Origin of the sequence: Variovorax paradoxus (assembly GCF_000834655.1) — a bacterium.
Taxonomy (GTDB): domain Bacteria; phylum Pseudomonadota; class Gammaproteobacteria; order Burkholderiales; family Burkholderiaceae_C; genus Variovorax; species Variovorax paradoxus_F.
The window spans coordinates 1-48273 of the sequence record NZ_JXQQ01000110.1 but is presented as its reverse complement, the minus strand read 5'-3'; the positions used below and the strand labels follow the sequence as shown (position 1 = coordinate 48273).

Genomic DNA, 48273 nt, shown 5'->3' with positions numbered 1-48273 from the left:
TCGAACTACCTGATCGCCCACCCGATCATCCGCAAGGTCACCTTCACCGGCTCGACCCCGGTCGGCAAGCAACTGGCCGCACTGGCCGGCTCGCACATGAAGCGCGTCACGATGGAATTGGGCGGCCACGCGCCGGTGATCGTCGCGGAAGACGCCGACGTCGCCCTGGCCGTCAAGGCTGCCGGTGCCGCCAAGTTCCGCAATGCCGGCCAGGTCTGCATCTCGCCGACCCGTTTCCTGGTGCACAACAGCCTGCGCGAGGAATTCGCCCGCACGCTGGTCAAGTACACCGAAGGGCTGAAGCTGGGCGACGGCCTCGCCGAAGGCACGACCATCGGACCGCTGGCCAACGCACGCCGCCTCACGGCCATGGCCCACGTGCTGGACGATGCGCGCAAGAAGGGCGCCACCGTGGCCGCTGGCGGCGAACGCGTCGGCGACTCGGGCAACTTCTTCGCCCCCACCGTGCTGACCGACGTGCCGCTGGACGCCGACGTGTTCAACAACGAGCCCTTCGGCCCCATCGCCGCGATCCGCGGTTTCGACACGCTCGACGAAGCCATCGCAGAAGCCAACCGCCTGCCTTTCGGCCTGGCCGGCTACGCGTTCACCAAGTCGATCAAGAACGCGCACCTGCTGAGCCAGAAGCTCGAACTGGGCATGCTGTGGATCAACCAGCCCGCCACCCCGTCGCCCGAAATGCCGTTCGGCGGCGTGAAGGATTCGGGCTACGGTTCGGAAGGCGGCCCCGAGGCGCTCGAGGCTTACCTCAACACGAAGGCTGTCTCGATCCTGGGCGTTTAACTCGTCCCAAGTTGCGTTCGAGAAGACAGAACCGTTCACGCTGAGCTTGTCGAGGCGCCGCGCAAGGCTTCAACAGGCGCAGCCCGAACGGCTCCTGGGTCGAACGCCGTACCGTATCAATCGTCGGCGCTGGCGTTCCAGAAGGCTTGCTGGACGCCTTCGAGCGCTTCGAGTTCCGCAATCACCTGGTCGAGCTCCAGCGGCTCGACCGCGGTGGCATACAGCGTCGCCTCGATCTCCGTGTCGGCCGGTCCGAAGGCGTGCTGGTCGACGTCACGCACCGGGTAGTTCGCGGCTTCGAGCAGGAGCAGCAACTGGTCCATTACCTCGGGCCGTGCTGCGCGCGAGCAGATCACCCGCACCGTGTAGGTCGCCTCGCTCGATTCTTCCTTGATCGGACGGCGGTTGATGCGGTTGACCACCGGCAGCAGCAGCGTGTTGCTGGCCAGCACGAACATCGCGGCGATCATCGCTTCGCCGATCAGGTCCGCGCCCGCGCAGGCGCCTACCGCCGCCGACCCCCAGAGCGTGGCCGCCGTGTTCAGTCCCGTGATGTTGGTGCCTTCCTTCATGATCGCGCCCGCTCCCAGGAAGCCGATGCCCGACACGACGTAGGCCGCCACGTGCACGGCCCCATCGTAGCCGTGCAGCCGGTTCGCCATGTCCACAAACACTGCGGCACCCACGGCCACGAGCGTGTTGGTGCGCAGGCCCGCCGCGCGTTGGCGTATCTGGCGCTCCAGGCCGATCAGCGAGCCGAGCGTGAAGGCGACCGCCACGCTGACGAAGGTGTCGAGCAGCGAGGGCAGGTTGAAGTTTTGAATGGCTTGCATCGGGCCTCTTTCGATGTTTGCGCCCAGTGTGCGGGGCTTGGGTGTCATCTGCGTGTAGCTTTGTGCGGGGCGGCACTCCCGCTGTCGGCGGGAGCGCTTCAGAGCGTTCGTTGATCGCCGGTCACTGGCAGCGTGCCCAGGTGCGCAGGGCATCGGGTGCTCCCCGCAGCGAAATCAAGGAGGAGGGGCGAAGCCCCGGGGGACATTCGCGGAGGGGAGTACCCGGTGGCCTCTGCTCACGCCCTGAACAAGAGCCTTCATTGCCACCCATACCGCCGCGCGTACCACCCCTTCACTGTCTGCGTCAGCACCGCATATCCCACCAGCATCGCGACCAGCCACGGGAAGTAGGCGAGCGGCAGCGCCTGCAGCTTGAAGTAATGTGCGAGCGGCCCCATCGGCAGCCAGATGCCCACGGCCGCGATCGCTGCGCCCATCGCCAGCAGCGGCCAGGCCGCGCGGCTTTGCAGGAACGGGATCTTGCGGGTGCGGATCAGGTGGACGATGAGCGTCTGCGACAGCAGCCCCTCGATGAACCAGCCCGACTGGAACAGCGTCTGGTGTTCCACCGTGTTGGCCGCGAACACGAACCACATAACCGTGTAGGTCAGGATGTCGAACACCGAGCTCAACGGCCCGAAGAACACCATGAAGCGCCCCAGGTCCGCCGGGTTCCAGCGCTGCGGCGACTTGAGGAACTCCTCGTCCACGTTGTCGAACGGAATCGCGATCTGCGACACGTCGTACAACAGGTTCTGCACCAGGAGGTGCAGCGGCAGCATCGGCAGGAAGGGAAGGAACGCGCTCGCCACCAGCACCGAGAACACGTTGCCGAAGTTCGAGCTCGCCGTGAGCTTGATGTACTTGAGCATGTTGGCAAAAGTGCGCCGGCCCTCGACCACGCCTTGCTCCAGCACCATCAGGCTTTTTTCAAGCAGGATGATGTCGGCCGATTCCTTGGCCACGTCCACCGCACCGTCCACCGAGATGCCGATGTCGGCCGCGCGCAGCGCTGGTGCGTCGTTGATGCCGTCGCCCATGAAGCCCACCACATGCCCGTTGGCATGCAGCGCGTGGACGATGCGCTCCTTGTGCGCGGGCGTGAGCTTGGCGAACACCTGGTGCCGCTCGACCAGCGCGCGCAGTTCGTCGTCGCGCAGGTCCTCGATCTCGCGGCCGAGCACGATGCGGCCGGCCTCGATGCCCACGTCGCCGCAGACCTTGCGCGTGACCAGCTCGTTGTCGCCAGTGAGCACCTTCACCGCGACGCCGTGCTCGGCCAGCGCGCGCAGCGCGGGCGCGGTCGATTCCTTCGGCGGATCGAGAAAGGCCACGTAGCCCAGCAGCGTGAGCGCCGATTCATCGGCCACGCTGTAGGCGGGCTTGCGTGCCTCGGCAGCGAGCGTGCGGCTCGCGACGGCCACCACGCGCAGGCCCTGCCTGTTCAGTTCCGAGGCCACGCGATGGATGCGCGCGAGCAGTTCGGCATCGAGCGCCAGCACCTCGGCGCCGCGCTCCACCGACGTGCACACCGACAGGATTTCTTCCAGCGCGCCCTTGCAGATCAAGAGGTGCTCGCTGCCGCCGTTCTCCACCACCACCGACATGCGACGGCGCGAGAAGTCGAAGGGCACTTCGTCGATCTTTCGGTAGGCCGTCTGCAGCCGTGTCTCGGGTTGCATCTCGGCATGGTTCAGCACCGCCTTGTCGAGCAGGTTCTTCAGGCCCGTCTGGTGAAAGCTGTTCAGGTAGGCGAGCTGCAGCACGTGGTTCGAAACCTCGCCCCATGCGTTGGTGTGGCGCTCCAGCACGATGCGGTCCTGCGTCAGCGTGCCGGTCTTGTCGGTGCACAGCACGTCCATCGCGCCGAAGTTGTGGATGGCTTCGAGCCTTTTCACGATCACCTTCTGGCGCGACATCACCACCGCGCCCTTGGCGAGCGTGGCGGTCACGATCATCGGCAGCATCTCGGGCGTGAGGCCGACCGCGATCGACAGCGCGAACAGCGCCGCCTCCCACCAGTCGCCCTTGGCCACGCCGTTGATCACCAGCACCAGCGGCGCCATCACCAGCATGAAGCGGATCAGCACCCAGCTCACGCGGTTGATGCCGGCCTGGAAGGCGCTGGTGCCGCGGTCGGTGGCCGTGACGCGCTGCGCGAGGGCGCCGAAGAAGGTGCGGTCGCCGGTGTGCACGATGAGCGCGGTGGCGGTGCCGCTGATCACGTTGGTGCCCATGAAGAGCAAGTTCTCGCGCTCCAGCACGCCGGCTTCGCGATCGCCGCGGTCGACGGGGAATTTCTCGACCGGCATCGCCTCGCCCGTCAGCGCGGACTGACTGATGAAGAGGTCCTTGGCCGTGAGCAGCCGCGCATCGGCCGGGATCATGTCGCCGGCCGAGAGCGCGATCACGTCGCCCGGCACGAGGTCGCGCATCGGCACTTCGACGCGCACCGTGCCCGCGTGCGTGGCGTCGAAGCCCTCGTCGCCCGCGGCGCCCGCGTTGCGCCCCGGCGCGGGCCGCAGCACCGTGGAAGTGTTGCTCACCATCGCCTTCAGGCGCTCGGCCGCCTTGTTGGAGCGCGACTCCTGCAGGAAGCGCAGCACCGTCGACAGCACCACCATGCTGCCGATCACGAGCGTGGCCTTCATGTCCTCGGTCACGTACGAGATCAGCGCCAGCACCGTGAGCAGCAGGTTGAACGGATTGCGGTAGCACTGCCACAGGTGCGTCCACCACGGCAGCGGTTGCTCGTGGCGCACCTCGTTGCTTCCCAGGCGCTTGCGCAGCACCTCGGCATGGCCTTCGCTCAGGCCCTGGGGCGAGCTGTCGAGCTTGACGAGCATCTCGCCGGCATCGGTGCGCGAGGCGGCGGCCAGCGCTTTCGCGATGTCGGACGGCATCGCGACCGAGGTCGCGGCAACCGGCTTGGAGCCCAGCAGTGTCTGCCAGCGCTCGAAGTGATGCAGCATGTGGCGGCTGCGCAGGAAGCTCTCGAAGAAGGACTTCAGGACGTTTTTCATGTTGTTTTCTCCTTGAGGAAATGAGCGGTCAGCGTGCGAAGGCCCAGGTGGCGCCCAGCGTCCACCAGGCGGGTGCGTCGGCGCGCAGGCCGCGCGCGCGGCTCAGGTCGATGCTCAGCGCCTCGACCGGCGTCCACCGCACGCCTGCGCGCCATGCGTTGCCGCCGCCTTCGCGAAAGCGCTCGGCGACGAACGAGACAGAGGGCAGGGCGCTCCATTCGAGCGAGGCGCCCGAATGGCTGGTGCCGGGTGGTGCGCGACGGAAGTCGCGGCCCAGGTTGATGTGCGCCCGCCAGCTTTCATCGATCTGCCAGGTCAGGGGGATCACGATGCTGCTGCTGGCGAAACGCAACGCACCGGCGTGCGGGTCGCGTTGCCACCCGGCCGTGGCTAGCACGCCGGCGCTCAGGCTGTCGTTGATCGCGAAAGCCCACTTGATCTGCGGGCCGGCGCGCACGGTGCGGCCTTCGCTGCCGTGCTCGCGCTCGAGATTGAGGCCGAGTTCGACGGGGCCGACGCGGCAGGCCGGGCCGATGTGCAGCAGGCCTTGCGAGGCGTGCGCATGCCGGTCGGCCCACGTCCCCAGTTGGCATTGGCCCGGATCGAGGATCGCGGCGTCGTCCACCGAATGATGGCCACCGGCGGCATGCGTCTGCGTTGCCGCGAGGCCGCAGAGGTATGCCGCCCAGAGGTTCAGGCATGGGCGCGAGGGACGTCGGGGATAGAAGCGGGGTGCGTCGAGGCGGCCGTTCGTGGCCGACCGTGCGACACGCCGCAGGCGTTCGCGGGTCATGGGAGGTTCTCCTTCGGGCGCAGCGGGCCGCGAAGGAGAGCGCCTCCCGCTTCACTCAGCCGGCAGGCGTCCTCCGCAGCGCGGCGCTGCGTGGGGTGGATGCAATCGATGGGTTCAATGAAGGCGGCGCGCTAGGGCGCGAGCGAGGGTCCGGATCCATGGTGGCCTCCTTGCGATCTGCGGTGCGGTCTTGATGTCTTGAGGTCTCGCGGGCGCCTCAGCGGTGCGCTGCGCGGGGCGGCTGCTCGAGCAGCAGGAAGAAGCTGCGGATGCGCCGCGTGGTCCAGAGCGCGGCGGCCCGGTCGAGCATCTCGTTCTCGACGTCCTGCGCCGTCGGCGTGCGCGCAGGCTCATGCGCCGAGGGGCGCACGGGTTCCTGCATCGACGCCTGTTGCTGCGGATGCTGACGGGTTTGAAATTGACGCATGACAAGGCTCCTTCGCGCTGAAGGGCCTCGCGCACGGACACGCAAGCTGACTGAAAAAGTCAGTGACGAAAACGACGGGATTCGGAAGGGGAGAACCGATAGCCTGAGCGGCGAACGGGTCACGCTGCGTGCACGGCGGCCACAGCGCGAGAGAGCCTGCGCTAGAGGGCCGGATGTGTCACGCCTGCCGAGGCACGCGTTGTCTTGTCACTGATCCAACTGGCACTGTCCACGCACGGGGCTCCGAAATGAAGATGCAGGATTGTTGCACCGCGTCACAATGAGAGTCAACCGTTCTGGCCATGTCCTGCACTGCGAGCAGGGTCGTTATCGCCTCGTTGTTGCGATTTGGCGTCGGCCCGCGCTGCTACCTTTCAACAGGCTTTCATTTCGATGACGAAACCCGCTGTCCTCTTCATCTGCACCGGCAATATCTGCCGATCTCCCACCGCCCACGCGTTGCTGCTTCACAAGGCGCGCGCCGCAAATGTGGCACTCGACGTCGACAGCGCCGCCATCTCCGACGAGGAGCGCGGCAACCCGCCCGATCCACGCTCCGTGGCCGAGGCACGCCGGCGCGGCATCGAGATGCACGCGCATTGCGCGCGCCAGGTCCGCGCAAGCGACTTCGAACGTTTCGACTGGATCGTCGGCATGACCGCGCACCACTGCGCCGCGCTGCGCCGCCTCGCACGCGCGGGCACCGGCCACAAGGTGCACCTGCTCACCGAGTTTTCCGAGTCGGACGAAGGCGATGTGCCCGACCCGTGGTACGGCGGACAGCAGGCCTTCGTCGAAGCCTTCGACCTGATCGATCGCGGCGTGGACGGCCTGCTCGCGAAGCTGGCTGCGTCCGCCGCTACCAGCGCACACGCACGCCGACCGACGCGTTGAGCGAGCTCTTCACCCGCGCCGCGCCGCCCGAGGCCCAGAGCTTGCCGAGCTCGCCGTAGATCGCGGTGCGCTCGCCCACCGCGAGCGTGACACCGCCGGCCACCTCGGTGCTGGTCGAGCCCGTTTCGCTGCGGATGGCGGTGCTGCCGCCCAGGCTCAGGAACTGCGCCACGTCGGCGCCGCCGGACGCGTGGAACACGTTGATGCGGCCATAGGGCTGCAGCGTGCCGGCGCCTGTGGCGATCTCGCCCTTGATGCGCACGCCCGCGCGCACGATGAGGCCGTCGTTCGCATCCTGCGTGACCAGCGCACCCGAGATGCCCGCGTCGTCCATGCGCAGGCTCTGGTGGATGAGCTGCAGCTGCGGCTCCACGGTCCAGCCGCTGCCGATGCCGAATGGCTTGCCCACCTCGAGCGATGCCAGCAGGCTCTTGCCCTTGCCCGAACTGCCGAAGCTCGCGATCGGCTGCACGTTGTAGCGGTGGTCGCCGGCCTGCAGCACGGCGTCGGCATGCCAGCCGCTGTCGCCGCTCCAGGTGGCGTAGGCGCCGATGTAGCGGCTGCGCAGGTCGTTGGTGCCCGCATCCAGCCCCTGGATGCCGCGCGCGAAGCCGCTCACGCGGATGTTGCCCTCCAGCTGGCCGACGTAGACGCCGGCGCGCCAGTTCGCATCGGCCCAGAGGTCGGTGCCGGCCTGGAAGCCGTTCAGGCGCCCGTCGCTGCGTGCGTTGGCGGTGCCGCGCTGGCTCACGTCGATGTCGGTGCTGATCACGCGGCCCCAGGCGCGGCGGCCGCGCGGGGCGGTGCCTTCGAGGCGGTCGGCGGCGTCGCTCGCAATGCCTCGCGCGTCCTCTCCGCCGCGCAGGTGCACGTTGCCGAGCATCGCGAGATTGCCCTGGCGCAACTGCTGCGCGAGCGCCGCGTACATCGGCACTTCGATGCGGTAGGTGGGCAGGCCGCCCGGAAGTCCAGGGCCCCCGGGATCGCCGGGGCCGCCCGGCGTGCCGCCGCCGCCGGTGGTGGAGCGCAGGTACCAGTTCTCGCCGGCGCCGCTGGCGTCCGCGGCATGCAGCCGGTATTCGTAGGCGCCCGCGTCGACGTGGCCGCCGGCCAGCGCGAAGGCGTCCTTGGTGGTCTGCGCGGTGGTGGTCGCGCCGTTGAGCGCGCTGATCACCTCGATGCCGTTGCCGCTCGTGAGCGCGCCCAGGCCGCCCAGGTTGACGATCTGCACCGTGGTGCGGCCGCTCGCCGTGGCGCCGGCACCGTCGAGCACCAGCCGGTCGGAGGGACCCGCGGCATCGAGCACCGTGGCCAGCCGCAGGACGCCGTTGTTGCCGCTGTACGGCCCGTTGACGGTGAGCGTGGTGCCCGGTGCGGCGCCCGCCAGCGAGACGGTGCCGCTGTTCGAAAGCGACGCCACCGTCTGGTTGAAGCCGCCCAGGTCGAGCGTGGCGCCGGTGGCCACGCTGTGCGCGGAGGCCGCGCTCAGTGCGTTGGCCGCGCCCGCGCTCAGCGTGCCCGCGTTCACCTGCGTCGCGCCCGTGTACGTGTTCGTGCCCGTCACCTTGAAATTGCCCGTGCCCTGCTTGACCAGGCCGCCGGCACCCGTCACGGCGCCTGCGAAAGTGGTGCTTGTGCTGTCGCCGCCGGTCGTGAGCGTGGCGCCGCCGAGCTTGACCTCGCCGCCCGCGCCGCCACCGCCCGCGAGCGAAGCGACGCTCTGGTCGAAGCCGTTCAGGTCGAGCGTGGCGCCGGCCTTGTCGGCCAGTGCGATCGGTGCCGTCGCGCCCAGCAGGCCGGTTGCGCCCAGGCGCAGCGTGCCCTCGGCGATGGCGGTGGCGCCTGTGCGGGTGCTGGTGCCTGCGAGCGTGAGCGTGCCCGCGCCCGACTTGACCAGGTTGCCGCTGCCGCTGAGCGCGCCGCTCGCGACGAGGTCCAGGCCCGCGTCGGCGATCTCGATGCTGCCGCCGCCCGCGCCGATGTCCAGGGCGCGCGCGGTGCCGGTGAAGCCGGTGCCCGTGACCTGCAGGCGACCGCCGCTTTCCAGCACGACGTTGCCGGCGGCCGCGCCGAGGTTGTTGTCCGCGGACACGGAGAGCACACCGGCCTGCACCGCGGTGCCGCCGGTGTAGGTGTTGGCGCCGGCCAGCACCAGCGTGCCGTCGCCGGTCTTCGCGATGCCCGCGGTGCCGGCGATCGCGTTGTTCACCGTGGCGACATAGCCGGCGGAACCCGCGCCGCCGTCGCCCACGCGAATCTCCGCCCGCGCGCCGCTGCCGGCGCCCGTCAACGTGAGCGCATCGCCGGCCAGCGTGTAGCCGCTGCTCGCGAACTGCATGCCCGTGGCCTGTACTGCGCCGCCGGTGTTGTCCACCGTCACCGTGCCCGGCGCGCCGGTGAAGATCGCGAAGCCCGGCTGCGGCAGCATCGGCGCGCTGACGGTGCCCACGGTGTCGGTCCACACCGGGGCGGTGCTCGACCAGGTGCCGGTGCCGCCGCCCGATTGCGTCGGGCTCGCCAGGCCGTTGGCGTTCCAGAAGTTCAGCGTCAGGCCGGTGCTGTTGACGAGCATGAAGCGCTTGTCGGCCGCAAGGTTCTGCAGCGACAGCGCGGCGCCGGCGGGCACGCTGCCCAGCGTGAGCGTGCCGCCCGCGAAGGTGCCGCCGTAGTCGACGAGCCGGTACACCCCCGGGCCGAAGCCGCCCGCATCGGTCACGTTGAGGACCGCGTTGGTGTTCACGGTCATGTTGCCGCCCACGCTCACGCTGTCGCTCTGGCCGGGCGTGGCGAAGTCGGGGCCGGGCGCGCCGAACTGGTAGTCGAGCACCGCGCCGTTGGCGAGCGCGAGATTGCCGCCGATGGTGAGCGTGCCCATCGCGCCGGCCGCCGCGCCCGGGGCCAGCCTGGCGCCCGCATTGATCGTGACGTCGCCGCCGATGCGGCCGGTGCCCGCGAGCGCGGCACCGCCCTGTACCGTGACCGTGCCGTTGCCGGTCGCGCTGCCGGTCACGTTGCCCACTTGCAGCGTGCCGCTGCCGACCACCGTCGAGCCCGTGTAGTTGCTGGCGCCGTTCAGGGCGAGCGTGCCGGTGCCGCCCACCGAGATCCCGCCGGTGCCGTTGATCGTGCCGCCCAGGGTGATGTTCTTGGCGCCCCCGATGCCCAGGTTGGCGTTGAGCACAACGTCGTTCGCCAGCGCCACGTCGGTGCTGGCGGCGAGCGTCGAGGTGCTGGCCACCGTCAGCGCGCCGGTGCCCAGCGCCGCGTCGTTGCCGACGCGGAGCGTGCCGGCCGCGAGGGTGATGCCGCCGCCGAAGTTGTTGGCGTTGTTCAGCGCCAGCGTGCCGACGCCGGTCTTCACGAGCGAGCCGCCGCCGGTCACCGGGCCGTCGAACGCGATGTCCGCTGCGCCGCCCACCGTGAGCGCGGCGCCCAGCGAGACGGCGTTCGCCAGCGCGAGCGCGCCGCCGGTGCTCGCGAGCGTGGCATTGCCGGTCACGCCGAGCGTGCCGGTGCCCAGCGACGTGCTGGTGCCCAGCGACAGCTTGCCGCCCGCCAGCGTCACGCCGCCGCCGAAACCGTTGGCGCTGCCCAGGGTGACGTCGGGGCCGTTGATCGCGAGCTTGCCCGCACCGCCGATGCCGCCGTTCAGCGCCAGCGCATTCTGGCCCGCCAGGCTCAGCGTGGCGGTCCCGCCCAGCCCGATGCTGTTGCCGAGCGCAATGCCCGCAAGGCCCGCGGTCAGGGTCGCATCGCCGCCGACGGCGAGACCGCCCGTGCCCAGCGCGCTGTCGTTGCCCACGCTGAGCGTGCCGCTGCTCAGGTTGACGCCGCCCTTGAATGTGTTGGCGTTGTTCAGGGCCAGCGTGGCCGTGCCGTCGTAGCCGAGCGCTCCGGTGCCCGACACGATGCCGCCGAGCGCGATGTTGTTCGCGCCGCCGACGGCCAGGCCCGCATTGAGCACCACGGCATTGCCCACGGCCACGTTGGCGCTGCTGTCGAGTGCGGCGTTGCCGTTGACCGTGAACGCTCCCACGCCCAGCGAGGTGTTGGTGCCCACGCGCACGCTGCCGCCCTGCAGGTTCACGCCGCCGGCGAAGTTGTTCGCACTGCCCAGCGTGAGCCGAGCGCTGCCGATCTTCACGATGCCGCCGAGTCCGTTCAGGGTGCCGTTCATTGCCAGGTCGTTGCTGCCGCCGACGGCCATCTGGGCATTGAGGTTGAAATTGTTGCCCACGCTCACCGGCGTGTTCGCCTGGAGCGAACTGGCGCCGCTGACCGTGACCGCCGCCGAGCCGAGCGCGGTGTCGTTGCCGACGGTGAGCGTGCCGCCGCCCAGGTTCATGCCCCCGGTGAAGGTGTTCGCGCCGTTGAGCGTGACGCCCGGCGCGCCGGCCAGGCTGATGCCGCCCGCGCCGATGATCTTGCCGTTGATCGTGAGCGCGCCGCCGCCGCCGCCCGCGCCGAAGTTCAGCGTGTTGTTGAGCACGATGTTGTTGCCCAGCGCAACGCCGGTCGCGCCGGTCAGCGCTGCAGCGCCGCTGACGGTCAGGTCGCCCGTGCCGAGGGCGCCACTGTTGCCCACGTTGATCGCGCCGCCCCCCAGCACGGTGCCGCCGCCGTAGTTGTTGCTGCCGGTGAGCGACAGGTTCCCGCTGGCGAGCGTCAGGCTGCCGCCGCCGCTGATGTTGCCGCCCAGCGTCAGGGTGCCGGCCCCGTTGAGCGTGAGCGCGCCGCCCAGCTGCACCGGGTTGTTGATCGTGCCGGTGAAGGCGGTGTTGAGCGAGGCCGGGCCGCCCACGATGAACAGGCCCGTGCCCATCGAGCCGGCCGAGCCGAGCGTGAGGCCGCCCGCATTGAGCGCGAGTCCGCCGCTGAAACCGTTGCTGCCCGACAGGGTGAGGGTGCCGGTTCCGTTCTTGATCACACCGCCGCCGCCGCTGATCGTGCCGCCGAGCGTCAGATTGTTGGCGCCTTGCACGGTCAGGCCGGTGGTCACGTTGATGTTCTGTGCGAGCGTGATGCCGCTGGCGGAGGCTTCGATGGCGCCGCCGTTCCCGGTCATCGTGCCGGTGCCGAAAGACAGCGCGTTGTCGAAGATCGCGGTGCCGCCGTTGAGGAAGGCGCCGCCGCTCACCACCGCACCGGTGAGCGTCCAGGTGCCGCTGTTGACGATGAGGTTCTCGAAATTGAGGTATTGCAGGGCCGAGATGCTCCCGGTGCCGCTGTTGCCCGAACCCGGCGGATTGATGGTGTTCTGCAGCACCAGCGTGTCGGTGCCAGCCCCCGCATCGACCTTGCCCCCGGCCGCGAAAGTCAGGGAGCCCGGCGGCAGCGTTGGGGTGGGAATGGTGATGCCCGCCAGCGGCGCTGTCCCGCCGTTGATCGACGAGCCGGTCACGGCCGTGAAGGTGTCGCTGCTGGCGCCGGTGCCCAGCGAGACGCTGCCGTTGATCGTGCCCGAGTTGGTGAAGGTGTTGCCGCCGGTGGTGGGGCTCTCGAAAGCCACGCGCCCGGTGATCGTTCCGGTGTTCGTGAAGTTGACGTTGCCGCCGCCGTAGATGGCCGCGGCGATCGAGTTGAAGGGATCGAACAAGCCCAGCGGGCTCATGCCGATGGTGCCGCTGTTGTTGAACGTCGTGGCCCCGCTGTTGGCGATGACAGCCGCCGCGCCGAGCAGGCCGAAGGTGCCGTCGAACGTGCCTTCGATCGCGCCCAGGTTGTTGACCACGACGTTGCCGCTGGCCGGTGCGATCAGGTTGCCGATGGTCAGCGCGCGCGCGAGCACGAGCGACCCCGCCGCATTCGCGTCGATGCTGCCCTTGTTGGTGAGCGTGATGCCGGTGCCGCCGAGCGTCATCGCCGTGCCGCCCGGCAGCGTGCTCATGATCGCGCCCGTCTCCACGGTGACGTTCAGGTTGTTCGCGGTGCTGAGAAAGCTGTTGGGGTTGGGCGGCAAGAGGATCGGCGCGCCGGTGCAACTGACCGCGTTGCCATCGACGGGCGCTGCGGGGGTGCATGCCGCAACCGCATCGCCGCCGTAGAACTGGAGCGCCGCCAGTGCGGCGAGTGCGATGGCTCCGGACACCGCGCCGAATCTGCGCTGCCGCGGCCCTGCGGCACAGGCGATGCCGCCGCCAGAGGTGCCCGAGCCGTGGTTCGTTCGCGCGGTTTCCGAGACCACCTGGGCACAGCCCAGGGCGCGGTTGAACACCACGCGATGAATGCGGTTCATGAAGTCTCCTCCGACCTTAGGTGCGTGTGATTATTTGTGAGATCGTTGAAACGATGTCACTTTTCAAGCGCGCTTGTGGGTCGCCTGCGTCAGAGGGGAGAACCTAAGTAAACCGTGGTTTCTGGAATTTCAGAATAAAGGTTTCAGATGGGCGGCAAGGCGCGATGCAACGGCGCCACTCATTCGCAGAGCGCGCGAATTTCCGGCGGAACAGGCACCGCGCGAATGCCCCCGCCTTCGCGCTTCGCCGCGAAAATGCGCACCTCTTCGCACTCCAGGATCAGTTCGTCGCCGCGCGTCACCCGGTAGGTCTGCACGAAGCTCTTGTCGCGCCACTCGGTGATGCGCACCGCGATCTCGAGCGTGTCGCCGTAGCTCGCGGCCTTCACGAAGCGCGTGTGCGTATCGACCAGCGGCGTGCCGATCACGCCGAGCGTCCTGGCGGTTTCTTCCCAGCGCGGCACGCCGCAGCCGGCGAAGAAATTCCGCGAGGCCGCATCGATCCAGCGGAAGAAGTTGGGAAACCAGACGATGCCGGCCGGGTCGCAATCGCCGAACTCGACGCGTGCGGTGTAGGTGATCTCTTTGCCTGTGTTCATCGGTTCGTTCGTCATCACCCCATTCTCGTCGGCAGCCACAGCGCGATGACCGGGAACGCGATCAGGATCACCAGGCGCACGATGTCCGTCACGATGAACGGCAGCACGCCCTTGAAGATGGTGGTGAAGCTCACGTCCTTCACCACGCTCTTGATGACGAAGACGTTCATTCCTACCGGTGGATGGATGAGCCCCAGCTCCACCGTCATCACGATGATCACGCCGAACCAGATGGGGTCGAACCCCAGGTGCACGATCACCGGGAAGATGATGGGCACCGTGAGGATGATCATCGCCATCGCGTCCATCAGGCAGCCGAGCACCAGGTACATCAGCATGATGAGCGCGAGCACGCCGTAGCGGCCGATTCCCAGGCCCGTGAGGAATTCGGTGAGCTTCTGCGGGCTCTGCGTGATGGTGAGGAAGTAGCCGAACAGGAGCGCCCCGATCAGCACCGTGAACACCGCCGCCGCCGTTCGCGTGGCCGAGAGCAGCGCCTCGCGGATCTTCGGGCCGTCGAGCTTGCGCCGCAAGAGTCCGAGGATGAACGCGCCGCTCGCGCCCACGCCGCCCGCTTCGGTCGGCGTGAAGAAGCCGCCGTAGAGACCGCCGATCACAAACACGAAAAGCACCAGCGGCGCCCACACGTTGCGAAGGTCCTTGAAACGCTCCGACCACGGCTTGACCTCGCCGCCGGGGAGCCAGTCGGGCCTGAGCTTCACGATGATCGCAATCGTCAGCACGTACATCGCCATTGCCAGGATGCCCGGCACGATGCCCGCCATGAAGAGCTTGCCGATGTCCTGCTGCGTGAGGATGGCGTAGACCGCGAGCACCGTCGAGGGCGGCAGGATGGCGCCGAGCGTGCCGCCCGCGGCGATGACGCCGGTGGAGAACGACTGCGGGTAGTTGAAGCGCCGCATCTCCGGGTACGCCACCGCCGAGAACGTGGCCGCCGTAGCCACCGAGGAGCCGCAGATCGCCGCGAACCCGCCGCAGGCCACCACGGTGGCCACGCCCAGTCCCCCGCGCAGGTGGCCGATCATCGAGTTGGCTGCCTTGAAGAGTTCACGGCTCACGCCCGAGACCGATACCAGCGCACCCATCAGCATGAACATCGGGATCACGCCGAAGGTGTAGTCGGTCACGGTGCGCATGGAGGTCTGGCCCACCAGCTTCAGCGCAGGCCCGGGGCCGACGAGATAGCTGTAGCCGGCCACACCCACCAGGCCCATCGCCATGCCGACCGGCACGCGCAACAACATCAGTACGAAGAGGGCGACGAAGCCCAGGACTGCAATCGCATCGGGGCTCATTCGTCGGCCTTCTGTTCAGCGTGGACTTCTTCGAGCTGCTCGGGATGAAAGATCAGCCGGTAGGTGCGAATGGCGATCAGCAGCACCGCGCACACATCGCCGAACCACGCCACCGCATAGAACGGCCAGGTCGGGATGTTCATGTCGTAGGTCAACACGTTGTCCACGTAGGTGCCGCGCACCTTGTCGAACAGCATCGCGGTCTGCACCGCCACCACGAACAGCAGCACCAGGGTAGCGAACACGTCGATCACGCGCTTCATGCGCGGGCCCGCCGCCGTCCACACCAGGTCGACCGTGATGTGGCCGCCCCGGTAGCTGGTGGCCGCGATGCCCCAGAAGATCAGGATGCCCAGCAGCATGCGGCCGAAGTCGTAGGCATCGGGGATCGAGGTGTCGAAGAACTTGCGCAGCACCACGGCCACGAAGATGTTGAGCGCGACGATCCCCACGAAGATGGCGGCGAGCCATTCGATCGTGTTGATCGCGCGGTCCATGTAGCTGGCGGACCGGGCAGCCATTGCTCAGAGCGCCGACTTGTATTTCGTGAGGCTGCCCTTCAGCGCATCCATCACCGCCTTCGGGTCTTCGCCCACCTTCTTCACGCTCTCGGCCCATTGCGCCTCCGACGGCGCAGCCGCCTTGCGCCACGCATCGAGCTGCTCGGGCGTGAGCTTGTAGACCTCGTGGCCCGATTGCGCGGCGATCTTCGCGCGCCCGCCGAACTCGAAGTCGGCCCAGGGGCCGGCCACCTTCTGCGCCCATTCGCTGGTGCAGTGGTCGTCGATCACCTTCTTCTGGCCCGCCGACATCGCGTCGTACTTGCCCTTGTTCATCACCCAGACGAAGGGCGTGACGTAGAGCGGCGCATCCATGTGGTACTTCACCACCTTGTCGATGCCGAACAGGCCGATCGATCCCCACGGAAAGGTGATCGCGTCGGCCACGCCGCGCTCGAGCATGTCGCGCGACTCCGGCGCCGAGGCCTGCACGTTGGTGCCGCCCAGCGAGGTGATCAGCTGGCCCACGGTGCTCGTGGCCGGGCGCACTTTCATGCCCTTGATGTCGGTGGGCAGCGTGATCTTCTTGCGCGAATGGAAGGTGCCGGGGTCGTGCACGAACGCGAAGCAGTACTTCACGTCCTTCATTTCCTTGGCCGCGTAGTTGCGGTACCAGGCGTCGATGGCGGCCGAGCCTTCCTTGCCGTTGGCGAACAGGAACGGAAGCGAGGCGCCCGCCATCACCGGGAAGCGGCCCGGCTGGTAGCCCGGGTTCACGTAAGAGAAGTCGGCGATGCCGTCGCGCGCCATGTCGTAGTGGTCGAAGGCCTTGCCCAGTTGCTCCGACGGAAACAGGATCGCGGTGAGGGTGCCGTTCGACGCTTTCTTGATGTCGTCGGCCCAGGCCTGGAGCGCCGGGTTGAGCGGGTGCTGCGCGGGCACCCAGCTCGAGAGCTTGAGCTGCACGGGCTTGTCCTGCGCATGCACGGCGGTTGTGCCGAGCACGAACGCGGCGCAGGCCGCGAAGAGGGCGAGCGGCGAGGCGCGCAACGCACGTTGAGGGCGCGTGCCGCGGCGGCGGGGGTGGTGAGCGGTTTGCATGGTCTCCTTCGTTATGGTGTTTGAAAACTCTCGGGATCTTTCAGCCGCCGCCTGCGGGCTTGCGCTTCATCCAGCGGATGGGCTGGGCCTTGACCGGGCGTGCGGGCGCGCCGTGTGCGACCAGCGCGGCGTCGAGTGCGCGGCCGGCATCGTCGGCCAGCGCCGCGGTGCGTGCCGCTTCGACGGATTGCGCGCGCACGGCAGGCGCCTGGCCGGGCTGCGCGGCGAGATGGTCGGTCACGTGCAGCAGGTTCTCCTTGCCGCGTTCGTTGGTGCTGCCGTAGCCCTTGATGAGCCGGCCGCACAGCGCGAGTTCGTGGCCCAGCGCCCAGGCTTCGCGCGTGCCGCGCTCCACCGCCGCGAGCCAGCGCTCGATCAACGCCTGCTCCTCGGCGAAACGGCTGCCGCGGCGCCGAAGCCAGCGCAGCGAGGAAAGCAGCCGCAGCGACGCCATGCCGAACACCGAGTGGCTGCCCACCTTCAGCGGCAGTGCCCACGGCGCAAGGCCGCGCGCCTGCCGGCCGCGGTCCCATGCGGTCACGCGGCGCGACAGCGCGGGCGGCAGCAGCGCGGCGAACTCGGCAGCGCCGGGCTTGAAGTGGTCGTAGACCTTCACGATGTCCTCGTCGGTGGCTCGCACTTCCTGGCGCACGCGCTGCGCCCGGCTCGCGCGGCCCTTGAGCGCGGCCACGCGCACGATGTCGTCGAAGGCCATCCACAGCGCGAGCCAGCGCGCGGCCTCCCGGGTGACGGCGAAGCCGTGGGCGCCGGCCGGATCGGCGGCGCGCTCGGCATCGAGCACCTTGCCCAATCGGTCGGCGTAGAGCGCTGCGTACGCGGCGTCCTGGTAGTCGAGCACGCGTGCGTGGCCGAGCGCGAGCATGTCGTGCACGGCGGGCGGAAAGCGCCGTGCCATCTCGTCGGGCAGGGCGCGTGCGGGCGGCGGTGCATCGGCGGTGTAGCCGGCCATCACGCTGCTCACGAAGGCGGCTTGCGTGCGTGGCGCACTCACCGCATCGAAGGCGGCCGCGAAGCCGCGCAGGCTGGCGGCGGCCATCTTGTTGAGCTTCTCGGGTGCGCTCGTGTCGCCGCCGCGCACCACGTGCTCGTAGGCGTCGCGCGGAAACGGAAAGAGGCCGCTGCCCGCGATGGCGCCCAGCATCACCGCGCTGACCACGGTGCCGGTGTCGCGTGCGATGGCGTTCATGTCGAACACATGGTGCTCGCGGCTGAAGGCCTTCACCACATCGACCAGGCGCTGCGCATCGGCGCGCCCGTCGCCGGGCTCCATGCGCTCGGCCGTGGTGAAGATGCGCGCCGACGAGCTGATGACCAGCGTGCGCAGCGGCGCGCTCATGCCGTTGCCGATCTGCCGCGCGGTCTCGAGCAGCTCCGAGGAGACGATCGCATCGAGCGCGCCCGGCACGGGGCTCAGGCTGAACACCGGGCGCCTGCCGGCCAGTTGCGCGAGCGGTACGGGGAACACCTCGATGTAGTACGTGGTGGCGCCGGTGCGCTGCGCCACGCCGGGGATCGAGGTGCTCTGCGCGGCGTAGCCGGCATGGCGGGCGATGTCCACCAGCCATTCGGTGAGCACGCCGCCGCCTTCGCCACCGAGGGCGCAGACGAGGAGGGTGAGGGGGCGGTTGTGTTCCATGGCGCGGCTCATGCAGGTTGCAGCGCACGAACGACCGCGCCGCGCAGCGAATGCACGAGGCGCTCGTGCCACTTCGGGTTCTGCACCACCTCGGCGCGGTAGAAGCTCGGGCACAGCGTGGCCGCATGCGCGTTCGCGCCGCACAGGCCGCAACCCACGCAGCCGTCGATCACGGTGGCGACGGGGTCGACCTTCAGCGGATCGGGGTTGTCCTTGAGCGTGAGCGTCGGGCAGCCGGAGAGGCGGATGCACGCATGGTCGCCGTTGCAAACGTCTTCGTCGACGCCGTACTTCACGCGCACCACGCGCTCGCCTTTCTTGAGGAGGCCGGCGATCCACGGCTTGATGCGGCGCTGGCGCTCGAGCTGGCACTCGCCCTCGGCGATCACCACCTTCAGGCCGTTGAAGTCGCTGGTCAGCGCCTCGGTCAGCGTCCGGCGCATGCGCTCCACGTCGTAGGTGGTCACGGTGCGCATCCACTTCACGCCCAGGCCGGTGAGCGTGGCCTCGATGGTCTGGTTCTTGTCGACCAGGCTCTGCTGCTTGTCGACGGCGCGTTCCTTGGTGTCCTCGTCGGGCGTGGAGATGATGTCCTGCGTGCCGGTGGCCGAGGTGTAGCCGTTCTTGAAGATCAAGAGCACCGCGTCGTCGTCGTTGAAGAGCGCGCTCTGCACGCCGGTGAGCAGGCCGTTGTGCCAGAAGCCGCCGTCGCCCATGATCGAGAGCGTGCGGCGGTTCATCATCGGCGCGACGCCGGCGCGGCTCGCCAGGCTCATGCCGTAGCCGAGGATCGAATGGCCCATCGAGAACGGCTCGAAGGTGCCGAAGGCGTGGCAGCCGATGTCCGCCGCGATGTGTACCGGCCCGGTCTCCTGCTGCGCGAGCTTGAGGGCGGAGAAAACCGGCCGCTCGGGGCAGCCGATGCAAAAACTCGGCGGGCGGTTGGGCAGCGGCGCGGAGAGCCGGCGCGCGACGGCCTCGCGGCGTTCGCGGTTGCCTGCGAGCCACGCCTGCGCGGACGACAGGGCCTCGCCGGGCTCGATGTATTTCGCGGCGAAGGCGCCGATACCGCCCGACAGCACCTCGACGCCGTACTCGCCGGCCGCGGGCAGCATGTCCTTGCCGTGCAGCGGCGTCTGGATGTCGCGCCGGCGCAGCAGCGTGGCGATGTCCTGCTCGATGTACTCGGGCTGGCCTTCTTCCACCACCAGCACCGCGCGCTTGCCCACGCAGAAGTCGGCCACCTGTTCGGGCACCAGCGGGTAGGTCACGTTGAGCACGAGGATCGGGATGTCGGTCTCGCCGAACGCATCGGCCAGCCCCTGCTGCTGCAGGCTGCGAACGAGCGCGTTGTAGAGCCCGCCCTGCACCACGATGCCCAGGTCCGCATGGCGCCTGCCGGGCATCAGCTCGTTGAGGCCGTGCTCGACGATGTAGCGCCGCGCCGCCGGAATGCGCTCATCGCCCTTGAGCTTCTCGTGGCGGAAGGTGACGGGCGGGTGCGCGAGGCGCATGTAGTCGAAGCCCGCGGGTTCGGTCATCAACGCGCGCGTGGAGACCGCGGGCGCCACGTTGTCCTTGCATTCGAAGCTGCCCCGCACGTGGCAGGTGCGGATGCGCAGTTCCATGAGGCACGGCATGTTCGAGCTCTCGGAAAGGCGAAAGCCTTCTTCGACCATCCGCACCATCACGCCGAGGTCGGGCCGCGGATCGAGCAGGCACATGCTGGACTTGAGCGCGTAGGCGTGCGTGCGCTCCTGGATCACGCTGGCGCCTTCGCCGTAGTCCTCTCCCACCACGATCAGGACGCCGCCGGTCACGCCGGGCGACGAGAGGTTCGACAACGCATCGGCGGCCACGTTGGTGCCGACGATCGACTTCCATGTCACCGCGCCGCGCAGCGGGTAGTGAATGGAAGCGCCGAGCATCGCCGCGGCCGAAGCCTCGTTGGAACACGCCTCCACGTGCACGCCCAGCTCGTCCATGTAGGCCTTGCCCTGGACCATGACGTCGAGCAGGTGCGACACCGGCGCGCCCTGGTAGCCGCCCACGTAGGCCACGCCCGACTGCAGGAGGCCCTTGGTGATGGCGAGGATGCCCTCGCCGTGGAAGGTGTCGCCGCTGCCCAGGCGCAGCATTTCTACTTCCTTGCTGAATGAGACTTCCAAGAGATTCGGCTCCGATGTTCGTGGTTGGGGGACGAGGTGGGGTGTTTTCGGGTGCGCGGTGCGCTGCGTCCGCACGGCGCACTCGCAGATGTCGTACGGCGGTGTTACTTGGGTGGAGGCTTCGCGGGGGCGCCCGGAAAGCGCGCGACGAAGTACGCGAGGGTGTCCAGGTCTTCGGGCGGAATGCGGCTCACCGCCTCGCCCATCGCCTGCGTGTAGCCCGGGCGCTTGCCCGTGCGAAAGCCGTGCAGCGTGAGCTGCAGGTAGTCCTCGTGCTGCTGCCCGATGCGCGGCACCTGCTGGCCGCCGCTCAGGTCGGCGCCGTGGCATATCACGCAGCGATGCTCCTGCGCGAGCGCCTGGCCGCGGCTCATGCGCGCGGCGTCGGGCGGCGTGGCCACCGGAGGCGCCGGCACCGCGGGCAAGGTGGCGATGTAGTCCGAGAAGCCGCGCAGGTCGGCGTCGGTCATGGTCTTGGCGACCGCGGTCATCGCGGGGTTGTCGCGCCGGCCCTCGCGAAAGAGAAAGAGCTGGGTGATCGCATAGAACGAATGCTGGCCCGCGAGCACGGGCGTGCCCGCCATGTCGCTGCGGCCGTTCGCGCCGTGGCACGAGGCGCACAGCGAGGCGAAGCGCTGGGCGTAGCTGGTGGCCTGTGCCGAGGATGCCGGTTGCGCCGGCTTCGTGCCCTGTGCAACGGCCGATGACAACGCCAGCGCCATGAGGCCCGCGGCAATCGCTTTTGCAATGACGCCGGCTCTCTTCATCGGCCGCCGTAGCTGATGCGGTAGATCGCGCCGGCGTGGTCGTCGCTCACGAGCATCGAGCCGTCCTTGAGCACGAGGAAATCCACCGGCCGGCCCAGGTAGGTGTTGTTCTCGACAAAGCCCGTCATGAAGGGCTCGACCCTCGCGCCGCCCTTGCCGTCGGGCCAGGCGACCGCGATGTCGGCGTACTTGGTGGTGCGGTTCCACGGGCCGTGGCGGGCGATGAACATCGCGCCGCGGTACTTGGCCGGGAAGCTCTTGCCGTTGTAGAAGGCCAGGCCCAGCGCGGCGGCGTGCGGGCCGAGGAGCGCGGCGGGCTTCTGGTAGTCGTTGCAGCTCTTGCCCCAGCCGAACTCCGAATCCAGGATGTTGCCCTGGTGGCAGTACGGATAGCCGAAGTGCTGGTCGGGCTTGGTCACCACGTTGAGCTCGTCGTTGGGCAGGTCTTCGCTGAGCCAGTCGCGGCCGTTGTCGGTGAACCAGAGGTTGCCGGTCTTGGGGTCGAAGTCGAAGCCCACCGTGTTACGCACGCCGCGCGCCACGGTCTCGATGCCGCTGCCGTCGGGGTTCATTCGGAAGATGCGCGCATGCGCGTCGTCGGGCTCGCACAGGTTGCAGGGCGCGCCGACCGCGTAGTAGAGCTTGCCCTCGTGCATGCGCAGGTACCGCCAGCTGTGGTCCTGGCCGCCGGGGAGCTTGTCGTTGAGCACCACGGGCGTGCCGGGGTTGTCCAGCTTGTCCTCGATGCCGTCGTAGCGCACGATCTGCTTGTGCGTGGCCAGGAACAGCGCGCCTTTGTAGAACTCGATGCCGGTCGCGAACTCGGTCTTGTCGATGATGGTCCTGGGTTTCCGGTCGCCCTTCTCTGCGATGGCGTAGACCTTGTTGCCCACGAAGAGCGTGCTCACGAACACGGTCCCCTTGGCACCCTGGCGCAGTTCGCGCGCATCGAGCACGCCCGAGGCCCAGGTCTCCACCTTGAAGCCCGGCGGGAGCTTGAACTTGGCGGTGGGCAGCTGGTCGGGGGCGGTGGGAATCGGGAAGGAGGGCACCGGTGCGAGGCGCGTGGCCGCCTCGTTCTTCGGGCGGCCCTTGGCCCATCCCGGTTCCTCGGCCGGAGGCTGCTGGGCCCACGCGGCGGCAGCGGTCAAGAGCAGGGCGGCGAGGGCCGCATGCGGACGGAGTCTGGCCATGTCGTGTCTCCTTCTTGTCGTGGGTGTTCGAACAGGCCGACCTGGAGGTCGGCTGAAAACCGCTCGCCAGTGTGCGTGCCATGGGGCCTGCGTTCAATAAAATAATCGAGCTAAGCAATATGAATGGCATGCATATCGACGCGATCGACCTCAACCTGTTGCGCCTGTTCGATGCGGTCTACCGCGAGCGCAGCGTGAGCCGTGCCGCGGAGTCGCTGGGCCTCACGCAGCCGGCGGCGAGCCACGGCCTCGGGCGGCTGCGGCTGCTCTTGAAAGACGCGCTCTTCACGCGCGCCCCAGGCGGCGTGGCGCCCACGCCGCGCGCCGACCGGCTCGCGGTGGCGGTGCAGGCGGCGCTCAGCACGATCGAAGCGGCGCTGCACGAGCCCGATCGCTTCGAGCCGCTCGTCTCGCGCAAGAGCTTTCGTATTCACATGAGCGACATCGGCGAGGGGCGCTTCCTGCCCGCGCTGATGGCCCGGCTGGGGGAACTCGCGCCCGGCGTGCGGCTGGAGACCCTGCCGCTGCTGCCAGCGGAGGTGGCCCCGGCGCTGGACAGCGGCCGCATCGACTTCGCCTTCGGGTTCCTCTCGAACGTGCGCGACACGCAGCGAGCGCACCTCCTGAAGGACCGCTACATCGTGCTGCTGCGCAAGGGCCACCCTTTCGTCAAGCGCAGGCGCAAGGGGCAGGCGCTGCTCGAGGCGCTGCAGGAGCTCGACTACGTGGCGGTGCGCACGCACGCCGACACGCTGCGCATCCTGCAACTGCTCAACCTCGAAGACCGCCTGCGCCTCACGACCGAGCACTTCATGGTGCTGCCGGCCATCGTGCGCGCCACGGATCTGGCGGTCGTGATGCCGCGCAACATCGCGCGCGGCTTTGCGGAGGAGGGCGGCTACGCCATCGTCGAGCCGCCGTTTCCGCTGCGCGACTTCAGCGTGTCGCTGCACTGGAGCAAGCGCTTCGAGGGTGATCCGGCCAACCGGTGGCTGCGGCAGGTGATCACCGCGCTTTTTTCGGAACGGTCGTGAAAGAAGCGCGTTCCGTTCATGCAGTGGTCAGGCTCGGCATGCCAGCATCGCGCCCGTCATGAAGAAACGCATTCCCTCATTCCTGCGCCACGTCGGTCCCGGTGTCGTCACCGGCGCGGCAGACGACGACCCGTCGGGCATCGCCACCTACACGCAGGCGGGGGCGCAGTTCGGCACGGGCCTCCTTTGGACGGTGTTTCTCTCGCTGCCGTTCATGGTGGCGATCCAGCTGGTGTCGGCGCGCATCGGCCGCGTCACGGGCAAGGGCGTAGCGGCCAACTTGCGCGAGCACATGCCGCGCGGTTTTCTCTTCGTGCTGGTGGCGCTGCTGGTGATGGCCAACACCATCAACATCGCAGCCGACATTTCCGCCATGGGCGAGGCGCTGAACCTCGTGGCGGGCGGCGGCGCGCACATCCATTCGCTGCTGTTCGGCCTGGTCACGGTGCTGCTGCAGGTGTTCGTGCCGTACCGCAAGCTCGCGCACATCCTCAAGTGGCTGACGCTCACGCTGTTCGCCTATGTGGCGGCTGTGTTCGTGGTGCAGGTGGAGTGGGCGCGGGTGCTGCACGACCTGGTGGTGCCCCGGCTCCAATGGCGCGGCGACTACTGGATGATGATCGTGGCGCTGCTGGGCACCACCATCTCGCCCTACCTGTTCTTCTGGCAGGCCTCGCAGGAAGTCGAGGAGCTGCGCCAGAGGGGCGGACAGCGCGGCACCGACAAGCAGGTGCGACACGACCTCCGGCGCGTGCGGCTGGACACCTGGGTCGGCATGACGTTCTCCAACCTGATCGCCTTCTTCGTGATGGTCGTCGGTACCTCCGTGCTGTATGCGGCCGGCGTGCACGACGTGACCTCCGCGGCGCAGGCGGCCGAGGCGCTGCGGCCGCTGGCCGGCGACTTCGCCTTCTGGCTGTTCGCCGGCGGCATCATCGCCACGGGCCTGCTCGCCGTGCCGGTGCTCGCCTCGTCGGCCGCCTACGCGGTGGCCGAGGCGTTCGGATGGGAAGAGGGCCTGGAGCGGCACTGGCGCGAGGCCAAGGAGTTCTACGCGATCATCGCGGTCGCCACGCTGGTGGGCACCGCGCTCGACTTCACGCCGATCGATCCGATGAAGGCGCTCTATTGGAGCGCCGTGATCAACGGCGTGGTGGCCGTGCCGATCATGGCGGCGATGATGATCCTGGTGACGCGCGAGAAGGTGATGGGCGCCTTCACCTCGGGGCGCCGCATGCGCTGGCTGGGGTGGGGCGGCACGGCGCTGATGGGCTTCGCGGCGCTGATGATGGGATGGGACATCGTGCGCTGAGGCGCTGCAGCCGACAACAGCCCGCGCTCGTTGGGCGCCGCCCGGGGCGGTCGATCGGCGGCAGGCACCAGCGCCTGACGCCTGCAACGCTCGCCCCAGGGCGCACCTTGCGCCCATGGCCCGGGAATTGCTCGCTCTCTCCAGGGTTTCCCCCTAGGTCGCATACCCGCGCCCACATACGCAATATGGCTCCCGCGGTATGTGGGATCGGCCCCGAGCGACTAACGTCCAGGCTTGGCCGGAAACACCGAGCCGCCCACGAGCCCGAAGAGCATGAGTACAGAGCGCAACAACATCCAACCCGTCCGCTTTTTCCACCGCGGCAAGATCGTCGACGTCACGGGCGTCCACCCGACCCGCTCGGTGCTCGACTGGCTGCGCGAGGACGCGCACTGCACCGGCACCAAGGAAGGCTGCAACGAGGGCGACTGCGGCGCCTGCACGGTGGTGATCGGCGAGCTGGCCTCCGATGCCGACGCACCCGGCGCCATCGGCGGGCTGCAACTGCAGACGGTCAATGCCTGCATCCAGTTTTTGCCCACCCTGCACGGCAAGGCGCTCTTCACGGTCGAAGACCTCAAGGCCCAGTGCGCCGCACCGCCGTCGCAGGACAAGAAGCACCCCGTCCATACGCTGCACCCCGTGCAGCAGGCGATGGTCGACTGCCACGGCTCCCAGTGCGGCTTCTGCACGCCGGGCTTCGTGATGTCGCTGTGGTCCACCTACGAACACCACCAGGCCGAGGGCACGCAGCCCACCCGCCAGCAGCTGGCCGACGACCTCTCGGGCAACCTGTGCCGCTGCACCGGCTACCGCCCGATCCTCGACGCGGGCCAGCGCATGTTCGACCTGCCCGGCGTGCGGCTCGACACGAAGCCCGTGGTGGCCGCGCTCACCGCCCTGCAGAACGACGGACAGGACCTGAACTACGCCGCGCCGCTCGGCGCCCGCATTGACCACTTCCACGCCCCCCGAACCATCGCCCAGCTCGCGGCGCTGCGCGAACAGAAGCCGCGCGCCCAGCTGCTGGCCGGTTCCACGGACGTCGGCCTCTGGGTCAACAAGCAGTTCCGCGACCTGGGCGACATCATCTACGTGGGCGACGTGGCCGAAATGAAGACGATCGAAACCCGCCAGAACGACAGCGGCGGCGAGCTCTACATCGGCGCGGGCGCCTCGCTCGAATCGGCCTTCGAGGCCCTCGTGCAGCGCGTGCCCAGTCTGCAGGACGTGTGGCTGCGCTTCGCCTCGCCGCCCATCCGCCATGCCGGCACCATGGGCGGCAACGTGGCCAACGGCTCGCCCATCGGCGATTCGCCGCCGGTGCTGATGTCGCTCGATGCGCAGATCGAGCTGCGCCGCGGCGACGTGGTGCGCCGCATGCCGCTGCCCGACTTCTACGTCGACTACATGAAGAACCAGCTGCAGCCCGGCGAGTTCGTGCAGGGGCTGGCGATTCCGCTGGCCGCGATGCGCCGCCAGGTGCGCGCCTACAAGATCAGCAAGCGCTTCGACTGCGACATCTCGGCGTTGTGCGCGGGCTTCGCGATCGAGCTGGACGAGGGCGGCGACACGGTCAAGGCCGTGCGCCTGGCCTTCGGCGGCATGGCCGCCACCGTCAAGCGCGCGGCGAACGCGGAAGCCGCGCTCGTCGGCAAGCCCTGGACGCAGTCCAGCGTCGCCACCGCCAAGGTCGCGCTGGCGCAGGACTTCAAGCCCCTGTCGGACATGCGCGCCTCGGCCGACTACCGGCTGCAGGTGGCCCAGAACCTGATCCAGCGCCTCTGGCTCGAAACCCGCACCGAAGACGCGCTCTCCCTCGAGGAAACCAGCGTCTGGAGCGTGATGCCTCATGCCGCGGCCAAGGTCGCCAAGGCACAGGCGGAAGGAGTCTGACCATGAACAAACCCATCGACGCCCGCCTGCTGCAGCCCGCCGAGGCCTTTGCCGATTACCTGAAGAACACCGCCGCGCGCATCGACCCCGCGGCCGAAGCGGTGGCGCACGACCTCGGCGCGCGCGTCGGCATCAGCCGGCCGCACGAATCCGCGCACCTGCATGTGGCGGGTGAAGCGACCTACATCGACGACATTCCCGAACTCACTGGCACGCTGCATTGCGCGCTGGGGCTCTCGCCCGCCGCGAACGGCCGCGTCACCGCGCTGTCGCTCGACGCGATCCGCGCGATGCCCGGCGTGGTCGCCGTGCTCACGGCCGACGACATTCCCGGCACCAACGACTGCGGCTCGATCATTCACGACGACCCGATCCTGCTGCCGGTGAACGACGGTGGCGAGATCCGCTACCTCGGCCAGCCGGTGTTCGCGGTGATCGCCGAGACGCGCGAGGCCGCGCGCCGCGCCGCCGCCAAGGCGAAAGACGCGCTGACCATCGAGGCCCAGCCGCCAGTCATCACCCCGCAGGACGCGCATGCGCGCGGCCAGTACGTGGTGCCGCCGATGCACATCGTGCGCAGCGGCGGCAGCGCCAACGAGGGCGACGAGGCGGCCGTGCGCGCTGCCATCGCCAGGGCGCCGCATCGCCACAAGTCCACGCTCGAGGTGGGCGGGCAGGAGCAGTTCTACCTGGAAGGCCAGATCAGCTACGCCATTCCGAAGGAAGGCGGCGCGCTGCACATCCATTGCTCCACGCAGCACCCGAGCGAGATGCAGCACCTGGTGGCGCATGCGCTGCACCTGCAGTCGAACGAAGTGCATGTGGAATGCCGGCGCATGGGTGGCGGCTTCGGCGGCAAGGAATCGCAATCGGCGCTGTTCGCCTGCGTGGCCGCCGTCGCGGCACGGCAGCTGCAGCGCCCGGTGAAGCTGCGGCTCGATCGCGACGACGACTTCATGGTCACCGGCCGCCGCCATTGCTTCTGGTACGAGTACGAGGTGGGCTACGACGACGAAGGCCGCATCCTCGGCGCGGAGATCACCATGGTCTCGCGCGCCGGCCACTCGGCCGACCTGTCGGGGCCGGTGATGACGCGTGCGCTCTGCCACTTCGACAACGCCTACTGGCTGCCCAACGTGGCGATGCACGGCTTCTCGGGCAAGACCAACACGCAGAGCAATACCGCGTTCCGCGGCTTCGGCGGTCCGCAGGGCGCCATCGCCATCGAGAACATTTTGGATTCGGTCGCGCGCGAACTGAAGCGCGACCCGCTCGACGTGCGGCGCGTCAACTTCTACGGCAAGGCGGAGAACAACGTCACGCCGTACCGCCAGACCGTGACCGACAACATCGTCCACGAACTCGTGGCCGAACTGGAGGCCAGCAGCGACTACCGCGCGCGGCGCGAAGAGATCGCGGCCTTCAACAGGAAGAGCACGGTGCTCAAGCGCGGCCTGGCGCTGGCGCCGCTGAAGTTCGGCATCTCGTTCAACGTGAAGCACTTCAACCAGGCGGGCGCGCTGGTGCACGTGTACACCGACGGCTCGATCCTCGTGAACCACGGCGGAACCGAGATGGGGCAGGGCCTCAACACCAAGGTGGCGCAGGTCGTGGCGCATGAGCTGGGCGTGAGCTTCGAGCGCGTGCGCGTCACCGCGACCGACACCACCAAGGTGGCGAACACCTCGGCCACGGCCGCATCGACCGGCGCCGACCTGAATGGCAAGGCCGCGCAGGATGCGGCACGCCAGATCCGCGAACGGCTTGCAGAAAGCGCCGCCGAACGCCACGGCGGCAAGGCGAGCGAAGTGCGTTTCGCGAACGACAAGGTCGAGGTCAACGGCCGCTCGCTGGCCTTCAGCACGGTCGTCGGCGAGGCGTATCTCGACCGCAAGCAGCTATGGTCCGACGGTTTCTATGCCACGCCGGGCCTGAGCTGGGACAAGGACAAGATGCAGGGCCGCCCGTTCTTCTACTACGCCTATGGCGCAGCGGTGAGCGAGGTGGTCGTCGACACGCTCACCGGCGAATGGAAGCTGCTGCGTGCCGACATCCTGCACGACGCGGGCAAGTCGCTGAACCCGGCGGTGGACATCGGCCAGGTCGAGGGCGCCTTCATCCAGGGCATGGGCTGGCTCACCACCGAGGAGCTGGTGTGGCATCCGCAGACCGGCAAGCTCACCACGCACGCGCCGAGCACCTACAAGATCCCGACCGCCAACGACTGCCCGCCCGTCTTCAACGTGCGCCTGTTCGAAGGCCAGAACTTCGAGGACTCGATCCACCGCAGCAAGGCCGTGGGCGAGCCGCCGCTGCTGCTGCCGTTCTCGGTGTTCTTCGCGATCCGCGATGCGGTGTCGGCGGCTGGCGACCACCGGGCCGACCCGCCGCTGAAGGCGCCGGCCACGAGCGAGTCGATCCTTCGTGCCATCACCGCTGTCCAGTCCGCATAGTCACTCGTAGACTTTGGCGCATGTCCAAAGTCCTCCCAATGCCCTACGTCCTGATCCCCTTCGCGAAACACCGCGGAACCGGCTTCGCCGGGCCGCTGGTGTTGCCCCCGCTAGGGGGTTGGCGAAGCGACACGCAGTGCGCGCAGACTGGGGGGGAGCGCCATGCGTGACCAAGCGCTTTTCGACAAGATCGACCTGCACCTCATCAGGGTTCTGCACACCGTGCTGACCGACCGCAGCGTCTCGCGCGCCGCCATTCGCCTGGGGATGTACCAGCCGGCCGTCTCGGCCGCGCTCAAGCGCCTGCGCGAGTTGTCGGGCGATCCGCTGCTGGTGCGCTCGGGCTCGGGCATGGTGCCCACCGATGCGGGGCTGCGGATGATCGAGCCCGCAGCCAGCATCCTGCGCGCGGCCGAGATGCTGTTCTCCGATGCGCGCGGGTTCGAGCCGCAATCGGCGGCCACCACTTTCCGCATCGCAGCGAGCGACTACATGGACCCGCTGTTCCTGCCGATGCTGGTCGCGCACGTCAAGCGCGAGGCGCCGCTCTGCCAGATCGAGATCCACGCGCTCTCGCCCGACTCGGACTACCACGGGCATCTGGCGCTCGGGCAGGTCGACCTGGTCATCGGCAACTGGTTGAAGCCTCCGGAAGACCTGCACATGGCGCGGCTCTTCGGCGACGAGGTGGTGTCGCTGGTCAACCAGGACCATCCGGCGGTGCGCCGCGGCTGGGACCTGGAGACGTGGCTCGCGGCCGAGCACATCGCACCCACGCCGATGCACCCGGGCGGGCGCGGCATCATCGACCAGATGCTCGACGAGCTGGGGCGGCAGCGCAACATCACCGCGCGCTGCGCGCACTTCAGCCTCATTCCCGACATGGTGGCCTCGAGCCTCCTGGTGCTCACGACCGGCCGCCAATATTGCGAGCGCTTCGCCGTGCGGCTGCCGGTGAAGATCCTCGAATGCCCGGTGGCGCTGCCGCGCCTCATGTACTACCAGCTCTGGCACGAACGCACCCATTCGTCGAGCTCGGCGCGATGGCTGCGCGAATGCATCAAGGACGTGGCCGCGTCGCTGCGGCCTGCGTCTTCCGCCATACCCGGTACTGCTGCGCGCCTGCCCGCCGCCCCTGAAAGACCGGACCCCTGAGAAACCCCCGTTCGCGCCGGCGTCGTGAGCGGGGCAACGATGAAACCGCCACTACAACAGCTGGAGACAAGCGAAATGAGTACGTTGGAACAGGCGCCCAAAGGCGCCGAGCCCCACATCCCGGGGCATGTCGAGTCCGCGCGTCCGCGTGCGGCTGTGGGCAGCGCAAGCGGCTCGGGCCTGCTTGAGCGCATGTTCAAGCTCAGTGCGCACAACACCACCGTGCGCACCGAGGTCATCGCGGGGCTCACCACCTTCCTCACGATGGCCTACATCATCTTCGTGAACCCCACGATCCTCGGCGACGCGGGCATGCCCAAGGGTGCGGTCTTCGTGGCCACCTGCCTGATCGCGGCGCTGGGCACGCTGATCATGGGCCTGTACGCCAACTACCCGATCGCCATGGCGCCGGGCATGGGCCTGAACGCCTACTTCGCCTACGTGGTGGTGCTGGGCATGGGCTACACGTGGCAGGTCGCGCTGGGCGCGGTGTTCATCTCGGGGTGCCTGTTCCTCATCGTCACGGTCACCGGGTTGAGGGAGCTGTTCATCGCGGGCATACCGCAGTCGTTGCGAACGGCGATCACGGTGGGCATCGGCATGTTCCTCGCGCTCATCGCGCTCAAGAGCGCGGGCGTCGTCGCCGCATCGCCGGCCACCTTCGTCACGCTGGGCGATCTGCACTCGCCGCCGGTGGTGCTGGCCACGCTGGGCTTCCTGGTCATCGTGACGCTCGACCGGTTGAAGGTGCGAGGGGCGATCCTGATCGGGATCATGCTGGTGACGGTGCTGTCGTTCTTCTTCGGCGGCAACAAGTTCCACGGCGTGTTCGATGCGCCGCCGTCGATCGCGCCCACCTTCATGCAGCTGGACATCCTGGGCGCGCTCAAGGGCGGCATCCTGAACGTGGTGCTGGTCTTCTTCCTGGTCGAGATGTTCGACGCCACCGGCACGCTGATGGGCGTGGCCAAGCGCGCGGGCCTCCTGGTGCCCGGCAAGATGGAGCGCATGAACAAGGCGCTCTTGGCCGACAGCGGCGCCATCTTCGCGGGCTCGCTGCTCGGCACCTCGAGCACCACGGCGTACGTGGAAAGCGCGGCGGGCGTGCAGGCCGGCGGCCGCACCGGCCTCACGGCCGTGGTCGTGGCGGTGATGTTCCTGGCCTGCCTCATGATCTCGCCGCTCGCGGGCTCGGTGCCGGCCTATGCCACCGCCCCGGCGCTGCTCTTCGTGGGCTGCCTCATGCTGCGCGACCTGGTCGAGCTCGACTGGGAAGACACCACCGAGGTCATCCCTGCCGCCGTGACCGCGCTGGCGATGCCCTTCACCTACTCGATCGCCAACGGCCTGGCCTTCGGCTTCATCACCTACGCGGTGCTCAAGCTGTGCACCGGCCGGGCACGGGAAGTGCATGCGATGGTGTGGGTGATCGCGGCGATCTTCCTGTTCAAGTTCGCCTACATCGGCGGACATTGACGCGGTGCGCCGTCGGGCGCCGATGGTCGCGGAAGCCGCTATTAAACTTATAGCTGCCCCCGCTTTGTTGCTGTTGAACGAGACAAACCCACGAAACCCGGCATGACAACCCCCCGACTCCAGCTCGCGCACATCACCAAGCGGTATCCCGCGGTGGTGGCCAACAGCGACATCTCGCTGGCCGTTGCTCCCGGCGAAATCCATGCCGTTCTCGGCGAGAACGGCGCGGGCAAATCGACCCTGATGAAGATCATCTACGGCTCGGTCAAGCCCGACGAAGGCACCGTCACCTTCGACGGGCAGGCCGTCACGCTGCGCAATCCGCAGCAGGCGAGGGCGCTGGGCATCAGCATGGTGTTCCAGCACTTCAGCCTGTTCGACACGCTCACCGTGGCCGAGAACGTGTGGCTGGGCCTGGACAAATCGCTGCAGCTGGCCGAAGTGGCCCGCAGCATCACCGCCAAGGCGAGCGAGTACGGGCTGGACATCGACCCCTCGCGCCCGGTGCACACGCTCTCGGTGGGCGAGATGCAGCGGGTGGAAATCATCCGCGCGCTGCTCACCAACCCCAAGCTCCTGATCCTGGACGAGCCGACCTCGGTGCTCACGCCGCAGGCGGTCGTCAAGCTCTTCACGGTACTCAACAAGCTGGCCTCGGAAGGCTGCAGCATCCTCTACATCAGCCACAAGCTGCATGAGATCCGCGAACTGTGCACCGCCTGCACGGTGCTGCGCGGCGGCAAGGTCACGGGCGTGTGCAACCCGCAGAACGAGAGCAACGAATCGCTCTCTCGCCTCATGATCGGCAGCGAGCCGCCGCCGCTGCAGCACCGGCCGGTGCATGCGGGCGCCGTTGCGCTGCGCGTGAAGGGGCTCACGCTGGCGCGCGAAGACCAGTTCGGCGTCGACCTCGACGGCATCTCGTTCGAGGTGCGCGCGGGCGAAGTTGTCGGCATTGCGGGCGTCTCGGGCAACGGCCAGAAGGAACTGCTCTACACGCTCTCGGGCGAAGACGTGCGCGCCGACGCTTCGATGGTCCAGGTGTTCGACAAGCCCGCCGGCCGGCTGCGGCCACGTGCGCGGCGCGCGCTGGGCCTGCACTTCGTGCCAGAGGAACGCCTCGGCCGCGGCGCGGTGCCCACGCTGGGGCTCGCGCACAACCTGCTGCTCACGCGCAGCAACGCGGTAGGCAAGGGTGGATGGATCCGGACCTCGGCGCTCGAGAAGCACGCCAAGGGCATCATCGAACGCTTCAACGTCAAGGCCGGTGGCCCCAACGCGGCGGCGCGTTCGCTCTCCGGCGGCAACCTGCAGAAGTTCATCGTCGGCCGCGAGATCGATGCCAACCCGAAGCTCTTCATCGTCTCGCAGCCCACCTGGGGCGTGGACGTGGGCGCGGCAGCGCTCATTCGCGGCGAGATCCTCGCGCTGCGCGATGCCGGCTGCGCGGTGCTGGTGGTGAGCGAGGAGCTCGACGAGCTGTTCGACATCAGCGACCGCCTGCACGTGATCGCCAAGGGGCGCCTGTCGCCCTCCATCGACCGCGCCGCGGCCACGCTGCCGCAGATCGGCGAATGGATGAGCGGCCTGTGGCAAGGTCACACCAAGGAGGCGGCCCATGCTTAAGCTCGAACCCCGCCCGGAGCTCTCGCGCTTCTGGACCTTCGCCTCGCCGATCCTGGCGCTGCTCATCACGGTGCTGATCGGCGTGGCGCTCTTCGCGGCGCTCGGCAAGGACCCGGTCAAGGGCCTGATGGTGTTCTTCTACGAGCCCATCAAGAGCGGCTACGCGATCGGCGAGCTGATGATCAAGGCGACGCCGCTGCTGATCATCGCGCTCGGCCTCGCGGTGTGCTTCCGCTCCAACGTGTGGAACATCGGCGCCGAGGGGCAGTTCGTGTTCGGCGCCATCGTCGCGGGAGGCGTGGCGCTCCTGGCCGACAAGAACACGGGCTCGTGGATCGTCGTGGCCATCCTCGTGGCGGGCACGCTCGGCGGCATGGTGTGGGCGGGCATCGTGGCGTTCTTGCGCGACAGGTTCAACGCCAACGAAATCCTCGTGAGCCTGATGCTGGTGTACGTGGCCACGCTGCTTTTGAGCTACATGGTGTTCGGCCCGTGGAAGGACCCGCAGGGCTACAACTTCCCGCAGTCCAAGACCTTCGAGGCGGTCACGCAGATTCCGCGGCTCTTCAAGGGTTCGCGCGTGAGCATCGGCCTGATCATCGCGCTGGTGGGCGCGGGCGCGCTGTGGGTGTTCCTGTTCCGCACGCGCGCGGGCTTCGCGCAGCAGGTCGGCGGGCTCGCTCCGGCGGCGGCGCGCTATGCGGGCTTCTCGGCGCGGCGCGCAGTGTGGATCGCGCTGCTCACCTCGGGCGGCGCTGCCGGCCTGGCCGGTGCGCTCGAAGTGGCCGGGCCGCTCGGCCAGCTCACGCCTTATGTGCCGGCCGGCTACGGCTTCGCGGCCATCATCGTGGCCTTCGTCGGGCGGCTGCATCCGGTGGGCATGGTGTTCTCGGCCATCCTCATGAGCATGTTCTACATCGGCGGCGAGCTGGCGCAGTCGCGCCTCGGGCTGCCCAAGTCGCTGACCGGCGTGTTCCAGGGGCTCCTGCTCTTCACGCTGCTGGCCTGCGACACGCTCATCGCCTACCGCATCCGCCGCAAGGCCGCAGCCAAGGCCGTGCTGACCACGAGCTCGCTGCAAGCCAGCACGCCGCTGACCGCGCCGGTCGCGCGTCCGACCGAAGGAGCCCTCTGACATGGACAGCTACGCACTCCTGCTCGGCTCGACCCTGAGCGCCGGCACCGTGCTCGCGATCGCGGCACTGGGCCTCCTCATCAACGAGAAGGCCGGCATCGTCAACCTCGGCGCCGAGGGCATCATGCTCTGCGCGGCCATCGCCGGCTTCGCGACGGTGGTCACCACGCACAACCCCTGGCTCGGCTTTCTTGCCGGCATGGCGGCGGGCGCGTTGCTCGCTGCGTTCTTCGGCGTGCTGGTGATCTGGCTCAACACCAACCAGTACGCGACGGGGCTTGCGCTCAGCCTCTTCGGCGTGGGCTTCTCGGCCTTCGCCGGCATCAACTTCGTGCAGGCGAAGCTGCCCGAGAGCGTGTCGTATGCGATCCCGGTGCTGGCCGACATCCCGCTCGTCGGCCCCGCGCTGTTCCGCCATCACCCGATGGTGTATTTCGCGGTGGTGCTGACCTTCGGGCTCATCTGGTTCCTGTATCGCACCCGCGCCGGCCTCGTGCTGCGCTCGGTGGGCGAATCGCCCGAGTCGGCGCATGCGCTGGGCTACCCCGTTCGCCGCATCCGCTTCATGGCGGTGATCGCGGGCGGCGCGCTCTGCGGGCTGGCCGGCGCGTACCTCTCGACGGTCTACACGCCGCTGTGGGTCGAAGGCATGGTCGCGGGGCGCGGCTGGATCGCGCTGGCGCTCACCACTTTCGCCACCTGGCGTCCGATTCGCGTGCTGCTGGGCGCCTACCTCTTCGGCGGCGTCACGATGCTGGGCTTTCACCTGCAGAGCAGCGGTGTCGACGTGCCCCCGCAGTTCCTCAGCATGCTGCAGTACATCGCGCCCATCGTGGTGCTGGCGCTGATCTCGCGCAACCCGGCGTTCATCCGCATCAACATGCCGGCTTCCATAGGGAAACCGTTCTACCCCGGCTCATAATCGCGTTTTTCGTTTTCCCGCCAACCCGTCCTTTTTGAGGATTTCCGACAATGAATGATCTGAACAAGCGCTCCCTGCTCAAGCTGGCCGCCCTCACGGCGGTCGCTTCGGCGGCCCTGATCGGCTGCGGCAAGAAAGAAGAAGCGGCAGCACCGGCCGCGGCCCCCGCGCCCGCTCCGGCCCCCGCTGCAGCCGCCCCGGCACCGGCCGCGCCGCTCAACATCGCATTCGCATACATCGGCCCGGTGGGCGACGGCGGCTGGACCTTCGCGCACGACAACGGTCGCAAGGCGCTCGAAAAGGAATTCGGCGACAAGATCAAGACCACCTTCGTGGAAAGCGTGCCCGAAGGCGCCGACGCCGAGCGCGTGTTCCGCGACATGGTCGGCCAGGGCAACAAGCTGATCTTCGGCACCACCTTCGGCTACATGGAGCCCATGCTCAAGGTCGCCACCGACAGCAAGGACGTGAAGTTCGAGCACGCCACCGGCTACAAGACCGCCGACAACATGCGCACCTACGACAGCCGCACCTACGAAGGCGCGTACATGGCCGGCGTGATTGCCGGTGCCATGACCAAGAGCAACACGCTGGGCGTGGTCGGCTCGGTGCCGATTCCCGAAGTGCTGCGCAACATCAACAGCTTCACGCTGGGCGCGCAGTCGGTCAACCCGAAGATCACCACCAAGGTCGTGTGGGTCAACGAATGGTTCAGCCCGCCGAAGGAAACCGAAGCGGCCACCGCGCTCATCAACGGCGGCGCAGACATCCTGTTCCAGAACACCGACTCGCCCGCCGTGCTCAAGACCGCGCAAGAGAAGGGCAAGCGCGCCTTCGGCTGGGATTCGGACATGACCGCCTACGGTCCCAAGGCCCACCTGGGCTCGGCCACCATCAACTGGGCGCCGTACTACATCAAGGCCACGCAGGACGCGCTGGACGGCAAGTGGGCCACCGGCCAGGCCTGGTGGGGCGTGAAGGAAGGCGCCATCGATCTCGTCTCGATCGCAGAGGACGTGCCGGCCGAAACCAAGGCCAAGGTCGAGGAAGTGAAGAAGGGCCTGAAGGACGGCAGCTTCGTGATCTGGAAGGGCCCGATCCTCGGCCAGGACGGCAAGGAAGTAGTCGCCAAGGACGCGGTGGCCGACGACAAGTTCCTGACGGGCATCAACTTCTACGTCAAGGGCGTCGAAGGCAAGGTGCCGGGCGGCGACAAGAAGTAATCGCTGCGGCCATGCAGACGGAGAGGGTCGCCCAGGGCGGCCCTTTTTCATTCAAGGAAGGATTGGCACCATGAAGCTGATGTTCACCGTTGCAGGCGCCGCGTTGCTGTTGCTGTCGGCCTGGTCCTCGTTCGCCGCCGAGCCCGTGAAGTTCTCGAAGGACGAGAAAGCCCTTCAGAAGGCCGTCTCGGACACCGAGATGTGCTTTCACTTCGCGGGCGAGTTCAACGGAGACGGCTCCGCGCGCGACAAGGAAATCAACCGCATGCAGCGCAAGCACTGCGGCAAGGCCGGGCAGCAACTGCTGCAGAAGGCCTGGCGCGCAAACCCGCAGGACGCGCGCCTCTATCCGGCGGTGCTGATGCTCAACAGCCTCGGGACAGAGTTCCTGTCGAAGGCCGAGGTGGCGAGGCTGTGTGCGGTGGCGAAGACCGAGCTGGTCTGCCAGTGAGGTCAGTGCGGTCAGTGAGGCCGTGAGCGCTTGCCAGCGACCACGAGCTCCGCGCTGTCGACGAAGCCCCGTATCAACCGCTGCCGGGGCGATGCGCGCAACCACAGGACGCCGAAGCGCCGCGGCTCCGAAGGCAGCGGCAGCGGGATCTTCGCCACGCGCTGGCCTTCGAGCAGCGGCGACGCGATGTCGGGCACCAGCGAAACGCCCAGCCCGCGATCGACCATCATCGCGATCGCCAGCAGCGAGCTGAGTTCGAAGCGCTCCTGCGGCGCGATGCCCGCGGCGCGCAGGTACCGGTCGGCCTGCTTGCCGCCACCCAGCGCCCGGTCGTAGCGGATGAGCGGCGAGGTGCGCAGCAGCTCGTGCGGGTCCCGCTTCGCAAGGCGGCTCGGCGCGAGCACCACCAGCGGCTCCTCGCGCAGCAGCGACCAGTCGAAGGTCTTGGCGAGCACGTAGGGCGGATAAAGGCACACGGCCGCATCGAGTTCGCCCTGCTGCACCGCCTTGTAGAGCGTGGCCGTGGTGCCCGACTGCAGGAACACCTTCACGCCAGGATGCGTCTTCACGAAACGCGCGAGGATGTCGGGCAGCAGGCTGTGGATCGCCGTGTTGATAGTGCCGATGAGCAGCTCGCCGCCGGCCGCGTCGCTGTTGAGCAGCGTCTTGATGTCGCCCACCTCGCGCAGCAGGTTGCGCGCACGCTGCACCAGCAGGTGCCCAGCCTCGGTCGGCTGCACCGTGCGGCCCGCGCGTGCGAGCAGCGGCGCGTTGAGCTCGCGCTCCAGCGTGCGTATTTGCTGGGCCACGGCGGCGGGCGTCAGGTCGAGGCGGCGCGCGGCCTCCGACATCGAGCCCGACTCCACCACCAGAAGAAAGCTTTGCAGGTAGGCTGTTTCCATGAAAGATAGATTTTCTATGATCTGATCATAGGGAGCATGTGTTTTTCTTTGCTCCTGCGCTGCGCACACTGCGCTGCATGAGAAGCAAACTGTTCGTTCCCGGAACGCGCCCCGAGTTGTTCGCCAAGTCGTTGGGCGGCGCGGCCGATGGCGTGTGTTTCGACCTGGAAGATGCGGTGTCCGAGCCGCGCAAGGGCGAGGCGCGCGATGCCGTGCGCCAACTGCTGCAGAGCGGCGAGCCGGCCGCATCGGGCAAGACCGTGATCGTGCGCGTCAACGCGATGGACACGCCGCACTTCGCGGACGACATCGCGGCGGTCGGCCAGTCCGGCGTGCACCTCATCAACATTCCCAAGCCCGAGAGCCCGGCGCATGTGCGCGCCGCGGTCGAGGCCATCGAGCGCGCCGAGGAGGCCAACGACGTGCGCACGCCCATCGGCCTGCTGCTGAACATCGAGGCGCCTTCGGCCTTGCGCACCGCGGCGCGGCTTGCGCTGGCGCATCCGCGCGTGGCGGGGCTGCAGCTGGGGCTCGGCGACCTGTTCGAGCCGCTGGGCATCGCGCGGCGCGAGCCGGCCGGCATCCAGCAGGCGATGTTCGCGATGCGCATCGCCGCGGGCGAGGCGGGCGTCTATGCCTACGACGGCGCGTTCGCGGACATCCGCGATGCCGAAGGATTCCGCGCCGAGGCCATGCTGTCGCGCAACCTCGGCTTCCTCGGCAAGACCTGCATCCACCCGAGCCAGGTCGCGATCGCCAACGAGGTGTTCCGCCCGACCGACGAAGAAATCGCGCATGCCTTCAAGGTGGTCGAGGCTGCCCGCGATGCCGATGCCAAGGGCGTGGGCGCCTACGTGGTGGACGGAAAAATGATCGACATCCCTTTCGTGATCCGCGCACGCGCCATCGTCGCGAGCGCGCGCAGCCTGGGCCTGCTGCCGGGCTGAGTTTTTCGATTCCTTTCGCCCCATTCAAAAAACCAGGAGACAAGACAAATGAAGATTTCCCCATCGCGTGGCCTGCGCACGCTCGCTGTTGCCGCCGTCGCCGGCGGCTGCCTGTTGAGCGGCAGCAGCGCATTCGCGCAGGCCGCGTACCCGGCCAAGCCCATCACCATCGTCGTGCCGTATCCGGCGGGCGGCTCGAACGACACGTTCGCGCGCCAGGTGGCCAAGGAGCTTGGCGATGAACTCAAGCAGCCGGTGATCATCGACAACCGCCCCGGTGCGAGCGGCAACACCGGCACCGGCCAGGTTGCCAAGGCCGCGCCCGATGGCTACACGCTGGTGGCCGTGTCCTCCAGCATGACGACCAACGCAGCCGTGCAGTCGAAGCTGCCGTTCGATCCGGTCAAGGGCCTCGCGCCCGTGGCCATGTTCGCCAAGGGCCCGTTCATCGTCGCGGTGAACAACGACTTTCCCGCGAAGACGCCGGCCGAGCTCATCGCCGCCATCAAGGCCAAGCCGGGGCAGTACAACTACGCCTCGTCCGGCTCGGGCAGCGTCAACCAGTTCGGCACCGAACTGCTCAAGGCCAAGGTGGGCGATCTGCAGATCGCGCACATCCCCTACAAGGGCATGGGCCCGGCCGTGACCGACCTGATCGGCAATCAGACGCAGCTCCTGATCTCGAGCGGGCCGTCGCTCTTGCCGATGGTGCGGGCCGGCAAGCTGCGCGCGGTCGGCATCACCAGCCTGAAGCCCAGCCCGATCGCGCCCGACCTCACGCCGATTTCCACGGCCGTGCCCGGCTATGAATTCGAACTCTGGTGGGGCCTGCTCGCGCCCGTCGGCACGCCGCCCGATGTGGTGGCCAGGCTCAACGGCGCGGTCAACAAGATCATCGCCAAGCCCGAGATCACCGCCAACTTCCTGCGCGAGGGCGCCATTGCCACACCGCTCACGCCCGCGCAGTTCGGCACCGTCATCGCCGAGGACGTCGGGCGCTGGAAGAAGCTGGCCAGGCAGCAAAACATCACCGCCGACTGAGCATTGAAGAAAGAAGGATCCATGAGCTTCGACGTCCCGCAAGACGACACACGCCTGCCCGCGCGCACCGGTCCCGCGGGGCCGTTGAGCGGCCTGCGCGTGCTCGACCTGAGCGCCTACATCGCGGGGCCTTACGGCTGCTCGCTGCTGGCCGACCAGGGCGCCGAGGTCATCAAGATCGAACCGCCCACGGGCGACAACCTGCGCAAGTACCCCTCGACGCTCGAGGCCGAGAGCCGCGCCTTCATCGGCGTGAACCGCAGCAAGCTGGGCGTGGTGCTCGACCTCAAGAATGCGGACGACCTGGCCGCGCTGATGGCGCTGGTGCGCACCGCCGACGTGCTGGTGCACAACTTCCGGCCCAGCGTGCCGCCGCGGCTGGGCATTGCGTACGACCAGCTGAAGGCGGTGAACCCGCGTCTCATCTATTGCAGCCTCACGGGCTATGGCGAGACCGGCCCGCTGCGCGAGAAGGCGGGCTACGACCAGGTGCTGCAGAGCATGACCGGCATGTGCGCGCTGCAGGGCAAGCGCGGCGAGCCGCCCGAGATCATCTACGGCTCGGTGGTCGATTACTACGCGGCAGCGCTGGTGGCCGCGGGCGTGGCCTCGGCGCTGTATGAGCGCGAGAAAAGCGGCGAGGGGCAGTTCGTCGGCGTGTCGCTGCTGCGCTCCGCGCTCACGATGCAGTCGGCCCGCATGGTGTGGGCCGAAGGCGAGCCGAAGGACGTGGGGCGCGACATGCGCTCGGGCGGCATCACCGGCCTGCATCCGACACGCGAAGGGCACCTGTACATCTCGGCCAACACGCCGCACTTCTGGCAGGCGCTGTGCGCCAAGGTGGGCCTGCCCGAGCTGGCGACCGACGAGCGCTACGACTCGGTGCGCAAGCGCGCGCAGCACTTCGCCGAGATCGTTCCGCGGCTGCGCGAGGCGCTGGCTGCGCGCACCGCACTCGAATGGGAAGAGCTGTTCGGCGAAGAAGTGCCCTGCGCGGCAGCCCGCACGGTCGAGGACATGTTCGACAACGAACAGGTGCTGGCCGAAGACATGGTCGCGAACTTCGCGCACCCCACGCTCGGCTCGTACCGGGGCTTCACGCGGGCCGTGAAGTTCGGCCGCACGCCGGGCCCCGAGCCGTTCGCCGCGCCGACACTCGGCCAGCACACGGACAAGGTGCGGAAGGTCGCGAACGCGGCAGACTGATACGCGCATGGACATCAGCTACCCCAACAGCAGCGGCACGCGCCCACCCGCCGGCGTGGCACCGGCGGGCGCATGCGATGCGCACATGCACGTGTACGACCGCCGCTTCGCGCTGCATGGCTCGCCCGATGCGATGGTCGACAAGGCCACGGCCGGCGACTACCGCCGGTTGCAGCAACGCATCGGCACGCAGCGCACGGTCGTCGTGCAGCCGCGCGTGCACGGCACCGACAACAGCGTGACGCTCGACGCCATTCGCGCACTCGGCCCCGACCGAACGCGCGGTGTGGCGGTGGTCCGCCCCGGCGTGAGCGATGCCGAACTCGAGCACCTGCATGCGGGCGGCGTTCGCGGCATCCGCTTCACGCTCTACACGCCGGCCAATGCCGCCACCGATTTCTCGATGGTCGAGCCGCTCGCGCAGCGCGTTCATGCACTCGGCTGGCACGTGCAATTGCATTGGAGCGCGGACCAGATCGCAGCGCACGCGGACCTGCTCGCGCGCCTGCCTTGCACTATCGTCTTCGACCACCTCGCTCGGCTGCCGCTGCCCGATGCGCTCTCTCATCCCGCGTTCGATGTGGTGAGCCGGCTGCGCGACAACGGGCGCACATGGATCAAGCTGTCCGGCCCCTACCTCGATTCGATGGCGGGTGCCGCTGGCGGCTACGCCGACACGACCGGCATCGCGCGGGCGTGGGTCCGCCAGGCCCCCGAGCGCGTGGTGTGGGGCAGCGACTGGCCGCACCCGACCGAGCCCATTGCCAAGCCCGACGACGCGGCGCTGTTCGACCTGCTGGGCCAGTGGGTGCCCGACGAGGCCACGCGTCACCGCGTGCTCGTCGAGAACCCGGCGCTGCTCTACGACTTTTCAGAAACGACGAAGACCGAGACATCCGAATGACGAAGAAACACCTCCTGAAATCGATCGCCGCGCTGGCCGCGTGCGCCCCATTGCTTGGCTGGGCTGCCTGGCCCGACAAGCCGATCCGCATGGTCGTGCCGTACGCCGCGGGCGGTGGCGCCGACAACACCGCGCGCGTGGTCGCCCAGCAAATGAGCGCCGCGCTCGGCCAGCAGATCGTCATCGACAACAAGCCCGGCGCGGGCGGCGTGATCGGCGAGGACAACGTGGCCAAGGCGCCTGCCGACGGCTACACCGTGCTCTACGACGCCTCGGCGTTCTCGGTGAACCCGTCGCTGCGCAAGTTGCCCTTCGACGCTGCGAAGGATTTCATTCCCGTCTCGCTGGTGGCCACCGCGCCGCAGATCCTTGTGGTGCCCGCCACCGCGCCGTACAAGACAGTGGCCGAATTCCTCGACTTCGCGCGCAAGAACCCCGGCAAGCTGAGCTTTGCCTCGGCCGGCGGCGGCACCGGCTCGCACCTGGCGGGCGAGGCGCTGAACGATCAGGCCAAGGTCAACCTGATGCACGTGCCCTACAAGGGCGGCGCACCCGCGCTCACCGACGTGATGGGCGAGCAGGTGTCCTCCTACTTCGGCAACGTCGCCTCGACGCTGGGCTACGTCAAGTCGGGCAAGCTGCGCGCGCTGGCGGTGAGCTCCAGCAAGCGCGTGAATGGATTGCCCGACACGCCCACGCTCGCCGAGTCGGGCTTGCCGGGCTACAACGTGGTCGAGTGGAACGGCGTGTTCCTGCCCAAGGGCACGCCGGCCGACGTCGTGCAGCGGCTGGGCAAGGCGGTGCAGGCGGCGGTCAACGACCCCACGGTGAAGCAGAAGCTGCTGCAGTTCGGCCTGGAGCCTGCGGGCAGCACGCCCGAGGCTTTCGCGAAATTCGTGCAGGACGAGACGGGCCGGGTGAGCGCGCTGGTGAAGGCACGCAACATCCGGGTCGACTGAGCCGCTATCGCTCCATCGCCCGCGTTTCGTTCACTTCGTGGATGAGGTCGATGAATGCGCGCAACCCCGCGGAGATGTGGCGCCGCCCCGAGTAGTAGAGCGCCAGCCCCGCGACGGCTGGCATCCGGTCGTTGAGCACGCGCACGAGGCGTCCGCTCGCCACGTCTTCCCCGATGTACCACTCTGCAACCTGCGCCAGGCCCATGCCTTGCCGCGCCGCGTCCAGCATCAGGGCCGGTGCATCGAGGATCAGGTTGCCGGGGACCTCGACCGCCTGCAGCTTGCCCTTGGTCGTGAACTCCCACGGCGAGGGCACGCCGCTGGGGAGGCGGGCGCGAATGCATCGGTGCGCGGAAAGGTCGGCGAGCGAGCCCGGCGGCGGGTGTTTCGCGAAGTAGCCGGGCGAGCCGACCACCGCCATGCGCAGCTTCGCGCCGATCGGCACGCGCACCATGTCGCGCGGCACGAGTTCGTCCGGACGAATGCCCACGTCGAAGCCTTCTCCGACGATATCGACCATGCGGCCTTCGGTGACGATGTCCACCGTCATCGCCGGATGGCGACGCAGGAACTCGCTCACGATGGGTTCGAAGACCATGCGTGCCGCGCCCAGCGAGCTGTTGATGCGCAGCGTTCCGGTGGGGGTGGCGCGGTAGTCGTTGATGGCGCTCATGGCGCCCTGGATCTGAGCGATCGCCGGCTCGACCCGTGCGAGGAACTCGTGGCCGGCCTCGGTCAGCGAGACGCTCCGCGTGGTGCGGTGAAAGAGCCGCACGCCCGAACGTGCTTCCAGCCCCGCCACCGCGCTGCTGAGCGCCGAGGTGGACATGCCCAGTTCCACGGCCGCGGCCCTGAAGCTGTGGCGCCGCGCGACGGCCAGCACCGCCTCGAATTCGACCAGTCCGGTTCTGTGCATTGTTCTGGATTCCGGGATGACTCGTGCCTGATTTTCCATCTTATCAAGATGATCGAGCGGCCATAGATTGCTCATGACCCGGGTTTTCCGGGTGAAAGAACGGAGCAGTCCCATGCGTCATTTTTCTCTCGCCTACATCGACGGCGCCTTCGTGCCCGTGCAGGGCAATGAAGTCGTCGACATCGTCAATCCCGCCACCGAGGAGCGCATCGGCACCGCCACGCTCGGCAACCGCGACGACGTGCGGCTCGCCGTCGCCGCCGCACGGCGCGCGCAGCCTGCGTTCGGCCGCAGCACGAAGCAGGAGCGCATCGACATGCTGCTGCGCCTGCAGGCCGCCGTGCTCGCACGCACCGACGAGATCCGCGAAGCGACCATCGAGGAATACGGCGGCCCGCTGTCCCGCGCGCAATGGGTCGCCGACTACGCCTCGCAGTGCTTCGCCAACGCGGTGAAAACGCTCGAGGACTATGCGTTCACGCGCCAGGTCGGCGAGGCCACGGTGGTCATGGAGCCGGTGGGTGTTGCAGCGCTGATGACGCCATGGAACAGCACCGCGGGCTCCATCTGCAACAAGCTTGCGAGCGCTCTCGCGGCGGGCTGCGCCTGCGTGATCAAGCCGAGCGAACGCAGCCCGATCCAGGCGCAGGTGATTGCAGAGGCCATCCACGATGCGGGCCTGCCGCCGGGCGTGGTGAACATCGTGAACGGCCGCGGCGCCGATGTCGGCAGCGAGATCAGCACGCACCCCGGCATCGCCAAGATTTCCTTCACGGGCTCGACGCCCACGGGCAAGGCGATCCTGCGCGCGGGCGCCGAGACGATGAAGCGAGTGAGCCTGGCGCTGACGGGAAAGTCGGCCACCGTCATCCTCGAAGACGCGGACCTCGCAAAGGTCATGCCGCTCGCATTGAGCGCGGGCTTTCTCAACAACGGCCAGGCCTGCATCGCAGGCACGCGCATCCTCGTGCCGCGCGCGCGGCTTGCCGAGGCGATCGGGTACGTCAAGACTGCCGTGGCGGGCTTGCGCGTGGGCGATCCGCGCGATGCGCAGACGGTCATCGGGCCGCTGGTGAACCAGGCGCAGTACGACCGCATCCAGCGCTTCATTCGCGCGGGGCTGGAGGAGGGCGCCACGCTCGTCGCCGGTGGCGAAGGCCGGCCCGAGCATCTGTCGCGCGGCTACTTCGTGAAGCCGACCGTGTTCGCCGACGTGCGCAACGACATGCAGATCGCCCGCGAGGAAATCTTCGGCCCGGTGCTGTGCCTGCTGGCCTATGACGACGAAGAAGAAGCGGTGCGCATCGCCAACGACTCGCCCTATGGATTGCAGGCGTACGTTTTTTCATCGGACCCGAAGCGCGCGCACCGCGTTGCGGAACGGCTGGAGGCCGGCGGCGTGATGGTCAACGCGATCAGGCCCGCGCTCACGGCGCCATTCGGCGGCGTCAAGCAATCGGGGCTGGGCAGGGAGTACGGCGTGTTCGGGCTGGAAGCTTTCCTGGAGCCGAAGACCATCGTGTCGGCGTGATCAGGCGGCGGATGCGTCCCAGCGGGACTTGAACCTGGCGAACACCGCCGGCGGATTCAGCCGCTGCGCCGAGTCGTCCTCGAACGCCTGCGCATCGTCGGAATCCGAGATGCTGCAAAAGAGCGTCAGCGACTGCCTGTCGGCGCCGGAGCCGAAGAAGCCCTCTTGGTCCAGCTCGGCCAACGCCTGGACCATCGCGTCGTGCAACTGCGAGCCGAAGGCGGCGAAGGCGCGCTCGTCGTCGCCCGAAGCCAGCACGTGGGCACGCAGGCGATCGCACACTGCGTTGAACCCTTCTGCATGCTGGTCTTCGTACGCCCACTCCGCCGTTCCCCAACGGGTGTAGGCGATGTCCCGGGGATCGGTGCAGTCGTTGTCCACCAGCATGCGCTGCAGCGCCTCTTCGCTGTTGGCGCTCGGGCACACCGTCATCGCACCGTCGTCGGTGTAGAGGGCCATCGCATAGAACCGCTCGTTCGGGTGCGCTGCGCGCAGCGTGCCGAAGGCGGTGCGGGCGGCGTCGCGAATCTGGACGCGCAGCGTTTCGAAATCGAAAGTGGTCATGCGGGTTGAAGGCAAGAGCTGTGCACACAGCGGATCACGTGCCTGGCGCGGCCGCTATGGAGCAACAACGGTCTAGAGCGAGTTTCGCTCGAAGTGCCGCTGATAGAAATTCACATAGTTGCTCCCAACCTGGCAGCAGGTGATGTTTTCGTATTTCAGCTCGACTGTACTGTCTGCCCAGGTAGCCGCGCCGGAGAAATGCTTGAACCGGACGCCAGTCGTCGTGATCGCCTCAACCCTGCCGATCGCAAAATCTTTCTCTTCACCTGCTTCGCGCTCAAGGATCATCAGTGGGTGCTCTTTCACCAACTGCGATATCAACGTGCGCCAGTTCTGCAATTCGAATCGTGATTCGAACGGCACCTTGTCTTCCAATCCCTCCTGAACAAGCAGTTCCTTCTGGAACACGCTGGTTGCAGACACCTCCACTTCGCTGATGTCATCGACCCTGAGCACCATGAGTCCATCCAGGTGGAAGTCATAAACGTACTGGAGTACGACAAGCTTCCGAGAAGATGCCAAGACGAAGCCCTGGATGCTGTGGTCGTCGATGCCTTCGCGGTAGATCGAGACGAGATCGCGGTGTTCTTGGTGTTGGGCAAACGCGTGCAAGCGGAAGTCCTCTCGGGGCATCAATCGAATTTCGATGGCTGTACGGCGGCCGAATCCTGCCACACGGCGAAGACTGGGAGCCATCTAACGAACTACCGTGAGCTCAAGCTGTTTCCAGCTTGAGTAGATAGACGCGATCGTAGCTGGACGATGTTGCAGATCGATACCGAGCGGCACCATCAGCCAACGCAAGCCGCCACACCCGGCCCCGGATACTCCATCTCCTGCATCACCCAATCCCGCCGGGCTTCGCCATGCCGCGCGGCGATCTCGCACAGCGTGCGGTCGAGTTGCTGCACAGGCTTGAGAGACGAAGTCAGCGTCAGGCGCCTCGATGCTTCGCGCACCGGTTGCGTCACGAGCACCAACCCGCTGCGCAGCGTGACCGGCCCGGACGCCGATGCCGCGTCGACGCTGACATGCCCCGTGCGCGTCCACGCATCGGCAGCCAGCGCGAGCGCGATGTCGTCGGTGCCGTCCTGCACATCGACCTGCCACCGCTCGGCGCGCCAGAAAGCGGCCTTGTTGAGCAGGTAGCTGCCGCCTCGTTTCAAGTTGAGGCCGAAGGGCGCGCTGTCGTGCTCGGGGCTCCAGGACGCCACGCCCAGTTCGGCCGCCATCGACTTCGCCTTTGCCGGCCCGCCGATCGCCTCGACCAGCGCCAGCATCGTCGGCACCGAGGCGGTGATGCCGGTGGTCGTGGCCACATCGCGGTCCATCACGTAGCGCTGGTGCGGCACGTAGGTCGCGCCGGAGTGGCGCTTCTTCAGCGTCTTGCGGTCGAACCAGTGGCCTGCGAAACGCCGGCCATCGAGCAGGCCCGCATGGCCGACCACCAGCGCGCCGGAGCAAACGCCGATCACCCGCGCCCCGCGCGCGGCCTGCTGCTTCAACCATGCGGCCACCGCAGGATCGTCTTCGACGATCATCGCGGGCACGATCACATAGTCCGCCCCCAGTGGGTTTGCGCGATCGAAGCTCGCGAAGTCGTGCGCACCCTCCACCTGCAGCGCGGGGTACAGGTTCACCCGCCCGCTCCTGGGTGCCACGATCTGCACGTCGGCCACGTCGGCGCGTTTCAGCACGGCGTGCGGCAGGAGCAGGTCGGTCATCTCGGTGCCTTCGTTCAGCGCGAGAACCGCAACCACCGGTTTGCCCGCGCGGCGCGGCTTCAGGGCATCGACGAAGGCCTGTTGCTCGCGCACCCTTGCGGCCGCATCGGCCTGTGCGGGCGGCAGCGGCGCGCCCGCGCCGCATGCTGCGAGGGCAAAGGCTGCAATACTTGCGCCGACCAGCGCCCATATTGCCTTCCACAGCGCTCTCCACATGGCTCTGTTCTCCTGTCAACGTGACGATGCCTCGAGGTTAAGAATGCCGACCCGCACCCACAAGGACGAAGACACCGCGGTTTCTGCCAGCGACGTGGTGCTGGTGGTGTTCGACGGTGTCGAGGTGCTCGATGCCGCGGGCCCCGCCAGCGTGTTCAGCAAGGCCGAGCAGGTGCGCCCCGGCACCTACCGCCTGCACATCGCGTCGCCCGGCGGCGGCACGGTGTCGACCAACGGCGGATTGCAATTCAGCGGCACGCTGACGCTGCAGCAATTGCCCGCCGCCATCGACACGCTGATCGTGGCCGGCGGCGACGAGCCGGCGGTGCGCCAGGCGATCGTCGAGCACCGCATCGGCGCGTGGCTGGAG

The 48273-nt window shown here is 68.2% G+C and carries 38 protein-coding genes; 20 read left to right on the top strand and 18 right to left on the bottom strand.

The annotated features are described in order from the left end of the window. On the top strand, nucleotides 1–804 hold an 804-nt coding region (locus tag RT97_RS28890), incomplete at its 5' end, for an aldehyde dehydrogenase family protein (protein ID WP_042582299.1). A gap of 116 nt (nucleotides 805–920) precedes the next feature. Here RT97_RS28890 and RT97_RS28885 read toward each other — a convergent pair. The 4 genes from RT97_RS28885 to RT97_RS28870 all read right to left on the bottom strand — a co-directional run bounded on the left by RT97_RS28885 (nucleotide 921) and on the right by RT97_RS28870 (nucleotide 5880). Beyond that, nucleotides 921–1637, bottom strand: coding sequence for an MgtC/SapB family protein (locus RT97_RS28885; protein ID WP_042582298.1), 717 nt, complete (start codon nucleotides 1635–1637; stop codon nucleotides 921–923). 257 nt (nucleotides 1638–1894) lie between these two features. Beyond that, nucleotides 1895–4660 (bottom strand): magnesium-translocating P-type ATPase, encoded by a 2766-nt coding sequence (mgtA, locus tag RT97_RS28880; RefSeq protein WP_042582297.1) that lies wholly within the window; start codon nucleotides 4658–4660, stop codon nucleotides 1895–1897. Between the two features lie 28 nt (nucleotides 4661–4688). After that, nucleotides 4689–5453 carry a hypothetical protein gene (locus tag RT97_RS28875; RefSeq protein ID WP_052810785.1) on the bottom strand — a complete coding sequence of 255 codons (765 nt, stop codon included), beginning with the start codon at nucleotides 5451–5453 and terminating at the stop codon, nucleotides 4689–4691. 217 nt (nucleotides 5454–5670) lie between these two features. Further along, nucleotides 5671–5880, bottom strand: coding sequence for a hypothetical protein (locus RT97_RS28870; protein WP_042582296.1), 210 nt, complete (start codon nucleotides 5878–5880; stop codon nucleotides 5671–5673). A gap of 393 nt (nucleotides 5881–6273) precedes the next feature. Here RT97_RS28870 and RT97_RS28865 point away from each other — a divergent pair, with 393 nt between their 5' ends. After that, on the top strand, nucleotides 6274–6774 hold the full coding sequence (locus RT97_RS28865; protein ID WP_042582295.1) for a low molecular weight protein-tyrosine-phosphatase: 501 nt from the start codon (nucleotides 6274–6276) through the stop codon (nucleotides 6772–6774). Here the strand turns inward: RT97_RS28865 and RT97_RS28860 are convergent. The 9 genes from RT97_RS28860 to RT97_RS28820 form a co-directional block, all read right to left on the bottom strand. Next, entirely contained in the window at nucleotides 6740–13009 is a 6270-nt protein-coding gene (locus RT97_RS28860; protein ID WP_042582294.1) for an autotransporter-associated beta strand repeat-containing protein, read from the bottom strand. The genes RT97_RS28865 and RT97_RS28860 overlap by 35 nt on opposite strands. A 179-nt stretch (nucleotides 13010–13188) precedes the next feature. Then, nucleotides 13189–13608 (bottom strand): acyl-CoA thioesterase, encoded by a 420-nt coding sequence (locus RT97_RS28855; protein WP_042582304.1) that lies wholly within the window; start codon nucleotides 13606–13608, stop codon nucleotides 13189–13191. Nucleotides 13609–13622: 14 nt separating this feature from the next. Next, entirely contained in the window at nucleotides 13623–14924 is a 1302-nt protein-coding gene (locus RT97_RS28850) for a TRAP transporter large permease (RefSeq protein WP_042582293.1), read from the bottom strand. Beyond that, nucleotides 14921–15445, bottom strand: a complete 525-nt coding sequence (locus RT97_RS28845; RefSeq protein WP_253278335.1) for a TRAP transporter small permease — start codon at nucleotides 15443–15445, stop codon at nucleotides 14921–14923. Before RT97_RS28845 ends, RT97_RS28850 begins: the two co-directional genes overlap by 4 nt. A 3-nt stretch (nucleotides 15446–15448) precedes the next feature. Continuing rightward, entirely contained in the window at nucleotides 15449–16525 is a 1077-nt protein-coding gene (locus RT97_RS28840) for a TRAP transporter substrate-binding protein (protein ID WP_080898472.1), read from the bottom strand. Between the two features lie 40 nt (nucleotides 16526–16565). Then, a complete protein-coding gene (locus tag RT97_RS28835) occupies nucleotides 16566–18182 on the bottom strand; it encodes an indolepyruvate oxidoreductase subunit beta family protein (RefSeq protein ID WP_042582291.1) in 1617 nt (538 codons plus the stop codon). A gap of 8 nt (nucleotides 18183–18190) precedes the next feature. Continuing rightward, nucleotides 18191–20350 carry an indolepyruvate ferredoxin oxidoreductase subunit alpha gene (locus tag RT97_RS28830; RefSeq protein WP_042582290.1) on the bottom strand — a complete coding sequence of 720 codons (2160 nt, stop codon included), beginning with the start codon at nucleotides 20348–20350 and terminating at the stop codon, nucleotides 18191–18193. A gap of 104 nt (nucleotides 20351–20454) precedes the next feature. Next, a complete protein-coding gene (locus tag RT97_RS28825; protein WP_052810784.1) occupies nucleotides 20455–21117 on the bottom strand; it encodes a c-type cytochrome in 663 nt (220 codons plus the stop codon). After that, nucleotides 21114–22310: a PQQ-dependent sugar dehydrogenase gene (locus RT97_RS28820; RefSeq protein ID WP_172672267.1), complete on the bottom strand. Its 1197-nt coding sequence runs from the start codon at nucleotides 22308–22310 to the stop codon at nucleotides 21114–21116. Before RT97_RS28820 ends, RT97_RS28825 begins: the two co-directional genes overlap by 4 nt. A gap of 119 nt (nucleotides 22311–22429) precedes the next feature. On the opposite strand from RT97_RS28820, the gene RT97_RS28815 reads away from it, so the two are divergent. The 11 genes from RT97_RS28815 (at nucleotide 22430) to RT97_RS28765 (ending at nucleotide 36993) form a co-directional block, all read left to right on the top strand. Next, nucleotides 22430–23344: a LysR family transcriptional regulator gene (locus RT97_RS28815; RefSeq protein WP_042582289.1), complete on the top strand. Its 915-nt coding sequence runs from the start codon at nucleotides 22430–22432 to the stop codon at nucleotides 23342–23344. A gap of 58 nt (nucleotides 23345–23402) precedes the next feature. Continuing rightward, nucleotides 23403–24656 carry an Nramp family divalent metal transporter gene (locus RT97_RS28810; protein WP_042582288.1) on the top strand — a complete coding sequence of 418 codons (1254 nt, stop codon included), beginning with the start codon at nucleotides 23403–23405 and terminating at the stop codon, nucleotides 24654–24656. A gap of 273 nt (nucleotides 24657–24929) precedes the next feature. After that, entirely contained in the window at nucleotides 24930–26552 is a 1623-nt protein-coding gene (gene xdhA, locus RT97_RS28805; RefSeq protein WP_042582287.1) for a xanthine dehydrogenase small subunit, read from the top strand. A gap of 2 nt (nucleotides 26553–26554) precedes the next feature. After that, nucleotides 26555–29005 carry a xanthine dehydrogenase molybdopterin binding subunit gene (gene xdhB / locus RT97_RS28800; protein WP_042582286.1) on the top strand — a complete coding sequence of 817 codons (2451 nt, stop codon included), beginning with the start codon at nucleotides 26555–26557 and terminating at the stop codon, nucleotides 29003–29005. A 162-nt stretch (nucleotides 29006–29167) separates the two neighbouring features. Then, nucleotides 29168–30160 (top strand): LysR family transcriptional regulator, encoded by a 993-nt coding sequence (locus RT97_RS28795; RefSeq protein WP_042582285.1) that lies wholly within the window; start codon nucleotides 29168–29170, stop codon nucleotides 30158–30160. Between the two features lie 75 nt (nucleotides 30161–30235). Continuing rightward, nucleotides 30236–31636, top strand: a complete 1401-nt coding sequence (locus RT97_RS28790; protein ID WP_042582284.1) for an NCS2 family permease — start codon at nucleotides 30236–30238, stop codon at nucleotides 31634–31636. Between the two features lie 102 nt (nucleotides 31637–31738). Further along, entirely contained in the window at nucleotides 31739–33262 is a 1524-nt protein-coding gene (locus RT97_RS28785; protein ID WP_042582283.1) for an ABC transporter ATP-binding protein, read from the top strand. Beyond that, on the top strand, nucleotides 33255–34397 hold the full coding sequence (locus RT97_RS28780; RefSeq protein WP_042582282.1) for an ABC transporter permease: 1143 nt from the start codon (nucleotides 33255–33257) through the stop codon (nucleotides 34395–34397). Before RT97_RS28785 ends, RT97_RS28780 begins: the two co-directional genes overlap by 8 nt. Nucleotide 34398: 1 nt before the next feature. After that, the gene (locus RT97_RS28775) at nucleotides 34399–35319 is read left to right on the top strand and encodes an ABC transporter permease (RefSeq protein ID WP_042582281.1); all 921 of its coding nucleotides are present in this window, start codon (nucleotides 34399–34401) and stop codon (nucleotides 35317–35319) included. A 50-nt stretch (nucleotides 35320–35369) separates the two neighbouring features. After that, complete coding sequence (locus tag RT97_RS28770) at nucleotides 35370–36542, top strand: BMP family ABC transporter substrate-binding protein (RefSeq protein WP_042582280.1); 1173 nt, start codon at nucleotides 35370–35372, stop codon at nucleotides 36540–36542. Nucleotides 36543–36612: 70 nt separating this feature from the next. Continuing rightward, nucleotides 36613–36993 (top strand): hypothetical protein, encoded by a 381-nt coding sequence (locus tag RT97_RS28765; RefSeq protein ID WP_042582279.1) that lies wholly within the window; start codon nucleotides 36613–36615, stop codon nucleotides 36991–36993. 11 nt (nucleotides 36994–37004) lie between these two features. On the opposite strand, the gene RT97_RS28760 is transcribed toward RT97_RS28765, so the two are convergent. Continuing rightward, nucleotides 37005–37895: a LysR family transcriptional regulator gene (locus tag RT97_RS28760; protein ID WP_042582278.1), complete on the bottom strand. Its 891-nt coding sequence runs from the start codon at nucleotides 37893–37895 to the stop codon at nucleotides 37005–37007. Between the two features lie 77 nt (nucleotides 37896–37972). Here RT97_RS28760 and RT97_RS28755 point away from each other — a divergent pair, with 77 nt between their 5' ends. From RT97_RS28755 to RT97_RS28735, 5 genes are read left to right on the top strand one after another with little or no spacing between them, the layout of a single operon-like run. Beyond that, the gene (locus tag RT97_RS28755) at nucleotides 37973–38842 is read left to right on the top strand and encodes an HpcH/HpaI aldolase/citrate lyase family protein (RefSeq protein ID WP_042582300.1); all 870 of its coding nucleotides are present in this window, start codon (nucleotides 37973–37975) and stop codon (nucleotides 38840–38842) included. Nucleotides 38843–38890: 48 nt separating this feature from the next. After that, a complete protein-coding gene (locus RT97_RS28750) occupies nucleotides 38891–39883 on the top strand; it encodes a tripartite tricarboxylate transporter substrate binding protein (RefSeq protein WP_042582277.1) in 993 nt (330 codons plus the stop codon). 21 nt (nucleotides 39884–39904) lie between these two features. Further along, entirely contained in the window at nucleotides 39905–41089 is a 1185-nt protein-coding gene (locus tag RT97_RS28745; protein ID WP_042582276.1) for a CaiB/BaiF CoA transferase family protein, read from the top strand. 7 nt (nucleotides 41090–41096) lie between these two features. Beyond that, nucleotides 41097–41993: an amidohydrolase family protein gene (locus tag RT97_RS28740; RefSeq protein ID WP_042582275.1), complete on the top strand. Its 897-nt coding sequence runs from the start codon at nucleotides 41097–41099 to the stop codon at nucleotides 41991–41993. After that, the gene (locus RT97_RS28735; protein WP_042582274.1) at nucleotides 41990–42952 is read left to right on the top strand and encodes a tripartite tricarboxylate transporter substrate binding protein; all 963 of its coding nucleotides are present in this window, start codon (nucleotides 41990–41992) and stop codon (nucleotides 42950–42952) included. The genes RT97_RS28740 and RT97_RS28735 overlap by 4 nt, the downstream gene beginning before the upstream one ends. A 4-nt stretch (nucleotides 42953–42956) precedes the next feature. On the opposite strand, the gene RT97_RS28730 is transcribed toward RT97_RS28735, so the two are convergent. After that, nucleotides 42957–43868, bottom strand: coding sequence for a LysR family transcriptional regulator (locus RT97_RS28730; RefSeq protein ID WP_042582273.1), 912 nt, complete (start codon nucleotides 43866–43868; stop codon nucleotides 42957–42959). A gap of 112 nt (nucleotides 43869–43980) precedes the next feature. Here RT97_RS28730 and RT97_RS28725 point away from each other — a divergent pair, with 112 nt between their 5' ends. Further along, the gene (locus RT97_RS28725; protein ID WP_042582272.1) at nucleotides 43981–45399 is read left to right on the top strand and encodes an aldehyde dehydrogenase family protein; all 1419 of its coding nucleotides are present in this window, start codon (nucleotides 43981–43983) and stop codon (nucleotides 45397–45399) included. Here RT97_RS28725 and RT97_RS28720 read toward each other — a convergent pair whose 3' ends face one another. From RT97_RS28720 to RT97_RS28710, 3 genes are all read right to left on the bottom strand, one after another. Then, nucleotides 45400–45963 (bottom strand): DUF4303 domain-containing protein, encoded by a 564-nt coding sequence (locus RT97_RS28720; RefSeq protein ID WP_042582271.1) that lies wholly within the window; start codon nucleotides 45961–45963, stop codon nucleotides 45400–45402. A 72-nt stretch (nucleotides 45964–46035) separates the two neighbouring features. Then, the gene (locus RT97_RS28715) at nucleotides 46036–46575 is read right to left on the bottom strand and encodes a hypothetical protein (RefSeq protein WP_155403926.1); all 540 of its coding nucleotides are present in this window, start codon (nucleotides 46573–46575) and stop codon (nucleotides 46036–46038) included. A gap of 179 nt (nucleotides 46576–46754) precedes the next feature. Beyond that, entirely contained in the window at nucleotides 46755–47891 is a 1137-nt protein-coding gene (locus RT97_RS28710) for a DJ-1/PfpI family protein (protein ID WP_080898473.1), read from the bottom strand. A gap of 55 nt (nucleotides 47892–47946) precedes the next feature. On the opposite strand from RT97_RS28710, the gene RT97_RS28705 reads away from it, so the two are divergent. Continuing rightward, on the top strand, nucleotides 47947–48273 hold a 327-nt coding region (locus tag RT97_RS28705; RefSeq protein ID WP_042582268.1), incomplete at its 3' end, for a DJ-1/PfpI family protein.

Coding starts and splice junctions, on each gene's coding strand:
- RT97_RS28815 (WP_042582289.1), top strand. CDS start 22,430: ATGAATGGCATGCATATCGACGCGATCGACCTCAACCTGTTGCGCCTG.
- RT97_RS28875 (WP_052810785.1), bottom strand. CDS start 5,453: ATGACCCGCGAACGCCTGCGGCGTGTCGCACGGTCGGCCACGAACGGC.
- RT97_RS28770 (WP_042582280.1), top strand. CDS start 35,370: ATGAATGATCTGAACAAGCGCTCCCTGCTCAAGCTGGCCGCCCTCACG.
- RT97_RS28820 (WP_172672267.1), bottom strand. CDS start 22,310: ATGGCCAGACTCCGTCCGCATGCGGCCCTCGCCGCCCTGCTCTTGACC.
- RT97_RS28755 (WP_042582300.1), top strand. CDS start 37,973: ATGAGAAGCAAACTGTTCGTTCCCGGAACGCGCCCCGAGTTGTTCGCC.
- RT97_RS28730 (WP_042582273.1), bottom strand. CDS start 43,868: ATGCACAGAACCGGACTGGTCGAATTCGAGGCGGTGCTGGCCGTCGCG.
- RT97_RS28760 (WP_042582278.1), bottom strand. CDS start 37,895: ATGGAAACAGCCTACCTGCAAAGCTTTCTTCTGGTGGTGGAGTCGGGC.
- RT97_RS28785 (WP_042582283.1), top strand. CDS start 31,739: ATGACAACCCCCCGACTCCAGCTCGCGCACATCACCAAGCGGTATCCC.
- RT97_RS28845 (WP_253278335.1), bottom strand. CDS start 15,445: ATGGCTGCCCGGTCCGCCAGCTACATGGACCGCGCGATCAACACGATC.
- RT97_RS28825 (WP_052810784.1), bottom strand. CDS start 21,117: ATGAAGAGAGCCGGCGTCATTGCAAAAGCGATTGCCGCGGGCCTCATG.
- RT97_RS28775 (WP_042582281.1), top strand. CDS start 34,399: ATGGACAGCTACGCACTCCTGCTCGGCTCGACCCTGAGCGCCGGCACC.
- xdhA (WP_042582287.1), top strand. CDS start 24,930: ATGAGTACAGAGCGCAACAACATCCAACCCGTCCGCTTTTTCCACCGC.
- RT97_RS28835 (WP_042582291.1), bottom strand. CDS start 18,182: ATGGAACACAACCGCCCCCTCACCCTCCTCGTCTGCGCCCTCGGTGGC.
- RT97_RS28750 (WP_042582277.1), top strand. CDS start 38,891: ATGAAGATTTCCCCATCGCGTGGCCTGCGCACGCTCGCTGTTGCCGCC.
- RT97_RS28865 (WP_042582295.1), top strand. CDS start 6,274: ATGACGAAACCCGCTGTCCTCTTCATCTGCACCGGCAATATCTGCCGA.
- RT97_RS28885 (WP_042582298.1), bottom strand. CDS start 1,637: ATGCAAGCCATTCAAAACTTCAACCTGCCCTCGCTGCTCGACACCTTC.
- RT97_RS28745 (WP_042582276.1), top strand. CDS start 39,905: ATGAGCTTCGACGTCCCGCAAGACGACACACGCCTGCCCGCGCGCACC.
- RT97_RS28740 (WP_042582275.1), top strand. CDS start 41,097: ATGGACATCAGCTACCCCAACAGCAGCGGCACGCGCCCACCCGCCGGC.
- RT97_RS28725 (WP_042582272.1), top strand. CDS start 43,981: ATGCGTCATTTTTCTCTCGCCTACATCGACGGCGCCTTCGTGCCCGTG.
- RT97_RS28790 (WP_042582284.1), top strand. CDS start 30,236: ATGAGTACGTTGGAACAGGCGCCCAAAGGCGCCGAGCCCCACATCCCG.
- RT97_RS28810 (WP_042582288.1), top strand. CDS start 23,403: ATGAAGAAACGCATTCCCTCATTCCTGCGCCACGTCGGTCCCGGTGTC.
- RT97_RS28860 (WP_042582294.1), bottom strand. CDS start 13,009: ATGAACCGCATTCATCGCGTGGTGTTCAACCGCGCCCTGGGCTGTGCC.
- RT97_RS28855 (WP_042582304.1), bottom strand. CDS start 13,608: ATGAACACAGGCAAAGAGATCACCTACACCGCACGCGTCGAGTTCGGC.
- RT97_RS28735 (WP_042582274.1), top strand. CDS start 41,990: ATGACGAAGAAACACCTCCTGAAATCGATCGCCGCGCTGGCCGCGTGC.
- RT97_RS28840 (WP_080898472.1), bottom strand. CDS start 16,525: ATGCAAACCGCTCACCACCCCCGCCGCCGCGGCACGCGCCCTCAACGT.
- RT97_RS28780 (WP_042582282.1), top strand. CDS start 33,255: ATGCTTAAGCTCGAACCCCGCCCGGAGCTCTCGCGCTTCTGGACCTTC.
- RT97_RS28850 (WP_042582293.1), bottom strand. CDS start 14,924: ATGAGCCCCGATGCGATTGCAGTCCTGGGCTTCGTCGCCCTCTTCGTA.
- RT97_RS28870 (WP_042582296.1), bottom strand. CDS start 5,880: ATGCGTCAATTTCAAACCCGTCAGCATCCGCAGCAACAGGCGTCGATG.
- RT97_RS28795 (WP_042582285.1), top strand. CDS start 29,168: ATGCGTGACCAAGCGCTTTTCGACAAGATCGACCTGCACCTCATCAGG.
- xdhB (WP_042582286.1), top strand. CDS start 26,555: ATGAACAAACCCATCGACGCCCGCCTGCTGCAGCCCGCCGAGGCCTTT.
- RT97_RS28765 (WP_042582279.1), top strand. CDS start 36,613: ATGAAGCTGATGTTCACCGTTGCAGGCGCCGCGTTGCTGTTGCTGTCG.
- RT97_RS28720 (WP_042582271.1), bottom strand. CDS start 45,963: ATGACCACTTTCGATTTCGAAACGCTGCGCGTCCAGATTCGCGACGCC.
- mgtA (WP_042582297.1), bottom strand. CDS start 4,660: ATGAAAAACGTCCTGAAGTCCTTCTTCGAGAGCTTCCTGCGCAGCCGC.